Source organism: Streptomyces sp. SID8352 (assembly GCF_009862265.1).
Classification (GTDB): Bacteria; Actinomycetota; Actinomycetes; order Streptomycetales; family Streptomycetaceae; genus Streptomyces.
The window spans coordinates 1-57,671 of sequence record NZ_WWGX01000028.1; the positions used below are offsets into that span (position 1 = coordinate 1).

Genomic DNA, 57,671 nt, shown 5'->3' on the forward strand with positions numbered 1-57,671 from the left:
CCCCGGCTCGCGCAACGCCAAGCGCTGGCAGGACGTGGAGGAACTGCTCGCCGCGGGCATCGACGTGGTCTCCACCGTCAACATCCAGCACCTGGAGTCCCTCGGCGACGTCGTCGAGTCCATCACCGGGGTCCGCCAGCGCGAGACCGTGCCCGACGAGGTGGTCCGCCGCGCCGACCAGATCGAACTGGTCGACATGTCGCCCCAGGCGCTGCGCCGCCGCATGGCCCACGGCAACATCTACCAGCCGGACCGGGTCGACGCCGCGCTCTCCAACTACTTCCGCCCCGGCAACCTCACCGCCCTGCGCGAACTCGCCCTGCTCTGGGTCGCCGACCACGCCGACGAGTACCTCCAGCGCTACCGCAGCGAGCACCGGGTCTCCCGGATCTGGGGCTCCCGCGAGCGCATCGTGGTCGGGCTCACCGGCGGCCCCGAGGGGCGGACCCTGATCCGCCGCGCCGCCCGGCTCGCCGAGAAGGGCGCCGGCGGCGAGGTGCTCGCCGTCTACGTCGCCCGCAGCGGCGGACTCACCGCCGCCTCCCCGAAGGAACTCACCGTCCAGCGGACCCTGGTGGAGGACCTCGGCGGCACCTACCACCACGTGCTCGGCGAGGACGTCCCCGCCGCCCTGCTGGACTTCGCGCGCGGCGTCAACGCCACACAGATCGTCCTCGGCTCCTCGCGCCGCAAGGCCTGGCAGTACGTCCTCGGCCCCGGCGTCGGCGCCACCGTCGCCCGCGAGTCCGGCCCCGACCTGGACGTCCACATCGTCACCCACGAGGAGGTCGCCAAGGGCCGCGGACTCCCCGTGGCCCGGGGCGCCCGGCTCGGCCGCGCCCGCCGCGTCTGCGGCTGGATCGCCGGGATCGGCGGCCCGCTGCTGCTCACCCTGCTGCTGAACACCGTCCACCTCGGACTCGCCAACGACGTCCTGCTCTACCTGGCACTCACCGTCGCCGCCGCCCTGCTCGGCGGCCTCTACCCGGCGCTCGCCTCGGCCGCCGTCGGGTCGCTGCTGCTCAACTGGTTCTTCACCCCGCCGGTCGACCGCATCACCATCGCGGACCCGCGGAACATGCTCGCCCTCGCCATATTCGTGGGCGTCGCGCTCTCCGTGGCCTCCGTCGTCGACGTGGCCGCCCGCCGCACCCACCAGGCGGCCCGGCTGCGCGCCGAGGCCGAGATCCTCTCCTTCCTCGCCGGGGACGTACTGCGCGGCGAGACCAGCCTGGAGACGCTCCTCGAACGCGTCCGGGAGACCTTCGGCATGGAGTCCGCCGCCCTGCTGGAGCGGGAGGACGACGTGGCCCCCTGGACCTGCGCGGGGCGCGCCGGGCACGGCCCCCCGGTGGAGCGGCCCGACGACGCCGACGTCGACATGCCCGTCGGGGACCACATGGCGCTCGCGCTGACCGGCCGCGTACTGCCCGCCGAGGACCGCCGGGTGCTGGCCGCCTTCGCCGCCCAGGCCGCCGTCGTCCTGGACCGGCGGCGGCTGCGCGAGGAGGCCGACCGGTCCCGCGCCCTGGCCGAGGGCAACCGCATCCGCACGGCGCTGCTCGCCGCCGTCAGCCACGACCTGCGCACCCCGCTGGCCGGGATCAAGGCGGCGGTCACCGGACTGCGCTCGGACGACGTGGCGTGGACCGAGGAGGACCGCGCGGAACTGCTGGAGGGCATCGAGGAGGGCGCCGACCGGCTGCACCACCTGGTGGGCAACCTCCTCGACATGTCCCGTCTCCAGACCGGCACCGTCACCCCCCTCATCCGGGAGATCGACGTCGACGAGGTGGTGCCGATGGCGCTGGGCGGGGTCCCCGAGGGCAGCGTCGACCTGGACATCCCGGAGACGCTCCCCATGGTCGCGGTGGACGCCGGGCTCCTGGAGCGCGCGATGGCCAATCTGGTCGAGAACGCCGTCAAGTACAGCCCCGGCGGGCGCACCGTCCTGGTGGCCGGGAGCGCCCTGGCCGACCGGGTCGAGGTGCGGGTCGTCGACCGGGGGCCCGGGGTGCCGGACGAGGCCAAGGACCGCATCTTCGAGCCCTTCCAGCGCCATGGGGACGCCCCGCGCGGGACGGGCGTCGGCCTCGGCCTGGCGGTGGCGCGGGGCTTCGCCGAGGCCATGGGCGGCACCCTGAACGCCGAGGACACCCCGGGCGGAGGGCTCACCATGGTGCTGACCCTCCGTGCGGCGGCACCGGCCGCGCCGTCGGCCGTATCGTCGTCACGGGAACCCCACCGGTCCCACCCGCCCCGCGATCCCGCGACCCCGGAAAGGCAGGCCGCCCCATGACCAGGGTGCTCGTGGTCGACGACGAGCCGCAGATCGTGCGTGCCCTCGTGATCAACCTCAAGGCGCGCCAGTACGAGGTCGATGCCGCGCACGACGGCGCCACCGCGCTGGAGCTGGCCGCCGCCCGCCACCCCGACGTGGTCGTGCTCGACCTGGGCCTGCCCGACATGGACGGCGTCGACGTGATCAAGGGGCTGCGCGGGTGGTCCCGGGTGCCGATCCTGGTGCTCTCCGCCCGACACTCCTCCGACGAGAAGGTCGAGGCCCTGGACGCCGGGGCCGACGACTACGTCACCAAGCCGTTCGGCATGGACGAGCTGCTGGCCCGGCTGCGCGCCGCCGTCCGCCGCGCGGAGCCGGTCCCCGGGGGCGAGGACGGCGTGGTCGTGGAGACCGCCGGGTTCACGGTCGACCTGGCGGCGAAGAAGGTCCACCGGGACGGCAGGGACGTCCGGCTGACGCCCACCGAGTGGCACCTGCTGGAGGTGCTGGTCCGCAACACCGGGCGGCTGGTCGGCCAGAAGCAGCTCCTCCAGGAGGTCTGGGGGCCGTCGTACGGCACGGAGACGAACTACCTGCGGGTGTACATGGCGCAGCTGCGCCGCAAGCTGGAGGCCGACCCGGCGCACCCCCGCCACTTCATCACCGAGCCGGGGATGGGGTACCGCTTCGAGCGGTGACGGGTGAGCGGCCGGCCCCCTCGCGGTGAGCAGTGAGCAGTGAGCAGTGAGCGGTGAGCAGTGGGTCGGGGGCGGGGCGCGTGGGCGCTTGGGAGGGCGGGCGCGCGGGGCGCCCGGGCGTGCGGGTTCCGGGGGCGCGAGGGGGCGGAAAGTGAGTCTTCCGATACCGGGGTCCGGCCGGTGCGTGACCGCCGGCGCGCCCCGGTACGCTTCAGATATGAGTGATGTTCCTCGTTCCGGCAAGCCGGTGGGCCGATTCCGGCGCATGTTCGACCGGCTCTCCTCCTCCCAGGAGGACCTGGAGTCGGAGGAGCTGCGGGAGGACGCGGAGACCACCGGCTGCACCCGCATCGGCGACTGCCAGGACCGGCAGGTCGTCACGGTTACTGGTACCTTGCGCACGGTCACCCTGCGTCCACGCGCGGGTGTTCCGGCCCTGGAGGCCGAGTTGTTCGACGGCTCCGCCGCCCTGGACGTGGTGTGGCTGGGCAGGCGTTCCATCGTGGGAATAGAACCGGGACGCAAGCTCATCGCATCGGGGCGGGTCTCGATGAGCCGGGGCCGCCGGGTGCTCTTCAACCCGAAATACGAACTGAGACCCCTCGGACGGGAGTAGCCGGTGACGTCGCTCGACAAGCCGACCGAAGACACGGAAACGGAAGCGAACGACGCCCGGGCGGTGACGGAGGCCGCGCTGTTCGAGGCGTTCGGCGGGGTGCGGGGCATGGTCGAGACCGTGCTCCCGGGCCTGCTCTTCGTCACCATCTTCACGATCAACGGCGATCTGCACATGTCCGCCATCGCCGCGCTGGCCGTGGCGCTGGCGCTGGTCGTGGTCCGCCTGGTGCGCCGGGACACCGTCAAGCACGCCTTCAGCGGCGTCTTCGGCGTCGCCTTCGGCGTGGTCTTCGCGATGATGACCGGCAACGCCAAGAACTTCTACCTGCCCGGCATGCTCTACACCCTGGGCCTGGCGCTGGCGTACCTGATCACCGCGGCGGCCGGGGTGCCGCTGATCGGTCTGATCCTCGGCCCGGTCTTCAAGGAGAACCTCTCCTGGCGCAGCCGCAACCCGGGCCGCAAGAAGGCGTACACCAAGGCCAGCTATGCCTGGGGCCTGATCCTGCTCGCCAAGTGCGCCGTCCTGTTCCCGCTGTACTGGTGGGCCGACACCGAGCAGCTCGGCTGGGTGATGGTCCTCCTCAAGATCCCGCCGTTCCTGCTCGCCGTCTGGCTGACCTGGGTCTTCCTGGCCAAGGCGCCGGCGCCGATCGACGTGTTCGCGGAGATGGAGGCGGCGGAGAAGGCCGAGGAGGAGCGGGCGCGGGCCGCGGCCGGCCCGTCCGGCGACCCCGGTCCCTCCTCCGGCCCGTCCGGCACCCCGGGTGCGTCCGGCACCTCCGGTACGCCGTCCGGCGCGGGGGAGTCCCGCGGCGGCGCGCACCGGGAGGGCTGACCGGCCCGGCCGCCTCCCGTACGGCGGCCCCGTCCTTGTGGTCGCCCGGTCCGCCCGGCGCCTCCCGGGAGCCCGACCCGATCCGGGCCGACTGCGCGCGGCGACGGACGGCCCCTCGTGCCATGACGACCCCTCGTGCCGGACGGCACCCCGTGGGGCAGGCGCTCGCGACACGGCGGCGGGGTGTGCGGAGAGGGTTTCCCCCGCACACCCCGCCGTCGTCGTACGGCTCAGCTCAGCGGGTCCCGGCGGCGGGCGGACAGCAGGTCCTCCAACTGCTCCTCCCGCGCCTGGGCCGCCACGAACAGCAGCTCGTCACCGGCCTCCAGGGAGTCCTCCCGGGAGGGCGTCAGCACCCGGTTGCCCCGGATGATGGTGACCAGGGAGGTGTCCTCGGGCCACTGGACGTCACCGACCTGTGTGCCCGCCAGGGCCGACTCCTCCGGCAGCGTCAGCTCGACGAGGTTGGCGTCACCGTGGCTGAAGCGCAGCAGCCGCACCAGATCGCCGACGCTCACCGCCTCCTCGACCAGGGCCGACATCAGCCGCGGGGTGGAGACGGCGACGTCCACCCCCCAGGACTCGTTGAACAGCCACTCGTTCTTCGGGTTGTTCACCCGGGCGACGACGCGCGGCACGCCGTACTCCGTCTTGGCCAGCAGGGAGACGACCAGGTTGACCTTGTCGTCTCCCGTCGCGGCGATCACGACGTTGCAGCGCTGGAGCGCGGCCTCGTCCAGGGACGTGATCTCGCAGGCGTCGGCCAGCAGCCACTCCGCCATCGGAACGCGCTCGACCGAGATCGCGGTCGGAGCCTTGTCGATGAGCAGGATCTCGTGACCGTTCTCCAGCAGCTCGCCCGCGATCGAACGGCCGACCGCGCCGGCTCCGGCAATGGCGACCCTCATCAGTGACCGCCCTCCTCTTCGGGACCCGTGGCGAACGCCGCCTCGACCTTGTCGACCTCGTCGGTGCGCATCATCACGTGCACCAGATCGCCCTCCTGGAGCACCGTCTGCGAGGAGGGCAGGATCGCCTCCCCGAGCCGGGTGAGGAACGCGACCCGCACGCCGGTCTCCTCCTGGAGCCGGCTGATCCGGTGCCCGACCCAGGACTCCGAGGTGTGCACCTCGGCGAGCTGGACGCCGCCGGTCGGGTCGCGCCAGAGCGGCTCCGCGCCCGAGGGCAGCAGGCGGCGCAGCATCTGGTCGGACGTCCAGCGGACGGTGGCGACCGTGGGGATGCCCAGCCGCTGGTAGACCTCGGCGCGGCGGGGGTCGTAGATCCGGGCCGCGACGTTCTCCACGCCGAACATCTCGCGGGCCACCCGGGCGGCGATGATGTTCGAGTTGTCACCGCTGGAGACGGCGGCGAAGGCCCCGGCGTCCTCGATGCCGGCCTCGCGCAGGGTGTCCCGGTCGAAGCCGATGCCGGTCACCCGGCGACCGCCGAACGACGAGCCCAGGCGGCGGAAGGCGGTGGGGTCCCGGTCGATCACGGCGACGGTGTGCCCCTGCTGCTCCAACGTCTGGGCCAGAGCGGAGCCCACGCGTCCGCAACCCATGATGACAATGTGCACGGCCTTACACCGACCCTCTTGTGAGCCCTCTGACCTGGGCGAACGTCCCGCTCATTTTCCTCTTTCGGATCGACGGGCCACACGTGCGGCGATCCCGCGCGGGACCGCCCGAGTCCATCATGCCCGTCCGGCGGCCCGGGGCCCCGTCCGGGTGGACCCGACGAGGGGCGGGGGAGGGGCCGGCCCGGGGTCCTCCGGAGCAGCGGTGGGCGGCAGCGGGCGTGGGCGGGGGTGCGGGGCGGCCGCGCGGCCGGTGCGGGAGCGCCGGGCGGCCGCGCGGGTGGGTGCGGGCGCGGGCGGGCGCGCGCGGGTGCGGGCGCGGGGTGCGGGGCGGCGGCGCGTGCCGTGGCGGCTCCGGGTCACCGTCCGGTGGACGACCTCCGCCGGCCGATGCTGCGGATGCTCGCGGCGGTCAGGACGCCGAGTCCGACGAGGGCGGCGGCACCGCCGATCAGCTCCGCGGACAGATGCATGGGACCTCCTGGGTCTCGGGGCCTCCCGCTCCCGGCCCGCTCCCGGCCCGGTCCGGCCCGTGGAGTCGCGACGCCTCCACCCACTCGGCACGGTGACCGTCCGTGCCGAGAGGGTGGCCGGCCGTGCCCTCCGGTGACCGGTCGTGCGGGGAGGGTGACCGAGTGTGCCGGGGCGGTGACGGGCGCCCCGCCCGGCCGGGGCGGAGCGGTGCCCGGTGGTACCGGGCCGGTGGCTGGCCATATAGCCACGGCACCCCCGCGACCTGCGGAATCCACGGCCGTGGCGTCCCCGGAATTCACCCGGAGGGCAGACGTCCGACTCATCGGGGGTGGCGGCTGGTCGGCCCCCCGCCCATGGGCCTACGATCCCCTGTTGTGTCCAAACTGACCGACGTGCCCAAGCGGATTCTGATCGGGCGCGCACTGCGCAGTGACCGGCTGGGCGAAACGCTCCTGCCGAAGCGCATCGCCCTCCCCGTCTTCGCCTCCGACCCGCTCTCCTCCGTGGCCTACGCCCCCGGCGAGGTCCTGCTGGTCCTCTCCATCGCGGGCGTGTCGGCGTACCAGTACAGCCCCTGGATCGCGGTCGCGGTCGTCGTGCTGATGTTCACCGTGGTGGCCTCCTACCGGCAGAACGTGCACGCCTACCCGAGCGGCGGCGGCGACTACGAGGTCGCCAACACCAACCTCGGGCCCAGGGCCGGGCTCACCGTCGCCAGCGCCCTGCTCGTCGACTACGTGCTGACCGTCGCGGTCTCCATCTCCTCGGGCATCGAGAACCTGGGCTCCGCGGTCCCGTTCGTCGTCGAGCACAAGGTCGCCTGCGCGGTCGGCGTCATCGTGCTGCTGACCCTGATGAACCTGCGCGGCGTCCGGGAGTCGGGCACCCTCTTCGCCATCCCGACGTACGTCTTCGTCACCGGCGTCTTCCTCATGATCGCCTGGGGCGCCTTCCGCGGGCTGGTCCTCGACGACACCATGCGCGCGCCGACCGCCGGCTACGAGATCAAGCCCGAGCACGAGGGGCTGGCCGGGTTCGCCCTGATCTTCCTGCTGCTGCGCGCCTTCTCCTCCGGCTGCGCCGCCCTCACCGGCGTCGAGGCGATCTCCAACGGCGTCCCCGCCTTCCGCAAGCCCAAGTCGAGGAACGCGGGCAACACCCTCGCGATGATGGGCCTGCTCGCCGTCACCATGTTCTGCGGCATCATCGCGCTGGCCTCCGCGACCGGCGTGCGCATGTCGGAGAACCCGGCCACCGAACTGCTCCGCGACGGCACCCCCGTCGGCGCGGACTACATCCAGCACCCGGTGATCTCCCAGGTCGCCGAGGCCGTCTTCGGCAAGGGCAGCTTCCTGTTCGTGGTGCTGGCCGCGGCGACCGCGCTCGTCCTCTTCCTCGCCGCCAACACCGCGTACAACGGCTTCCCGCTGCTCGGCTCGATCCTCGCCCAGGACCGCTACCTGCCGCGCCAGTTGCACACCCGGGGCGACCGGCTGGCCTTCTCCAACGGCATCCTGATGCTGGCCGGGGCCGCCGCCCTGCTGGTCGTCGTCTACGGCGCCGACTCCACCCGCCTGATCCAGCTCTACATCGTCGGCGTGTTCGTCTCGTTCACGCTCAGCCAGACCGGCATGGTGCGCCACTGGAACCGGCACCTGGCCAAGGAGCGGGACCCGGCCGCCCGCCGCCACATGATCCGCTCGCGGGCCATCAACACCTTCGGCGCCTTCTTCACCGGTCTGGTGCTGGTGGTCGTCCTGGCCACGAAGTTCACCCACGGCGCCTGGATCGCCCTGCTCGGCATGGGCATCTTCTTCGCCACCATGACCGCGATCCGCAGGCACTACGACCGCGTCGCGGAGGAGATCGCCGCCCCCGAGGACCCGGAGGAGGTGCCCGCGGACATCGTGCGCCCGTCCCGCGTCCACTCGGTCGTCCTCATCTCCAAGATCCACCGCCCCACGCTGCGCGCCCTCGCCTACGCCAAGCTGCTCCGCTCCGACTCGCTGGAGGCGGTCAGCGTCAACGTCGACCCCGCCGAGACCAGGGCGCTGCGCGAGGAGTGGGAGCGGCGCGGCATCGACGTGCCGCTGAAGATCCTGGACTCGCCCTACCGCGAGGTCACCCGCCCGGTCATCGAGTACGTGAAGAGCCTGCGCCAGGAGTCGCCGCGCGACGCGGTCTCCGTGATCATCCCCGAGTACGTGGTCGGCCACTGGTACGAGCACCTGCTGCACAACCAGAGCGCCCTGCGCCTGAAGGGACGGCTGCTGTTCACCCCGGGCGTCATGGTCACCTCGGTGCCCTACCAGCTCCAGTCCTCCGAGGCCGCCCGGCAGCGGGCCCGCCGCCGGCAGAACTGGAACGCGCCGGGCGCCGTCCGCCGGGGCCCGGCCCAGCCCGACCGGTCGAAGGACACCACGCCGTCCACGTAGACTGGCAGGCTGGTGTTCCCACACCGCCGTCCCCACCCCTCGTACCCCGTACTGGAGTCACCCCGCCATGCAGGCAGAACCGAAGAAGTCGCAGGCGGGATCGCTGGTCGGCAAGGAGTACGAGGTCGAGGTCGGGCCGGTCGCCCACGGCGGCCACTGCATCGCCCGCACCGCCGAGGGCCAGGTGCTGTTCGTCCGGCACGCGCTGCCGGGCGAGCGGGTGGTGGCCCGGGTGACGGAGGGCGAGGAGGGCGCGCGCTTCCTGCGGGCGGACGCCGTCGAGGTGCTGGAGGCGTCCAAGGACCGGGTGGCGGCGCCCTGCCCGTACGCCGGTCCGGGCCGCTGCGGCGGCTGCGACTGGCAGCACGCCAAGCCGGGCGCCCAGCGGCGGCTGAAGGGCGAGGTCGTCGCCGAACAGTTGCAGCGGCTCGCGGGGCTCACCCCGGAGGAGGCCGGCTGGGACGGCACGGTGATGCCGGCCGAGGGGGACAAGCTGCCCGCCGGGCAGGTGCCGGCCTGGCGCACCCGCGTGCAGTACGCGGTGGACGCGGAGGGCCACGCGGGGCTGCGGCGACACCGCTCGCACGAGGTGGAGCGGATCGACCACTGCATGATCGCCGCGGAGGGCGTGAGCGAGCTGGGCGTCGAGCGGCGCGACTGGACGGGCATGGCCTCCGTCGAGGCCATCGCGGCCACCGGATCCCAGGACCGCCAGGTCATCCTGACCCCGAGGCCGGGCGCCCGGCTGCCCCTCGTGGAGCTGGACCGGCCGGTCTCCGTGATGCGGGTCGGCGAGAAGGACGGCGGCGTCCACCGAGTCCACGGCCGCCCCTTCGTCCGCGAACGCGCCGACGGCCGCACCTACCGGGTCGGCTCCGGCGGCTTCTGGCAGGTCCACCCCAGGGCCGCTGACACCCTGGTGACGGCGGTGATGCAGGGTCTGCTGCCGCGCAAGGGCGACATGGCCCTCGACCTCTACTGCGGCGCGGGCCTCTTCGCGGGCGCGCTGGCCGACCGGGTCGGCGAGGAGGGCGCGGTGCTGGGCATCGAGTCCGGCAAGCGCGCGGTGGAGGACGCCCGGCACAACCTGGCCTCCTTCGACCGCGTCCGCGTCGAGCAGGGCAAGGTCGATTCCGTCCTGCCGCGCACGGGCATCACCGAGGTCGACCTCATCGCCCTGGACCCGCCCCGCGCCGGCGCCGGCCGCGCGACCGTCGCCCACCTGACGACCCTCGGGGCCCGCCGCATCGCCTACGTCGCCTGCGACCCGGCCGCCCTCGCCCGCGACCTGGCGTACTTCCGCGAGGGCGGCTACCGGGTGCGGACGCTGCGGGCGTTCGATCTGTTTCCGATGACGCATCATGTGGAGTGCGTGGCGATTCTGGAGCCGGTGAAGTAGGGGCTCTGACCTGCTGTTCTGCATTTCAGGTGGTCAGCTCGGCCTGTTTTCGCTCGCGGAATGCGTCGACTGAGGTTCGCCTCTGCAGAACGCTCTGAGCTGCAGGTTCAAGGGACGGCGGGGGTCTCGCGGCGACGTGGTGATGCGTGATGCAGAATTCTTGACGCTCAAATATCGGAAGCGACAACCTCGGACCTCTCCGGCCCCAGGTCGCAGGCCGGGGTCGTCGGCGGCGCGGGGCAAGGACTCCGGTTCGGGGGCCGACTGCACCTCGCCAGCAGCGGCGCGTGCTGCCACCTCGTCGCACGCACCTCGGAACCGAGATCGCGGCCCGACCGTGCCGCGAAGGATGGCGTCGTGGTCCGGGGTCTTGAGTGGCTGGTACCACTTCGCCACCCAGATACCAGTCCGGTATCATTCTTGTATGGCGATGACACTCCGACTTCCCGACGACCTTGACGCGAAGCTCACCGAGCGGGCTCGTCGGGAGGGTCGCAGCAAGCAGGAACTTGCCATCGAGGCCATCCGCGAGGCCCAGGACCGGGCCGAGCTGAAGGTCGATGACGTCCTGGCCGAGCTGATGGACAGCGATGCGGAGATCCTGGACTACCTGAAGTGACCGACGTGCGTTACATCCAGGTCGACGAAATCCTGGCAATCGCCCGTGCGGTCAACGGTACGGAGCACAGCGTGCGTGACATGGGTCTTCTGGTGTCGGCGATCGAGCGCCCCCGGACGAACGTGTTCGGAGCGGAACTGTATCCCACGCCGCACGAGAAGGCTGCGGCGCTGCTGCACTCCGTCGCCCGTAACCATGCGCTGATCGACGGCAACAAGCGCACCGCCTGGCTCGCCATGCGTGTCTTCCTGCGGTTCAACGGCGCCAGCGCGAGTACCGTCCCGCCGCCCGTTTCCGTGGCCGGCCCGTTCGTCGAGGCAGTCGCGCAGGACAACATCGATGTACCGGCGATCGCCAAGCGCCTCGCGACCTGGTTCCCCGTTTCCTGACGGGCGACGAGGCGAGGGCGCCGCATGTGGAGTGCGCGGCGATTCCGGAGCTTCATGCGAAGAGGGCCTGACCTGCGGTTTTCATGGGTTGCTCGGGCGTAGCCAGGTGTGCTCGACACCTGCGCCTCCAATCCGTTGCACGGATCGTGGCACTGGGCGCGGCCACACCAGGAAGGCGACCGGTGGGCCAGTGCCGACGGGGGTGGCGAGGTGCGGCGGTACGAGCAGCCCATGCGCCGGGCTCTGCCTGTTGCACGTCGTGGAGGAGTCCCGGTGCTGGACCAGGCCCTTGCCCCCCTCGCCCTGCCCGGTGCCGGCACCGTGGTGGCCGCCATGGCCACCGACTCCCGGATTCCGCCCGGACGGGTACCGCCCCGCTCCTCGGACGGGGTGAGCCGTCCCGTCTCGGAGTCGGCCCCGGATCCGCACGGCCTCTCTCAGTCCGCCGCGGCGCTGTCGCCGGTCGTCGTTCCCCCCGCCGGCTGACCGGGCCCCGCCAACTGGCCGGGCACCGCCGGCAGACCGGGCCCCGTCGGCCGAGTGGGCCATGCCGGCTCCCGGGCATCGGGGCTCGCCGGGGGTGCTTCGGCCGGCCGTTCCCGGCCGCCGTCGTGACCGGACGCCACCACGGCGACCACACCCACCACGACGGCCCCGACCGCGGCCCTGCCAACGGCCCGCGCCGCCCAGCCGATCCGGGGGACGCCCTTGTGGCGACCGGGTGGCCCCAGTAGTTCGGTCCGTCGGGCAGGTCGCAGAAGGCGCAGCAACAGCAGGCCCGCCACCGGGATTTGGAGCAGCCACAGCACCGTGCGCGGCCAGGCGCCGTACCACACGTTGGTGCCGTAGAGCAGGGTGTGCCACACGCTGAGCACGTACACGACGATCACGAGGCGGTGCAACCGGCGCCAGGTGTTCGCGCCGATGCGGTGCCGGACGTAGAACAGCAGCCCCAGCGGGACGGCCAGATACAGGGCGCCCTGACCGAGCGGGATGGCGATCCGTCCGGTGCCGGAGTCGTAGCCGCCGGGCACGAACGTGTCCACGAAGCCCTGCCACAGCCGGTCGGCCCACGGAGAGCGGGATTCGTACCGTACGAGTTCGGCCGCGAACATCAGCGCGTGCGCGAACATGAGTGCCAGCGTGCTCAGGCTCGTGGTGCGATGCCAGCGTTCCAGCACCTGCCTGGACACGGGCAGCCGAGCGGGGCGCGGCCCCGACAGCAGCAGACCGAGGACGACCGTCCCCCAGGCCCACAGCAGTCCGGACCAGCCGAACGCCTGGCTGAGCAGGTACATCCAGTAGGTGCCGGGATCGTTCATGAACGGCATGACCGAGGTGGTGGCCGAGTCACCCGATTCCATGCGCGCGTACAGGAGGGCGAAGACCGCCGCCGTGACCACCACCGCCGCGCTCGCGTCGGGCACGGCGGACCGCAGGTCGGCGCGCAGCGTGGCGGCGTTCGCCGAACGCCTGGTACGAGTGGGCGGCGGAGTGGCGCCACGGTTCTGCGGCGTCGTCTCTGACGGCATCCTGGACCTTCCGGAACGCGGGAACAACTGCGGTCGGTGGCACGGGCGAATGACATAGTTTCACTGATGGAGCGGCCCGTGCCGAGGCCGCATCCGGCCAGACAGGGGTGCGCGACAGCCGGCGCCCCCGTTCCGGCGCGCGTGCCCGCTCCGCCCGTCCGGCCGAACCGCGCGCATTCGGACAACCGGCGCCGTACCCCCTACCGCCGGGGCGGGAGTGAACCCTAGGCTGGTGCGTGCAGTCGAATCGTGCCTTCCGTCCGACCGGTCGCAGCACCGGGCGGGAGGTGGTCCGGCGGGAATCCGGAACCGTCCCGCAGCGGTGAGCCGGAACGATCACGGTCGACGGCACCGGGTCTCTCCCCGGGGCCGGTGACGTGACGGCAGTTGGACGCGCACCGGTCACCGGTGAGCGAGCCCCATGAGTCCGAAGACCTGCCACGGTGTCCGTACCTGACGTGCGGGCTGTCGCACAGTGTCCTCGAGGGCCGGGCCGGCGGTACGGACGGCCGCACGGCACGCGCCGTGCGGGGTCCCTCCCGCCAGTTCGTGCTTCGAGGCATGGGACGAGGAGAAGAGTACGTGTCCATGACCGCACGAATCCCCGCCATCGTTCTCGGTTCCCGGCCGGCGCCCTCCCCGACCGGCTGAACCGAACGGTGCCGACATCCGCCGGAGAGTCCCGACGGTCCCGGCGTTCGCCGAGCCGGGTCTCCTCCGGCGTCTGCCACGGAACCCTGGGTGAGCTGTACCAGGGTCCACTGCGGTCCGGGCCCGACCCGGACATCGCCGTGGTCTCCTTTCCCACCGACCGGCACTCCTGGGTGCATTTCACCCCGGGGAGCGAGGCGCCGGGACGGCTGCCCCTCGGCGAGAAGTCCGCGACGGCGGTCCGGCTGTTCCTGGGGCACTTCGGGCTCACGCTGCCGCCGGGCGGGTGGAGTGTCCACTCCGATCTGCGGGTGGGCGTGGGCATGGCCAGTTCGACCGCCGACATCGTGGCGACCCTGCGCTGCCTGTTCCGGCTGTTCGGGCTCGCGTACGACAGGAAGGTGGTCCTTGAGATCCTGACCGCGATCGAGCGGGCCGACAGCGTGTTCCTCGACGAGTTCGCGCTCTACCTCAGTGCCCGGCACCGCGTGGTCCGGCGACTGGGCACCGACATCGGATTCCACACCGCTTTCGTCACCGAGCCGGGGACGGTGGACACCAGCGCCGTCACCGGTCTGCTGCTGGAGCACTACCGGCGGCATGGGGAGGAATACGAGCGGTGCCTGAACGACATGGTCAAGGGCTTCGCCTCGGGTGATCCGGCCGCGGTCGCACGGGCGGCCACCGCCAGTGCCGCGCTGTCGCAGCGGGTACTGCCCAAGACCTCCTTCGACAGCATGCTCGCCCACCGCGAGCGGTTCGGCGCCGACGGCATCTTCGTCGCCCACACGGGCCGCGTGATCGGCTATCTGCTCCCGCGCCGCCCCGACGCCGAGCTCAAGTCGGAGCTGTCCGCCTTCTACCACTCGCTCGGCCACCAGTGTTCCTTCGCCCGAGGAGGCTACGGGTGATCCATCCTCACATCGCCGACGCCCTGAAGGTCCCCGACCTCGTGCGGCTCACCGACAAGATCATCCTGATCCGGTTCGAGTCCATGAAGATCTACTCCGCGCTCGCCGCCGTCCGCCACCTCCTGGAACGGGGCACGATCCGTTCGGGGCAGACGGTGATCGACAGCTCCAGCGGCATCTACGCCTACGCCCTGGCTCTCGCCTGTCACCGCCACGGCCTGCGCTGCCACATCGTCGCGTCCACCACCGTCGACACCACCACCCTCGCCCAACTGGAGATCCTGGGTGCCACCGTGGAACAGGTCAGTCATTCCGACAACCTCAAGCTCGACCAGGAACTGCGGGTGCGGCGGGTGAGGGAGATCCTGTCCGATCACCCGTCCTGGCACTGGATGCGCCAATACCACGACGATGTCCACTACCTCGGCTATCACGAGGTCGCCGACCGGATAGCGGCGGCCTTCGGCGGAACCGCGTTGACGCTCGTCGGAGGGGTGGGTTCCGGAGCCTCCACGGGCGGTCTCGCGGAGCGTCTGCGTGCCAAGGATCCGTCGGTGCGGCTGGTCGGCGTGCAGCCCTTCGGAAGCGTGACCTTCGGCAGTCAGGAGCACCACGATCCGGAGGCGATCATCGCCGGAATCGGTTCGTCGATCGTCTTCGACAACGTGCGCCACCACCTCTACGACACCGTGCACTGGCTGGACTTCACCCATGCCATGTCCGGCACGGTGGCACTGCTGCGCGACCACGCCGTCTTCGCCGGGCTGTCCACGGGCGCGGGATACCTGGCCGCGACCTACGAGGCCCGCCGCCACCCGGACCGGCCGCACCTGGTGATCGGCGCCGATACGGGGCACCGCTACGTCGAGCGCGTCTTCGCCCGTCATGGGGAAGCCCTGGACCCGGCCGGGCTGAAGCCGGTCGAGATATCGGCTCCCGCGGAGATGTCCACCCCCTGGTCCAGGATGCCGTGGCCGCGGACCGCATGGCCCACGGGCCGGAAGGAGCCGGAGGCATGACCCTCGTCAGTCTGGAGTCACTCACCTTCGGCCTGGGGCATCTGGCGCGGGCCGCCGAGGCACTCGGCGAACGGCTGGTGCTCCTCACCCGCGACCGCTCCTACTACACCTACGAACTGGACCGCCTGCCCGCGGACGCCCTCGACGTCGTGGAGACCGACACCTTCGACGTGGACGGGCTCACGGAACTGCTGCGCCGGACTCCGGGGCTCCGCGGGCTGATCAGCTCGACCGACACCTGGACGCTGGTGGGCGCCGAACTCGCCGCCCGCCTCGGGCTGCCCGGCCCGGACCCGGCCGTGCTGCGGCTGACCCGGGACAAGGCCGCGGTACGCAACCTTCTGCATGACGCCGGGCTGACGCGCGGGCGAGCCGTGGAGGCCACCGGGCACCGCGAGGGGAAGACTCTGCTCGATGAGGTCGGTCTGCCCGCCGTCCTCAAGGACACGGCGGGCACCGGGAGCCAGAACGTCTGGCTGGTCCGCGACGTGCCGGAGATGGAGGCGGCCCTGAACGAGGCGGAGCAACGGGAACTCAGGGGGCGGCTGTTCGCCGAACCGTACTTCAGCGGGCCGGTGTACAGCGGGGAGACCCTCACCTGGGCGGGCCGCACCCGGTTGCTGGGAGTCTCCAGCCGCCTGATGTCACCGGAACCCCACTTCCGGGAGGAGATCACCGCCTTCCCGGTCGCCTTCCCGGAGGACCGGCGGGCCCTGCTGGAACGATGGCTCGGCGAGGTGCTCGCGGCGGTCGGCTACACCGACCGGTTCGCGCACGTGGAGTTCGTCCTGACCACCGGCGGCCCGGAGATCGTCGAGATCAATCCCCGGATCGGCGGCGCCCTGGTCGGAGTGGGCATGTGCCGGGCGCTGGGGGTCAACGTGTACGAGGCGATGGCCGAGGCCGCGCTGGGCCGCAGGCCCCGCCTCATGGACGCGGACCCGCCCGGCGGTCCGGCGGTCGCCTTCGTGCTGGGCTACCCGGCGGCGCCCGGCGTGTTCACCGGCGTCAGCGGGCTGGACCGGCTCGCGGATCTGCCCGGGTCACCGGCCTGGTACCCGGTCGCGTCCGTGGGTGCCCCGGTTGAGCACATCACCGACAGCCGCGGATACGCGGGCATCGTCTGCGCGGAGGGCGAGACGGCCGAACTGGCCACGCACCACGCGGTGGCGGCCGCCAACACCCTGCGTGTGCTCACCGAACCGTTCCCCCCACCCGGCACCACCGGTCGCGGGGCCTCCGGTGGCTGAACGCCCCAAGGGCGGGGAAGGACTGCGGACCGCGCTGTCCACGCTCGACGGACCGCTGCGGTTCCTGCTGCTCAGTTCTTTCCTGATCCCGCTCGGCAGTTTCATGGTCCTGCCGTTCATGTCGGTGTTCCTGCACGAGCGACTCGGCCTGGGGCTCGGAACGGTCGGTGTGGTACTGGCCGTGGCGTCCCTCGTGCAGTTCTCCGGCGGAGTGGTGGGAGGGTCCCTGGCCGACCGGGTGGGGCTGCGGCGCACGATGCTGTGGGCGCTGATCATCCGCACCACAGGATTCCTCGGCCTGCTGCTGGCCCTGCGCTGGCCACCGCTGGCCGTCGGGGCACTCGTCCTGACCTGCTGCGGCGCCGCGTTGTACCTTCCCGCCAACAAGGCGTACCTCGTACGGGGCGTGGACGACGAGCACCGTCCGGCGTTCCTGTCGGCGGGGAACGCGGTCCTCAACGCGGGCATGGCGGTCGGTCCGCTGATCGCCGGGCCGTTCGTGCTGTCCTCCCCCGGCTGGCTGTTCGTCGCTGTGTCAGGGCTGTTCGTCCTGGTCACGGCGGGCCATGCCCGGCTCCCGGCGGAGGCCGGGGAGGAGCGGCCGGGCGACGGGCCGGCCGTGCGGCCCGCGCCCGGCGGGGAGGGCCTCCTCCCCTTCGCCGCGAACGCCCTCGCGTTCTACCTCTACTTCCACTTCCAGCACTTCCTCGCGGTGTACGCCGTCGAGCGGGCCTCCAGCACCTTCTACAGCCTGGTGCTGCTCCTCTGCTTCGCGCTGGTCATCGTCGTCCAGCCGCTCGCGTCCGGCCTGATCCGGCGCATGCGCTACGCGACCGCTCTGGCCTTCGGCTTCATCTGCCTGGCGACCGGGCTCGCCGTCCTCGCGGCCGGCACCAGACCGGCGATGCTGGCGGGCGGGGCCCTCATCACCCTGGGCGACATCGTCCTCTTCCTGAAGAACGACCTGGAGGCCCTGCGCCGCAGCCCTCGCTCGGACGCCATGGTCTTCGGACGCCAGCGGCTGGCCGCGGGGCTCGGCGCCTGCGCCAGCGGGGTACTGGGCGGACAGCTCTACGGACTCACCGAGCAGGCCGGGCGCACCGGCTGGTTCTGGCTGCTCGCCGCGGCCCAGTGCGTGATGCTGCCCCCGGTGCTGCTGGCACTGCGCGACCGCCCGGCTAAACACCCTGATCCACTCGACGACAGCCAAGGAGCGCTGAGGGCGTATGACACGGACAGGCGGCTTTCAGGACGATGACTTCTGGACCGAGTTCAACGACTTCCTCTTCTCCGAGCAGCGCTACGCGCAGGCCGAGGAACTGCTCGGCACCTCGCCCCTCCTGTCCTTCCCGTCCGGGTCCCGGGTGCTGGACCTGTGCTGCGGACCGGGCGTCTTCACCGTGCCGCTCGCCCGCCGCGGACACGACGTCACCGGGGTGGACCTCAGCCCGGCCATGCTGGCCCAAGGGCGGAAGCGGGCGTCGGACGCGGGCACCGAGGTGACGTACGTGCAGGCCGACGCACGCGCGTACGCGGCACCGGGCGGCTTCGACGTGGTCCTCAACCTGTTCACCTCGTTCGGGTACTTCGACGACCCGGCCGACAACGCGCTCGTGCTGCGGACCATGCACACCTGCCTGGCCCCCGGTGGCGCACTCGTGCTGGATCTCGCCGGCAAGGAACTGCTGGCCCGCAGGGTCACCCCGCCCAAGGTGGTGCGCCACGGTGACGACCTGCTGGTACAGACCGACACGGTGCTGGACGACTGGGCCCGGCTGCGCAGCGACTGGGTGCTGATCCGGGGCGAGCGCGTCACACGGGCGACGTTGGTGTGGTTCGTGTACAGCGCCGTGGAGCTGCGGAGGATGGCGGTGGAGGCGGGCTTCGGCCAGGTGGAGGTCTTCGGCGGCTTCGACGGGCGCCCCTATGACGAGAACGCCGAGCGACTGGTGCTGCGCGCAGTCCGCGAGGCGTAGCCGCGTGCGGGAGCGTGCCCGGCGCACGCACGTGCGCCCGCGCGCCCTGTTGACCCGGTCCGGTGAACCGTACGATCGCCGGGTCGTCGTCGCGGCGGGAGGCGGCAAGCCGGTGTGATCCCGGTGCGTCCCGCCACCGCGGCCGGGGCTGCGCACTGTGCTCCTGCTGTCCCCGGCCGGTCCTCGGTATGGCGCCGGACTGGTATCCGGCGCCCAACCAGCGGCGTCGCATGGTCCGTTGGCCTCGGCAGGTGCTCGCCGGGGGCTCGGACTGCACCTGCCGCCGGACGTCGAGGTGCGCGTCCACGACTCGAACCAGAAGTCACGCTTCATGGTCATGCCGATGCGTCCCGAGGGGACCGGGGGATGGACCGAGGAGCAGCTTGCCGCGATCGTCACCCGCGACACCGTGTTCGGTGTCGCGCTGCCCCAGGCGGACCGGACGGCCGCCGGGCCGCCCACGTCGGCCGTCGACGGCCCGTGGGCGGACCAGGGGGATCCTCCTCCCCGGCCGCCGCTGGACCGTTTCCGGTCCCTCCTCGTCGGCCGGGGTGTCCCGTCACCGGAGTCGCCCCGGCTCGCGCTCGCCCCGACCACTTCACCGCTCGACGTGTCCACCGCCCGACTGGTGGGGACGAGGACGACGAGGGCGAAGGCGGGGCGCGGCGCCCGCCGGTGGAGGGGAAGGGGACCGGGATGCTGTTGCGTGATGTCGAGTACGGGGACGTCGACGCCTACGTCAGGATGCGGTGCGATCCGGTGATGATGGGTGAGCTGGGCGGTCCGTTGCCCCGGGAGGGCATGGAGGAGAAGGTCCGGCGCGATGTCGGGCGGGCGCGGGCCGGGACCGACTGGACCAGGATGATCGTGCCCGACCCGGCCCGCCCGGAGACGGTCGCGGGCACCGTCACCCTGTGGCCCCACAGCACCGGGGCCGGGCCGATCTCCGAGATCGGGTGGATGGTGCTGCCCGAGTTCCAGGGGCGGGGGTTCGGCAAGCGGGGCGTCCGCATGCTGCTCGATCAGGCCCGCGACGACGGCCGGTGGGGGCTCGTCCACGCCTTCCCCGCGACGACGAACGCCCCGTCGAACGCCATCTGCCGCGGCCTCGGGTTCCGCTTCCTGGGGGAGGAGGACGTGCCCTTCGCCGACCGGGTCCTGAGGAGCAACCACTGGGTCGTCGACCCGAGTGCCGTTCCGGCCTGACGGCGGCCCGCGGCGCCTCCCGTCCGGGTCACCCCGCCGCCGGGGGCGGGAGCGGCGCGGAGGCGGGGCGGGCCGTCCGGAGGTTACGTCCCGGCCGCGCGGTACGGCCCCGGGCGGCCCCGGTCCGGCCGGGGTCAGTCCCCGGCCGGCGGCGGGGAGGCGAGCGCGGGGACGGGGCGGGGGGTGCCGTCGGCGTCGATGGCGACGAAGGTCAGGGTCGCGGTGGCGACCTCCGTCGTCGGACCCGAGTGGTTCCAGCGTTCGGCGGTCACCCGGACCCCGACCGTCATCGACGTCCGTCCGGCCCGCCGGAGGGCGGCCTCGACGCTCAGCAGGTCCCCGGCCCGCACGGGGGCCAGGAACGTCATCCGGTCGACCGAGGCGGTGACGGCGGGGCCGCCCGCGTGCCGCCCCGCGGCGGCGGCCGCCGCGTCGTCGATGAGCCGCATCATCACACCGCCGTGGATGGTGCCGTACAGATTGGTGTCGTGCTCGCTCATGATGTGGGCGAGGACCACCCGTGAGTCGTCCGGGGTCTTGGTACGCCGGGTGGTGGGGACGGGGGCGGGGACGGTGACGGTGGGATCGGCCACGTCAACTCTCCTTCGCGAGTCGCGGCGGAACGATTCCGCGCGCGGGGGTCCCGGGCGCGGGCAGCGGGCAGGTCTTCGGACTCGCGGGCGCGCCGCTCCTCCCGGAGGGCTCCTACTGGCCGTCGCTTCCCGGCCCCGTCCGGGGCCAGTGCTGTATGACGGCGGTCGTTCCCGCTCACCGCTGCGGGGCAGTCCCGGATTCCCACCGGGTTCCCTCTTGCGACGCCTCCCGTCCGGCTGACGGGGCGAACCGGCTGCCCGGCCAGCCTACGCGGCGCCCCGGACCGGCCGGGACGCCCGGGGGAGGCGGGCGCTCCTCGGCGTGCGCCGGGCACACCTGCCGCTGGGCAGTCCGGTCCGGGACCGTACGCCGCACTCCGTGCCGTCGGGTCCGGGACCGTACGCGGTCCGGTCGCGCCGTCCGGCCCCGCCCGTACGGCGTCCCGCCCCGTCACACATCGGCCCCGCCGGGGCGCGGACGCCGCCGAGGGTCGGGGACGCGGTGCCCGGGGCGCCGGGGGAGGGGTGGCGTGGGTGGTCCACAGTGGTGTGGTGGGGTGGTCCGCAGTGGTGTGGCGGGGGTCGCACCCGGGGCCCCTTCGTCCCCCGTGACGGCCTCCACTATCATCTGTCGATTCGCCGTCGGACGCCGTTCCCCGCAGGTAGGGGCCCGCCGACCGGCGCGTACGGGCCCGCCGCGCACCGGCGGGACCGGGCCACGGGCAGTCGAGGAGAGGAACGTTCATGCGCGCTCGGAACATCGGAGCCGCCGCCGCGACCGCGCTGGCGGTGGTGGCCGCCCGCGACCTCGTCCAGAAGAAGCACGCGCTGCTCAGGAACTTCCCCGTGCTCGGACACGCCCGGTACCTGCTGGAGCGGGTCGGTCCGGAACTGCGGCAGTACGTCGTGACCTCCAACGAGGAGGAGCGCCCGTTCAGCCGCGACCAGCGCACCTGGATCTACGCCTCCGCCAAGCAGGAGAACAACTACTTCGGCTTCGGCACCGACGTGGACGTCGAGCACATCCAGGGCCACACCTACCTGAAGCAGCGCACCTTCGCCGGACCCCTGCCCGACCTCGGCGACCCCGATGCCCCGCTGCCCTCGGCCAAGGTGCTGGGCGGCCCCCGGGGGCGCGCCCGGGCCTTCCGCCCGGCGAGCGTCGTGAACATCTCGGCGATGAGCTTCGGCTCGCTGTCCGGCGCGGCCGTCACGGCGCTCAACAAGGGCGCCGCGCTGGCCGGGGCGATGCAGAACACCGGTGAGGGAGGTCTCTCCCCGTACCACCGCAACGGTGGCGACCTCGTCCTCCAGATCGGGACCTCGTACTTCGGCTGCCGCAACGAGGACGGCACCTTCAACCTCGACAAGCTCAAGGCCGTGGTGGCCGGGGCGCCGGTCCGGGCCATCGAGATCAAGCTCTCCCAGGGCGCCAAGCCGGGGCTCGGCGGCATGCTGCCGGGCGCCAAGGTGACCCCCGAGATCGCCGAGATCCGGGGCATACCGGTGGGCCGGGACTGTGCCTCGCCCTCCCGGCACAGCGCCTTCCACGACGTCGACTCGATGCTCGACTTCGTGGAACTGCTCGCCGCGGAGACCGGGCTGCCGGTCGGCATCAAGAGCGCCGTGGGCGACATGGGCTTCTGGGAGGAGCTGGCCACGCTGATGGCCCGGGGCGACCGCGGGGTCGACTTCGTCACCGTCGACGGCGGCGAGGGCGGCACCGGCGCGGCCCCGCTGATCTTCACCGACTCCATGTCGCTGCCGTTCCGGATGGGCTTCTCCCGGGTCTACGGCACCTTCGCCGAGCGCGGTCTCACCGACGAGCTGACCTTCATCGGCTCCGGCAAGCTGGGCCTGCCCGAGAACGCCGCCGTGGCCTTCGCGCTGGGCGTCGACATGATCAACGTCGCCCGCGAGTCCATGCTCTCCATCGGCTGCATCCAGGCGCAGAAGTGCCACACCGACAAGTGCCCCACCGGCATCGCCACCCAGGACCCTTGGCTGGTGCGCGGCATCGACGCGCCCTCCAAGGCCACCCGGGCCGCCGTCTACCTGCGCACCCTGCGCAAGGAGCTGCTGAAGGTCTCGGGGGCCATCGGCGTCGCCCACCCGGCGCTCATCACCACCTCCGACGTCGAGATCATGAACGGCGACTACGAGGCCCGTACCCTGGCCGGCGTCTACGGTTACAAGGACGGCTGGGGCGAACTGGGCCCGCGGCTCGCCCAGGAGATCACCGAACTGGTCACCACCCGGCCGGACCCGTCCGGCGAGCCCGCCGGCTGACCCGCGCGGCGCCGTGCCCCGCCCCGCCGGACGGCTTCCGGCGGCGGGCGGGGCCCCGTCAGCCGGATCCGGACGGACCGTCCGCGCCGCCGCCCGCCCGGTGCCACGGGGAGTCCGCCCCGGTGGGGCGCGCGTCGGCGGAGAGGCGGAGCGCGTACACCCGCTCCGTGCCGGGTACGGGGCCGAGGTAGGCGTGTCCGGTCAGGTGGCACCAGGCGGGCAGGTCGAGCGGCGCGGCGGGGTCCGTGGCGACGACGTGCACGACGGTCCCCGGGGCGACGCCCGCGATGCGCCCGCGCAGCCGCAGCAGGAGGGCGACGCAGAGCAGCCCCGTGCCGTCCACGGTCAGCCCGGCCTCCGGGAACGGGACGGGCCCCGTCATCGACGGGCCCGGCGGGCGGCGGGCGTACCGGTGCGGGGACGGGCGTGGTTCATGGGCCGCAGCGTACGTCCGGAAGGAGAGACGCCTCCGGCCGGGGCGGTGGTGGTGCCGGGGTCGGTTCCGGGTCGAGGTGGTGCGGGGTGGCCCCTGGTCAGGATGGTGCCGGGCAGTTCCGGGTCCGGGGGGTGCCGGGCGGATCCGTGCACTCCGCGCACCGCCGTTGCCCCCGCTCCGGGCCTCGGGGCCGACCAGATGACCCCTGACTCCGGCCTCGGGCGGCCCCCGGCCCGACGCCCGCCCCCTGGAGCGGAGTCCGGGATCTCCCGGTGGGGGGGGGACCCCGGCCGCCGTCCCCCGGCGCCCCGTGCCGGGAGCCGCGCCGACCGCCCCGCCGTGGGGGACATCACCCCGGGGCGAGGTCGGCGGTGACCAGGTCGTGGTCCGAGTACGGGGTCGGGTGGACCCGGTGCCCGCGCGCCGTGACGCCGCGCAGGAAGACGTAGTCGAACTTGCTGGACCAGTCGGTGGTGGGGGCGCAGGCGCCCGTCGCCGGGGGACGGCAGCCGGGGTCCGCGTCCGCCGACGCGGCCCACATCGGGGCGAGTTCGGCGGCGTCCGGCACGGCGTTGAAGTCGCCCAGGACGACGGCGCGCCGGTGCCCGGCCACCGCCGCCGCGAGGACCCGGACCTGGCCCTCCCGGACCGCCGCCTGACTCCGCTGGGCGAGGTGGGTGGTGAAGACCCGCAGCGGACGGCCGCCGACCCGGGTGGTCACCGCCAGGTAGCCGCGGTCCTCGGAGCCGCCGTCGGGGTACTCCACGAGGACCCGGTCGGTGATCGGCGCCGCCGAGAGGATCGCCTGGCCGAAGCCGCCCGGCCGCCAGGGCATCCCGCCGCAGCGCCCCCGGTGCCGCAGCACCGGCCCGTACGCGACGTGGTACTCCAGCCCGTACAGGTTCCGCAGGTGGTCGCGCATCCGCTCGACGTCCCGCACGCACGCCTCCTGGAGGCCGACGACCTGGGGCGCGTGGGTCGCGATCTCCCTGGCCCGGTCGATGTCGCCCTGCTTGCAGGGGTTGCAGATGTTCCAGCTCATGACGCGGTCGGGGACGATCCTGCCGGGCGCGCCCGGGGGCAGGGAGGGGACGAGGCGGGGCGTGTCGTCCGGCACGCTGGGACCGATGAGCGTCATCCCGAACACGGCCACGGCGACCGCCAGCACCCCCGCGCCCCTCGTGCGCACCAACGCCATCGACTCCTCCTCCGGGCCGGCCGTCCCGGCGGACGCCCGCCGGATCCCGCCCGGACGAGGTTAGGGCCTCTCGTTTGGATCACGCCGGGCGCCGGCCCTGGCGCCGCACCTCGCCGCGTTGTCGTCGGTCGACAGGGCTCCGCCCCGACTCCTTCCTCCGCCTTGCGACGCACGGCGCCCGACCCCGCTCCCTGATCCGGCCCGATCCAAACGAAAGACCCTGGGCGACGGGCGTGCGCCGGACACGGGGCGACGGGACCGAGCCAGGAGCGGGGCCGCGCGGGACGCCGGGGGCGGCCGTCCTCCATACTGGGGCGGACGGCATCGTGTCCGGCGGGAGGGGCAGGCGTTCGGCGGTGGTGGACCCCGGTGAAGCGGCACCCGGCGCGCCCGTACCCGGCGGTCCCGCGACCGTCGCCCCGGCCTCCGGTGCTTTCGCTCCGGGAGACCTCGTGCCCGGCGCTTCCGGGGCGGGCCGTCCGGCGCCGGGCCGTCCGGCGTCCGGGAGTCGCCCGCCCGGCGGCGCCGCGCTCGACGACCCGGTGCGGACGTCGCTGCGCGGCAACCACGCGGCGCTGGCCCGGTGGGACGGGCGGGCCGGGACGTACGCGCCCGGTGCCGCGACCTTCTGCACGGTGCCCGCGGTGCCGGACCCGGCGGACTGGGCCGGTCTGGCACGGCTGCTCGGACCGGGCGGGCTCGCCGACATGTTCAGCTGCCCCGCCGCGCCACCGGCAGACTGGGAGCCGGTCTTCACCCTTGAGGGGCGCCAGATGGTGCGCCCCGACGGCGACATCGGCCGGGCGTCCGCGGGCGGCTTCGACGGGAGCGCCGGACGCCCGCCCGTCCCGGACGGCCCGGAGGGTCCCCGGGTCGTCGAACTGGGCGCCGCCGACGTGCCCGAGATGCTCGGCCTGGTCGCCCTGACAGCGCCGGGACCGTTCGGGCCGCGGACCCACCGGCTCGGCACCTATCTGGGGGTCCGGGACGGTGGACGGCTGGTGGCCATGGCGGGGGAGCGGCTGCGCCCGCCGGGCTGGACCGAGATCAGCGCCGTCTGCACCGCCCCCGGGGCCCGGGGGCGGGGGTACGCCGGCCTGCTGGTCGACACCCTCGCCGCGCGGATCACCGCGCGGGGGGAGCGTCCGTTCCTGCACGTGGCCGAGGCGAACGCCGCCGCGATCGCCCTGTACGAGCGGCTCGGCTTCGCCCTCCGCGCCCGGGTGGTGTTCCGGGGCTTCCGCGTTCCGTGACACCGGGCGGACGCCTGGGGCCTCTTGTTTGGGTCATGCCGGGTTCGGGGGCCCTGGCACCGCACCTCGCCGCGTTGTCGTCGGTCGCCAGGGCTCCGCCCCGACTCCCTCCTCCGCCTTGCGATGCACGGTGCCGGACCCCGCTCCCTGATCCGGCCCGATCCAAACGAAAGACTCTAGGGGGACTTGGCCCCCGCCGGGGCCGGAGTGGGGACACGGCCCCGGCGGGGAGGACGAACGGGCCTGCGCGGTGGAGATATTGACGGTATGTCAAATCTCTTGACCGCGGCCCTGTTTCACACCGAGGACATCGTGCCGACCCGGCGGGGCTCCGGCTCGCGCCGGGGGTGGACGAGGTTGCCCAGCGCCCAGCGGCCCGGGCCGAGGAAGACGAGGAGGAGGAGCGACCAGCAGAACATGGCCGCCGCCTCGCCGCCGTTCTCGATCGGGAAGACGCCCTCGGACTGGTGCTCCACGAAGTAGGCGTACGCCATCGAACCGGAGCAGACCAGGGCCGCGGTCCGGGTGCCGAGGCCCAGCAGGACCAGTGCGCCGCCCACCAGTTGGATGGCGGCGGCCCACCAGCCGGGCCAGGCCCCGACCTCGGGCTTCGCGCCGTGCGGGCCGCCCATCACCCCGAAGAGGGTGGCCAGGCCGTGACAGGTGAACAGCAGGCCGACGACGATCCGGTAGAGGCCGAGCACATGGTCCCTGCTCTTGTCCAGCGCTTCCATGATGGTGCTCCTCTCTGGCGCGGCGTCCTGGGGAACGCCGCGCTGCGGTGGGGGTGTGCGGTGGAGCTGTGCGGAGTGGTGGAAGGGGGGTGCGGGGTCGCGGGGTGGGGTGGGTGTCCGTGCGCGGGGAAGTGGCGACACGGGCGGGCCGGACGGCTCGGCATGAGCAACTCTGCTCGGGCGGCTCGTCGTTGAGCGGCTGTTCCGTCCCGTGCTCTGGGCTCGGGTGTTCCCGGTGTGCCGTCGCTTGTGTGGGGAGTGGGGGGATCGCACGGGACATGGGGCGGGCCGCCCGGGGAAGCAGCTCCGTATTGGAAGCTTTAACCACCCGCGCTGGTCATGTCTAGACCAATAGCTGAAGAAGTTGTGATGGACGGGGGATGTGTGAAGTTGGTCGCCGCGCACGGCAGTTCGGTACGCGCTATCTCTTGACCGGGCCCCATTGGCCGCTATGGTCTAGACCTAGCGCACCTCAGGTCTAGACCAAGTCTCGGCAAGAGCATCGAAGGAAGTGCATGTCATGAACACGAAAAGACGAGCGGCCCTCGCCGTCGGGGCCCTGGTCGCTCCACTGCTCGCCGTCAGCCTCCCGGCCGGCTCCGCCAGTGCCCACGGCTGGGTGACCTCGCCCAACAGCCGCCAGGACCAGTGTGCCGCGGGCGTCGTCCAGTGCGGCCAGATCAAGTACGAGCCGCAGAGCGTCGAGGGGCCGAAGGGCCTCAAGAGCTGCAGCGGCGGCAACGCCCAGTTCGGGGAGCTGGACGACGACAACAAGGGCTGGCGCGTCACCCCCGTCAGCTCCACCTACACCTTCACGTGGCACCACACCGCGCGCCACGCGACCGCCAACTGGCAGTACTTCATCGGCAACACGAAGATCGGTGAGTTCAAGGGCAACAACGCCCAGCCCGCTCCCGACGTGAGCCACCAGGTGAACTTCGGCAGCTTCACCGGCAAGCAGAAGGTGCTGGCCGTCTGGAACGTGTCCGACACCGGCAACGCCTTCTACTCCTGCATCGACGTGAACATCGGCGGCACCGGTGGCGGTGGCGACAACGGCGGTGGCGGCAACAACGGCGGCGGTGGCGACAACGGCACCTGCACCGCCACGGCCTGGGCCTCCACCAGGGTCTACACCGGAGGCGACACCGTCTCCCACAAGGGCCGCAACTGGCGCGCCAAGTGGTGGGTCCAGGGCGACGAGCCCGGCACCACCGGCGACTGGGGCGTCTGGGAAGACCTCGGGGCCTGCCCCGCCTGATCGTGTGTGAACGGGTCCGGCGTGCGCTCGGCGGAGCGCACGGCGGACCGGTGGACGGGGGCCGCCACGGCCCCCGTTCCGCACGTGTGCCCCCCCACCCGGCCCGGGTGCCGCCCGGCGCCCGGCCCCGGGGGCCGTCACCGGTGCCCCTCCCGTTCCGAACGCCGGGTCACCAGGTCCTGTGCCCGCCGGGAGAGCGCCGTGCCCGCCGCGGTGAGGAACACGAAGCTGTAGACGATCTGGAGGACGGCCACCACCCTGGCCGTCTGGCCGGCTGGTGTGATGTCCCCGTAGCCGACGGTCGCGAGCGTCACGACCGTGAAGTACAGCGCGTCGAGACGGGTGCGCAGCCCGACGAACGCGCCGGGCTCCTTCGCGAGGGCGTAGTACGCCCCGGCGAAGACGTGCACCGACAGCACCACCAGCAGCGCGATGGCCAGCCCCGGCCGGGCGCCGGGCCGGTCGGTGAGGACGCGGCGGATCTCCCGCAGCAGCAGCGCCGCCACCGAGACCAGCAGCAGGGTGAACAGGGACCAGCTCAGAGCGGGCCGCTCCGGACCCAGTCGGTCGAGCGGGAGCAGGAAATAGGCGACCCCCGTGCCCACCGCCGCGGCCCCCCGCACCAGCCAGAACCGCACGGTGCGCCGCGCGGCCCCCGAGGAGTGCGCGTGCCCGCGCCTCCCGTGCCCCCCGCCGGTGCCACCGCCCCCCGGCGTTCCCCCGCCTCCGCCGCCCCCGGTGTTCCCGCGGCCTGACGCCGCGCCGCCTCCGCGCCCCGGCCTTCCGCCGTCCGCGGGGGGCGCACTCCCGTGGGTTCCCCGCCTTCCGTTCTCAGGCGTTCCGCCGCCACCCGTGTTCCCGTCCTCCGGCGCCCCGCCGCCCCGGGGCGCGTCGTGCCGGGGCGTCCCGCTTCCGGTCCCTCCGCCGTTCCCGGCGGGCGGGCTCACGGGTGCTCCGCGACCGCCGTCTTCCGTGCTTCCGGACGCCCCGTTTCCGGAGGCCCCGCTTCCGGACGCGGGGCCTTCGGGCGCCCCGTCGCCGTGCGCCCCGTCCCCGTGCGTCCCGCCCCGGGGCGTCCCCGATCCGGTTCCTCCGTCGGACGGGTCGCGGTGCCCGCTCATCGCGCCGCGCCCGTGGCGTCCGCCGTGCCCGGCGCGCGCGGAGTCCCCTCGGCCCGGTGCCTCCGGACGGTCCGGGGCATCACCTGGGCGACGACGAAGGCCACCACCGAGGCGATGACGATCAGCGGCATCTGCTCGTACGCGTCCCCGCCGATCAGCAGCACCGCGAGCACCGAGCCGGCCAGCGGCAGTCCCGTCACGGCTGTGGCCGCCGCGGCGATGCCCAGCCCGAGGGCGGGGGTCGCGCCGAAGCCGGGCAGTCCGGAACAGGCCATCGCGGTCGCCGTGCCCAGCAGGACGGCGGGGAAGATCGGGCCGCCGCGCAGACCGCCCAGGGCGATGCCCCAGGCCAGCCCCTTGCACGCGACCAGCGCGACGAGGGCGCCGACGGACCAGGCGTGCGGCTGCGCGGCGATCTGCGCGAGGGCGGCCTGGCCGGAAAGCGCCGCCTCCGCCGGATCGCGGCCGGTGATCAGGGCGTACGCGGTGACGCAGCCGCCGACCGCCACGGCGCAGAGCAGGGTGCGCACGGCGGTGCGGTGCCGGGTGTAGGACACGGTGCGGCGGCCCAGCGCACGGGCGAGGGTGACCAGGACCGCGATCAGTGCGGCGGTGGGTACGCCCCAGAGGAAGTCGCCCGCGTCGGGGCCGACGTTCGGTGGCACCTCGTGCAGGGCCAGCGCGCCGATCTTCAGCCCGGTCCACTGGCCGAAGCCGGTGAACACCAGCGCTCCCGTCCCGCTGGCGAGCAGACAGGGCAGCAGGAGTGCGACCAGCCGGGCGCCGCCGAGCCCGGCCCCCTCGACGAGCAGCACCGCCGCCACCAGGGGACCGCCCAGGATGGTGGAGATCGCGGCGGTGGAACCGGCCGTCGCGACGATCGCGCTCGCCCTGGCGTCCGCGTCCGCCCCCACCCGCCGCACCGCCAGCAGGGCGAGCCCGCTGCCGACGGCCATCAGGGGCGCCTCGGGACCCAGCACCACGCCGAGCGGCAGCGTGGCCAGGGCGGCGAGGACCGTGCCCGGCAGCTCCCGGGGGCCGACCGGCGTGCCGCCGAGCCCGTTCACCGGCAGATGGCCGCCCGCCCCGGGCATCCGGGTGACGATCGGCGCCAGCACCAGCCCGGCCAGCAGCAGCGTCGGCAGCGGCCACCACCAGGGCGGGACGCGGTAGCCGACGGCCTCGGGCAGCGAGGTCCAGACCCAGTGCTGGAGCTGGTGCTGGAGTCCGACGAAGAAGAAGCAGGCCAGCGAGACGGGGATGCCCAGCAGTACGCTCAGCAGCAACAGCCGCCGGTAGCCGGGGGTGAGCAGGAGGGCCCGCAGCGAGGGCGTCCCGTCCCGCCCGCCGCCGGAACCGGACCCGTCGGACGCGGCGTCACCCCCACCGTCCGTTCCGCCGGAAGCGTTCCGGGCCCCGCCGGCCCCGGCTCCCTTTCCGCCGGAAGCGTTCGGGGTTCCGCCGGTCTCGGCGCGCGCCTCGTCGGAGACGTTCCGGGTCTCGCCGGTCTCGCCGGTCTCGCCGGTCTCGTCGGTCCCGCCGGTCTCGTCGGCGCTGTCGGTCCCGCCGGTCCCGCCGGTCCCGGCTCCCGCCCCGTCGCCCGCCCGCTCCGGTCCGCCGGTGGCATCGCCTGGCCCGCCAGGAGCCTTCGCCCGGCCGCGAGAAGCGCTCCGGGGCCCGTCGACGGCACGCCCGGTGCCTTCCGGTCCGACATCCCTCGGCCCGGCGTCTTCCGGTCCGACGTCCTCCGGCCCGGTGCCTTCCGGCCCCGCACCCGGGTCCCCGGGTGCGCTCATCGGTGCCTCCGCCGCGCGCCCCGTCCCGGCCCGCGCCCCTCCGCCGGGCGTTCCCGCCGTACCGCGCGCGGCCCGGTCCGCCGGCCGGGTCCCGCGGCCCTCCGGCCCCCGTCCCCGCGGCGCCGCGTCCCGGGGCGTCGACCTGTCACGGGACCCTCCTCTGCCGCCGTCCTGGCGCCCGGGCCGGCGGTGGTGGCCCGTTGCGCGTTCGCGTGTGCGGCTCAGTTAACGCGAGGCCGTGAGGGGCCGCACGCGCGCGCCCCGGGCCCGGTTCACCCGTTCGGCCCCGCCGCGTGGCCGGACGGCCCCGCCGCCCGCAGGCTCGGAACGATCCGTCGGCGGCGCCGCCCGCGCCGTCCGCCCGGATCTCCGTACGGGGGAGACGCAGAAAGGACCCAGCTCATGAGCCAGTACGCGGCCCCCGGCTCCGGCAGAAGCGCTCACGGCGGTGACGGCGGCGCCCCCCGGCCCCCGTACACTTCCGGCCATTCCCGTGGATGGGTGACCGGCGGCGTCGTCTTCGCGGGCGTACTGCTGCTGCTGAACGGAGCCCTCTCCGTCCTCCAGGGCATCGCGGCCATCGCCAAGGACGACGTGTACGCCCGGGTCGGCACGTACATCTACGAGATGAACCTGACCGGCTGGGGCATCGTCCACCTGGTGCTCGGCGCCTTCGTCCTCGTCACCGGATACGGCCTGCTGAAGGACATGGCCTGGGCGCGGTTCGCGGGCATCGTCATCGCCTCGCTCAGCCTCATCGCCCAGTTCCTCTTCCTGCCGTACCTGCCCATCTGGTCCGTGATCATGATGGCGATCGACGTCTTCGTGATCTGGGCGCTGGCCAGCCGTCAGGAGGAGTCCGCCCGCGTCTGAACCGGGACACCGGCCCGCCGGGACCCGCTCGCGGGCGCGGCGCGGCCGTGGCCGAAGCCCCCGTGGAACCCGCTTCGTTCACGGGGGCGAAGGCTTGCCCCGGGGTCGGCGGGACGGCGCCCCGCGCACCCGTTCCGCGCCCTTCCCGGGGCCGGTGGGACCGCCTGATTCCGGCCACCGGACGGGCCGTCACGGGCATGGCGCGGTCCCGAGCGGGTACGCGCCGGTCGGCGGGGGAACCCCTGCCCGTACGATGGGACCGCGTCGTCGGTGTGCTCCGGATCGATGGGCGCAGGCCTGTCCTGCGCGGGTGTGTCCGGGCGCGCGGAGACGTGCTCCCCGCCGGAAGAGCGGCAGGCCGGACACCTCCACGGTCCACCTGGCGTCATGGCGTCCACGGCTTCCCCCCTCGCACGACGGCCGGACGTCCATTCCCTCCTGCGGGGGACCACCGACACCTGGTCCGACGGCGGGCGCCACGCCCTCCGGAGGGGGATGTTCCGCAGGCCGCGCGGGGTGTGCGGCCGAGGGTGTCGGGGTTGGGCCGAACGGGTGACTTGGCGTAAGAATTGGCTGGTGCACGCAATGAAGGCGAGTGGAATCGGGGGAGCCGGTGAACAGCTACGACGTCACCGATGAACAGTGGGAAGGGCTCGCCCAGGTCGTTCCGTTGCGAGGACGCGACGCCTGGCCGTCGTCGGTCGGGCATCGGTCGATACCGGACGCGGAGACCGCGGCGCGCCGCCGCTTCGTCGTCCTGCGGGTCAACGTGTTCGCGGACGCCCGGGACGTGGCCGAGACGCTGATGTCCGGCATCCCGGTGCTGCTGGACCTGACCGGCGCGGAGACCGAGGTCGCCAAGCGGGTCCTGGACTTCAGCACGGGCGTGGTGTTCGGCCTGGCGAGCGGCATGCACCGGGTCGACCGGAACGTCTTCCTGCTGACCCCGGCCGGGACCGAGGTCAACGGACTGATGGAGAGCGCCGCCGTCCCCGGCATCTGAGGGACGCCCGCACGGGCCCCGGGGCGTCCACGGCGCCCGGGGCCCGCGCTCCGTTCCCGTCCGGGGCGCGCGGCGTCCGTCCGCCCCGTTCCGCCGCGCCGCCGTCTGCGCCGCCGCCCGTCTGCGCCGCGCCGCTGGTCTCCGCCGGGCCCATCGTCCCGCCCGCGGGCCGGATGACGGCGGTCGGCGCCGGGTCGGGGGCCGTCGCCCGATCGTGGGAACGTGCGGGAGGCGGAACGGTTCCGCGCCGGAGCGGAGTCCTACGGTCCGCTCATGGCCGTGCCATGTGTGCCCCCGCCGACCGCCGTTGCCGACCCGCCGCGCCCGGAGCGCCCGCGCGTCACGGAGCTGCGGCTGTCCGCCTTCGCCCGGCACCGGCGGGCCGAGATCCCGATCGGTCCGCTGACCGTGCTCACCGGGCCGAGCGGCAGCGGCAAGTCCAGCGCGCTGCGGGCCTACGAGGCACTGGCCCGGCTGGGCGGCGGCGCCGAACTCGGCGAGGTCTTCCCCGACCCCGGCGCCTGCGTCCCCGAGCGGGCCCGGCCCGACGCCCAGCACCGCCGGGGCTTCCGCATCGGCTGCACGGCCGACGGCCCCGCGGGACCCGTCCGGCTCGATGTGGCGGTGCAGGCCGAACCCGAACTGCGCGTAGTGGGCGAACGGTTGACGGCCGACGGGGTGGTCCTGCTGCAGACCGCCCTGCGCGACCCCGGGCGGCGTGCGGTGCAGGCGGCCTGGCTCACCGCCGGATCGGCGCCGGTGACGCGCGCGCCGCTGCCCGACGACCGGCTCGGCACCCCGCTGCTCCCGCTGCGGGTGGCGGGCAGGACCGACGGCCAGCTCCGGGTGCTCGCCGCCGCCGAGCAGATGGTGGTCGCCCTGCGCTCCGTCTACGCCTGCGACCCGTGCCCGCGCCGGATGCGCGAGCCGGTGCCCGCCGGGACCGGGCGGCTGCTCGGCGGCTGCGACAACCTGGCGGACGTGCTCCGGCGGACCCGTGCCGAATGCGGGCTCCGGCACGCCCAGTTCGTGGCCTCGGTGCGGGCCGGCTGCGCGGGCCCGGTCGTCGACGTCCTCGCGGAGCCGGACGGCGGGGGAGTGGTCCGCGCCCTGCTGGACCGGGGCGGTGGGGTGCGCACCGGTCTGGCCCGCCTCGGCCACGGCGAACTGCGCTATCTCGCCCTCGCCCTGGTCCTGTTCACCGGTCCCGGCCTCCTGGACGCCGACCCCGCGGGCGAGGTGCCCGCCGATCTCCAGACCCTCACCGTCCTGACCGACGGCCTCGACCGCGGCCTGGACGCCCGGCAGCGCACCGAACTCCTGCGCCTGGCCGCCCGGATGTGCGAGCGGGGCCGGGTCCGCCTGGTCGCCGCGGTCTCCGACGCCGCCTGGGCCCAGGGGGAGGACGGGATCACGGTGGTACACCTTGACCCGTGACCGATGACACCCCCGACCTGGCAACCCTGCGGCGGCGGCTGACCGCGTTCGCCGCCGCGCGGCACTGGCAGCCGTACCACACGCCCAAGAACCTGGCCGCCGCGCTCAGCGTGGAGGCGTCCGAACTCGTCGAGATCTTCCAGTGGCTGACGCCCGAGGAGTCGGCGCGGGTGATGGACGACCCCGGCACCGCGCACCGCGTCCGGGACGAGGTCGCGGACGTGCTGGCGTATCTGCTCCAGTTCTGCGAGGTGCTCGGCGTCGACCCGCTGGCCGCGCTCGACGCGAAGATCGACCGCAACGAGAGCCGCTTCCCGGTGCCGGGCTCCGGCGGTGATCCGGCGCGCGGTGACGGGGAGGAGAAGCGCGGAGGAAGGGGAGGAAGCGGGGAGTAATCCACTCCACTATCACTCTCCGCGTTCGAAAACATGGGCTGCGGCGATTTCTTGTCCGAAGATTTCCCCCTTCCTCTGGCTTTTCGTCCCACAAACCCTCACTCTGGGTAGTGAGCAACGGAGTTCGGGTGGACGCGCCCCGCGCGCGTCCGGAACAGACGGGGACAGCGAATGGACGCGGTGCGGCTCATCGTGACGAGCGGGCATGCCCTGGCGGCCGGCGGCGGGGTTCCGGACATCCTGACGGAGGTGTGGCAGGCCCAGGCCCTCGCGCAGGCGATCGGCAGCAGGCTGGCCGTCTTAGGACCGCCCGAACTGCGTGGCGAGGCCCTGGGTTTGACGGAGCTGGCGGGGCGCGGCTGCGGCGTCCTGCACACCCCGGACCTGGCCCCCGGTGAGCTGCGCGCCGCCCAGCTCACCGAACTGGGCGACGCCAGGCAGGCGTTGACCTGCCTGGGCACCCTCCTCGGCCAGACCGGCATGGCCCTGGTCGGCATCGCCTGCGCGGCCGACGACGAGGGGACGTACTGGCAGTGCATGGAGGCCATCGACGCGGCCGACGAGTCCCGGGACCGGGTCCTGGAGATGCTGCGCAAACTGGCCGACCGGGAGCCCGCGCGCCGGGGGTCCATATCGGCGTCCGCGCGCGGCGCCGGCTGACCCGCCGGGTCCGCCCGCCCCTCGGCACACCGCCTCCGGCACCACGCCGGGCACCTGTTCCGGCACCACCTCGGGCACCACCTCGGGCACTACCTCGGGCACCTGTTCCGGCACCACCTCGGTGCCACCTTCGGCATCGGCCCGGCCCCGTCCCGGTGTCCGACCCGGTGTCCGACCCGCGCCGGGCTCCGCGTCGGCCGGGCGCCGCGTGCCGGAGCCGCCGCCCCGCATCGGAGCCGCCTCCCGCGCCCACCGCCGCGGGCCGCGCCGCGGCACCCACCGCACCCGCTCACCACCCGGCACGCCCCCGCCCCTCCGCCCGCCGCCGCGCCCCCTTCGCGCGCGGTCGCCGCCCCCGCGCGCACCGGTCCCGCGCCCGTCCCGGACGTGTGGCCGGGATTCACCCGCCGGGAGTGCGTACGGGCCGGTGACAGGGGTGGCAGAGCGGCGGCCGGTCCCCGAGCGGGCAGGATGGGGGGATGGATCTGCGAATCTTCACCGAGCCCCAGCAGGGCGCGACCTACGACACCTTGCTCACCGTGGCCAAGGCCACCGAGGACCTCGGCTTCGACGCCTTCTTCCGCTCCGACCACTACCTCCGCATGGGCGCCGTGGACGGGCTGCCCGGACCCACCGACGCCTGGATCACCCTGGCCGGACTCGCCCGCGAGACCAGCCGCATCCGCCTCGGCACCCTGATGACCGCCGGTACCTTCCGGCTTCCCGGCGTGCTCGCCATCCAGGTCGCCCAGGTCGACCAGATGTCGGGCGGGCGGGTGGAACTCGGCCTCGGCGCGGGCTGGTTCGAGGACGAGCACAAGGCGTACGGCATCCCCTTCCCCAAGGAGAAGTTCGGCCGCCTGGAGGAGCAGCTCGCCATCATCACCGGCCTCTGGGCGACCGAGACCGGCAAGACCTTCGACTTCCACGGCACCCACTACGAGCTGACCGAATCGCCCGCACTGCCCAAGCCCGCCCAGGACAGGGTGCCGGTGCTGATCGGCGGCCACGGCGCCACCCGCACCCCGCGCCTCGCCGCCCGCTACGCCGACGAGTTCAACATCCCCTTCGCCTCCCTGGAGGACACCGAGCGCCAGTTCGGCCGGGTGCGGGCCGCCGCGCAGGAGGCCGGCCGTCCCGCGGACGACCTGACCTACTCCAACGCCCTCATCGTCTGCGTCGGCAAGGACGACGCGGAGGTGGCCCGGCGCGCCGCCGTGATCGGCCGCGAGGTCGACGAGCTGAAGGCCAACGGCCTCGCGGGCTCACCGGCCGAGGTCGTCGACAAGATCGGCCGCTACGCCGCCGTCGGCTCGCAGCGGATCTACCTCCAGGTCCTCGACCTCCATGACCTGGACCACCTGGAGCTGATCTCCTCCCAGGTGCAGAGCCAGCTCTCCTGACCGCCCCGCGCGCCGGCCCGTCCCGGCGCGCGCCCGGCCGCCCGCCGCCCGGTCAACCCCCTCGTGGATAACCGAAGGCGCCGCCCGGCCGGCCTGTGGGATGGTGTGGCCGTCGTCCCGCCGGAGCCCCTGGGGTCCCATCCCCGGGGGCTCCCGCGCGCTCACGGCACCCGACCGTCACCCCCTTCCACCAGCGCCGGAGAGGCCCTCCGCATGTTCCTGACCCTCACCACCACCGGAACCCCCGACCGCCCCGCGTCCGACCTCGGCTTCCTGCTGCACAAGCACCCCGACAAGGCGCAGGAGTTCTCCACCTCCTTCGGTACGGCGCACGTCGTCTACCCCGAGGCGGGGGAGCAGCGCTGCACGGCCGCGCTGCTGCTGGAGGTGGACACGGTGGCGCTGGTCCGGCGCGGCAGGGGCAAGGGCCGGGGCGGAGCGCCCGACGCCGCGCTCGCCCAGTACGTCAACGACCGCCCGTACGCGGCCTCCTCACTGCTCGCCGTGGCGCTCGGCAAGGTCTTCTCCAGCGCCATGCGCGGCGTGTGCGCGACGCGTCCGGAGCGCGCCGCCGCGCCTCTGCCGCTGCGCGTGGAGGTCCCGGCGCTGCCCGCCCGGGGCGGTCCCCGGCTCGTACGGCGCCTCTTCGAGCCGCTCGGCTGGGCGGTGACCGCCGAACCGGTGCCGCTGGACACCCGGTTCCCCGACTGGGGCGACTCCCGGTACGTGCGGCTGGTCCTGGAGTCGGACGCGCTCACCCTCTCCGAGGCGCTGCGCCACCTGTACGTCCTGCTCCCCGTCCTGGACGGCGCCAAGCACTACTGGGTCTCCGCCGACGAGGTGGACAAGCTGCTCCGGGCCGGCGGCGCCTGGCTCCACCGGCACCCCGAGATGCGGCTGATCACCAGCCGCTTCCTGGCCCGCCGCTGGTCGCTCACGCGCGAGGCGATGGAGCGGCTGGAGCTGGTCCGGCTGGCCGAGGCCGACGACATCGGCGTCGAGGAGATCGACAACGCGGTCGCCGAGGAGACCGAGGAGGAGGCGCGGCCCACCCCGCTGGCGGTGCTCCGGCGCGAGGCGATCCTCGCCGTGCTCCGGGAGGCCGCCGCCGCCCGGGTCCTGGACCTCGGCTGCGGCGAGGGCCACCTGGTGCGGGAGCTGCTCAAGGAGCCGCGGTTCACGGAGATCGTCGGCATGGACGTCTCGGTGCGCGCGCTCACCATCGCCTCCCGGCGGCTGCGGCCGGAGCGGATGGGTGAGCGGCAGGCAGCGCGGGTCGCGCTCCTCCAGGGCTCCCTCGCCTACACGGACAAACGGCTCAAGGGCTACGACGCGGCCGTGCTCAGCGAGGTCGTCGAGCACGTCGACCCGCCCCGGCTGCCCGCCCTGGAGTACGCGGTGTTCGGCGCGGCCCGTCCCCGCACGGTCGTCGTCACCACGCCCAACGCCGAGTACAACGTGCGGTGGGAGAGCCTTCCGGCCGGTCAGGTGCGGCACCGGGACCACCGGTTCGAATGGACCCGCGGGGAGTTCCGCGCCTGGGCCGCGGCCGTGGCCGAACGGCACGGCTACGGAGTGGGGTTCCGGCCCGTCGGCACCGAGGACCCCGAGGTGGGCCCGCCCACCCAGATGGCGGTGTTCACCCTGGCCCCCGGGACCCCGGACCCGCACCGCGCCGGGGCGCACCGCGCCACGTCCCCCGTCCCCGACCCCCTGGCCGTCCCTGAGGCCCCGACCGCTCCGGGGAGTGTGCCCGCCCCGGGGACGGCGGCCGGTCCCCCCGGGTCCGGCCCGGCGCCCGCCGCCGCCCCGGACGACGGGACGGCCCGTACCCACGCGACCGCCGAAACCCCCGGGGCGGTCCGGTCCGCCGGGACCGTCCCGGTCACCCGCGTCCCCCGCGCCATCACCCGTGTCCCCCGCAGCACCCGTGTCCCCCGCACCATCCGTATCCCCCGCACCCCGGAGACCGAGAGGGAGGCCCCGGCCGCATGACCGGCACCGAGACCACCACCGCGCCCCCGGCCGCCGCCGCGCGGCCCCGCGCCCTGTCCGTCACCGACCTCTCCCTGGTCGTGCTGATCGGCGCCTCCGGCTCCGGCAAGTCCACCTTCGCCCGGCGCCACTTCGCCCCGACCGAGATCCTCTCCTCCGACTTCTGCCGGGGCCTGGTCGCCGACGACGAGAACGACCAGAGCGCGAGCCGCGACGCCTTCGACGTCCTGCACTACATCGCGGGCAAGCGGCTCGCCGCCGGACGCCGCACCGTCGTCGACGCGACCAACGTGCAGCAGGACGCGCGGCGCCGACTCGTCGAGCTGGCCCGGACGTACGACGTGCTGCCCATCGCCGTCGTGCTGGATGTGCCCGAGGCGGTGTGCGCCGCGCGCAACGCCACCCGCACCGACCGGGCCGACCTGCCCCGCAGGGTCGTCCAGCGGCACGTCCGCGAACTCCGGCGCTCCCTGCGCCACCTGGAGCGCGAGGGGTTCCGCAAGGTGCACGTCCTGCGCGGCGCCGCCGAGGCCGAGGCGGCCACCGTCGTCACCGAGAAGCGGTTCAACGACCTGACCCACCTCACCGGCCCCTTCGACATCGTCGGCGACGTCCACGGCTGCTCCGCCGAACTGGAGGAGCTGCTCGTCCGGCTGGGCTACGCCGACGGCGTCCACCCCGACGGCCGCACCGCCGTCTTCGTCGGCGACCTCGTCGACCGGGGCCCCGACAGCCCCGGCGTGCTGCGCCGGGTGATGGCCATGGTGAAGTCGGGCAACGCCCTGTGCGTCCCCGGCAACCACGAGCAGAAGTACGGCCGCCACCTGAACGGGCGCAGGGTCCGGCCCACCCACGGACTGGCCGAGACCATCGCGCAGATGGAGGAGCAGGACGAGGAGTTCCGGGCGGAGGTGCGGGAGTTCATCGACGGCCTCGTCAGCCACTACGTCCTCGACGGCGGACGGCTCGTCGTCTGCCACGCCGGGCTGCCCGAGAAGTACCACGGCCGCACCTCCGGCCGCGTCCGCAGCCACGCCCTGTACGGGGAGACCACCGGCGAGACCGACGAGTTCGGGCTGCCCGTGCGCCACCCGTGGGCCGAGGAGTACCGGGGCCGCGCCGCCGTCGTCTACGGCCACACTCCGGTGCCCGAGGCGGCCTGGCTCAACAACACCCTCTGCGTCGACACCGGCGCCGTCTTCGGCGGCAGGCTGACCGCGCTGCGCTGGCCCGAGCGGGAACTGGTCGGCGTACCGGCCCGGCAGGTCTGGTACGAGCCGGCCCGCCCGCTCCTCACCGAGGCGCCCGGCGGCCGCGAGGGACGGCCGCTGGACCTGGCCGACGTACGGGGCCGCCGCGCGGTGGAGACCCGGCACGCCGGTCGGGTCGCCGTGCGCGAGGAGAACGCGGCGGCGGCCCTGGAGGTCATGAGCCGCTTCGCGATCGACCCGAGGCTGCTGCCCTATCTGCCGCCGACCATGGCACCGGCCGCCACCTCCGCCGAGGAGGGCTACCTGGAGCACCCCCGGGAGGCGTTCGCCGGGTACGCGGCCGACGGCGCGGCGCGGGTGGTGTGCGAGGAGAAGCACATGGGCTCCCGGGCCGTGGCGCTGGTCTGCCGCGACGCCGACGCGGCCCGCGCCCGCTTCGGCGTCGACGGCCCCACCGGCTCGCTCTGCACCCGCACCGGACGCCCGTTCCTCGACGACCCGGCGCTCACCGAGGGGATCCTGGACCGGCTGCGCGCCTCGATCGGCGCGGCCGGGCTCTGGGAGGAGCTGGACACCGACTGGATGCTGCTGGACGGCGAGCTGCTGCCGTGGTCGATGAAGGCCGCGGGGCTGCTGCGCTCCCAGTACGCCGCGGTCGGCGCCGCCTCCGGGGCGGTGTTCCCGCCCGCGCTGAGCGCCCTGGAGGGCGCCGCCGCCAGGGGCGTGGACGTGAGCGGCCTGCTCGCCCGGCAGCGCGGACGGGCCGCCGACGCGGACGCGTTCACCGAGGCGTACCGCCCCTACTGCTGGCCCACCGAGGGCCTGGACGGCGTCCGGCTGGCGCCGTTCCAGATCCTCGCCGTGCGGGGCCGCAGCCTGGCCGCCCTGCCGCACGACGAGCAGCTCGCCCTCCTCGACCGCCTCGTCGAGCACGACGCGAGCGGCCTGCTGCGCACCACCCGGCGGCTGTACGTCGACACCGGTGACCCCGCGTCGGTCGGCGCCGGTGTCGACTGGTGGCTGGAGCTGACCGGCCGGGGCGGCGAGGGGATGGTCGTCAAGCCGGTCGTCCCGCTCACCCGCACGGAGAAGGGCCGCCTGGTGCAGCCCGGCGTGAAGTGCAGGGGCCGCGAGTACCTGCGGATCGTCTACGGTCCCGAGTACACCCGCCCGGAGACCCTGGCCGGGCTGCGGCGGCGGTCCCTGCACCACAAGCGGTCGCTGGCCCTGCGCGAGTACGCCCTCGGGCTGGAGGCGCTGGACCGGCTGGCCGACGGGGAGCCGCTGTGGCGGGTCCACGAGGCGGTGTTCGGGGTCCTGGCACTGGAGTCGGAGCCGGTCGACCCGCGCCTGTGACCCCCGTCCCGGGCCGGCCCTCGCCCCCGGGGGGGCGCCGCACCCCCGTCGTGCGGCACCCCCGTCGTGCGGCACCCCCGTCGTGCGGCACCCCCGTCGTGCGGCGCCCCGGGCGCCTCGCCGGGGTGGGGCACGGGCCGTCGGGGGCGCCGCGGACCCCCGCCACACCGGCCGCCCGCCGCCGCTCCCCGCGCGCCCCGGAGGGCACCCCGGCATCTCCCCGCGCACGGCAGGGGGTGAATCCGCCTCCGGTTGGTCAGGATGGGGGCATGGGATTCCACGTCGACTCCGAGGCCGGGCGGCTCACCCGCGTCATACTGCACCGGCCGGATCTGGAGCTGAAAAGGCTCACCCCCAGCAACAAGGACGCCCTTCTCTTCGACGACGTGCTCTGGGTGCGCCGGGCGCGCGCCGAGCACGACGGGTTCGCGGACGTACTGCGCGACCGGGGCGTCGCAGTGCACCTCTTCGGCGACCTGCTCACCGAGACCCTCGCCGTCCCGGCGGCCCGCCGGCTCGTCCTGGACCGGGTCTTCGACGAGAAGGAGTACGGGGTCCTGGCCACGGACCACCTCCGGGCCGCCTTCGAGCCCCTGCCGGCCCGCGAACTGGCCGAGGTGCTGGTCGGCGGCATGACCAAGCGGGAGTACCTGGACGCGCACCCCGAGCCGGCCTCCGTGCGCTTCCACGTCATGGAACTGGACGACTTCCTGCTCGGCCCGCTGCCCAACCACCTCTTCACCCGCGACACCTCCGCCTGGATCTACGACGGCGTCTCCATCAACGCGATGCGCTGGCCCGCCCGGCAGCGGGAGACGGTGCACTTCGAGGCGATCTACCGGCACCACCCGCTCTTCCGCGACGAGACCTTCCACCTCTGGTCCGAGGGCCAGGCGGACTACCCCTCCACCATCGAGGGCGGGGACGTCCTGGTGATCGGCAACGGCGCCGTCCTCATCGGCATGAGCGAGCGCACCACGCCCCAGGCCGTCGAGATGCTCGCCCACAAGCTGTTCGCCGCCGGGTCCGCGCGCACCATCGTGGCGCTGGACATGCCCAAGCGGCGGGCCGTGATGCACCTCGACACCGTGATGACCATGGTCGACGGCGACACCTTCACCCAGTACGCCGGGCTCGGCATGCTCCGCTCGTACACCATCGAGCCGGGGGCGGGGGAGCGGGACCTGAAGGTCACCGACCACCCGCCGGAGCACATGCACCGCGCCATCGCCGCCGCGCTGGGGCTGAGCGAGATCCGGGTGCTGACCGCCACCCAGGACGTGCACGCGGCCGAGCGCGAGCAGTGGGACGACGGCTGCAACGTGCTGGCCGTCGAGCCGGGGGTCGTCGTCGCCTACGAGCGGAACGTGACCACCAACACGCATCTGCGCAAGCAGGGTGTCGAGGTGATCGAGATCCCCGGCAGCGAGCTGGGCCGGGGCCGCGGCGGCCCGCGCTGCATGAGCTGCCCGGTGGAACGCTCCGCCGTCTGACCCGTCTGACCCGTCTGACCCGTCCGGTCTGGCTGTCGCGTCTGCCTCGTCCGGTCCGTCCGGTCCGATGGCCCGTCGGGCCCGGCTGTCCCGCGCCTTCCATGGGCGCGGGGCGGCCGGGGCGGCGCGGTGCCCGCTCCGGAGCCGCCTGCGGTGCGCGTCCGCGCGCGGCGCGTGAACGGCGCGGAGCGGGGCACGGGACGGGCCGGGCGGGCCGGGACGGGAGCGGACCGTCGGGCGGGCGCTCGGCGGGCAGCCCGGAGAGGGCACCTGGGGGACACAGGGGGGCTGTATATAAATTCGACTCCTCGTATAGACTTCCAGTCGTTCCCCGTCCCCCCGTACCGATGGAGCGACCCCCATGGCGACAGTCCCGACCGCCCTCGCCGGCCGCCATTTCCTCAAGGAGACCGACTTCACCGCCGAGGAGTTCCGCGGTCTGGTCGAGCTGGCCGCCGAGCTGAAGGCCGCCAAGAAGGCCGGGACCGAGACGCCGTACCTGCGGGGCCGGAACATCGCGCTGATCTTCGAGAAGACCTCGACGCGCACCCGCTGCGCCTTCGAGGTCGCCGCGGCCGACCAGGGCGCCTCCACCACCTACCTGGACCCGTCGGGCTCCCAGATGGGGCACAAGGAGTCCGTGAAGGACACCGCCCGGGTGCTCGGCCGGATGTACGACGCCATCGAGTACCGGGGCGACAGCCAGCGGAAGGTCGAGGAACTGGCCGCGTACGCCGGGGTGCCCGTCTACAACGGTCTCACCGACGACTGGCACCCCACCCAGATGCTCGCCGACGTGCTCACCATGACCGAGCACTCCACCGCGCCCCTGTCCCGGATCGCCTTCGCCTACCTCGGCGACGCCCGCTTCAACATGGGCAACTCCTATCTCGTCACCGGCGCCCTGCTCGGCATGGACGTGCGCATCGTCGCCCCCCGCGCCTACTGGCCCGCCCAGGAGGTCGTCGACCGGGCGCACGAGCTGGCCGGGGCCTCCGGTGCCCGGATCACGCTCACCGAGGACACCGCGGAGGGCGTCCGGGGCGCGGACTTCGTCGCGACCGACGTCTGGGTGTCGATGGGCGAGCCCAAGGCGGTCTGGGAGGAGCGGATCGCCGCGCTCTCCCCGTACGCCGTGACCATGGACGTGCTGCGCGCCACCGGCAACCCGGACGTGAAGTTCCTGCACTGCCTGCCGGCCTTCCACGACCTGGGCACCCAGGTGGGCCAGGAGATCTTCGCCGCGCACGGGCTGGAGTGCCTGGAGGTCACCGACGAGGTCTTCGAGTCCGCGCACTCAGTCGTCTTCGACGAGGCGGAGAACCGGCTGCACACCATCAAGGCCGTGCTGGTCGCCACGCTCGGCCGCGCCACCGCCTGACGCGGCCCGCGCCGCCGCCGGGCCCGCCCGGCTCCCGGACCGGCCGGCGCCCGCTTCCGCCCGTGCCCGCCTCCCGGCTCCGGCCCGCCGCCTTCCGCGCGGCGGGCCGGAGCCGGGTGTGCGCCGGTCACGGGCGTCTGCGTTCCGGCTCCGCCCGGGGTGCGGGGCTCACGCCCGGCGTCCTGCCCGGGGCGCGGGGCTCATGCCTGGCGTCGGCGCTGCGCCGGTACCGCCGGGAGCCTGAACCAGACCGCCTTGCCCGAGCCGGTGGGGCGGTGTCCGCAGGAGGAGCTGAGGGTGCGGATCAGCAGCAGCCCCCGTCCGTGCTCCTGCCAGGGGTCGGGCGGCTCCAGGTCGGGCCGGGTCAGGTCGGCGGGTGGTGAGGGGTCCCCGTCGTGCACCTCGACCTGGCAGCCGGTCGGCAGCAGCTCCACCACCAGCTCGATCGGCGCTCCGCCCGCCGTGTGCTCGACCGCGTTGGCCACCAGCTCGGCCGTGAGCAGCTCCGCGGTGTCGCAGTCGGCGGACAGCTCCCCCTCCGCCAGCGCCGTGCGGACCAGGGCGCGGGCGGTCGGCACGGCCGCGGCGGTGTGCGGCAGCGCGATGCGCCAGGAGGCGGGGACGGGCGCGGGGAAACGTTCGTGCACGGCGGTTCCGTTCATGGAGCAGGCGGTCCTGTCCTGCTTTCAACCACACGAATGGTACGGGTCCGCTCCGCGCGGGTCGCGGAGGGGGCCCGCGCGGGTGAGCCGGCCGCCCTGGGGAAGGGGCCGCGCCGTCCTTCTATCGCGCACTCGTGACGGCAGTCACAGAATGGTGATAGCGTCGGAGGTGCAGCGCTCCGTGATGCCGTGCCCGCCGTCCCAGGAGGCCGCCCGTCATGAGTCCCTTCACCGGCTCCGCCGCCCGCACCCCGCGGTGGAGGCATCTGCGCGTCGGTCTCGCCGACGGTGTCGCCATGGTCACCCTGGACCGCCCCGACCGGCTCAACGCGTTGACCTTCGCCGCCTACGCCGACCTGCGGGACCTGCTCGCGGAGCTGTCCCGGGAGCGCGCGGTGCGGGCCCTGGTGCTGGCGGGGGAGGGGCGAGGCTTCTGCTCCGGCGGGGACGTCGACGAGATCATCGGCGCCACGCTCGCCATGGACACCGCCGCGCTGCTGGACTTCAACCGGATGACGGGGCAGGTCGTGCGGGCGGTGCGGGAGTGCCCCTTCCCGGTGGTGGCCGCCCTCCACGGGGTCGCCGCCGGGGCGGGCGCGGTGCTCGCGCTGGCCGCGGACTTCCGGGTGGCGGACCCGACCGCGCGGTTCGCCTTCCTCTTCACCCGCGTCGGCCTGTCCGGCGGCGACATGGGCGCCGCCTATCTGCTGCCCCGGGTGGTCGGCCTCGGCCACGCGACGCGGCTGCTGATGCTCGGCGAGACGGTCCGCGCGGCGGAGGCCGAGCGCATCGGCCTGATCAGCGAGCTGACCGAGGAGGGCGGCGCCGACGAGGCCGCCGGGCGGCTCGCCCGCCGCCTGGCCGAGGGCCCGGCCCTGGCCCACGCCCAGACCAAGGCGCTGCTCACGGCGGAGCTGGACATGCCCCTGGCGGCGGCGGTCGAACTGGACGCCGCGACCCAGGCCCTCCTGATGAACGGCGAGGACTACGCCGAATTCCACGCGGCCTTCACGGAGAAGCGCCCCCCGAAGTGGCAGGGACGATGACCACGCACGAACCGATACCACCCAGGACACCCTCCACGGGGTCAACGCTCCCGGCGGGCGCCGTGCCGGAGGGGGCGCGGGGAACCGCGCACGTCGAGTGGGCGGGCCCGCGCGAGGCACCTCCGTCCGGCAGGACACCCTCCACGGGGTCAACGCTCCCGGCGGGTACCGTGCCGGAGGGGGCGCGGGGAACCGCGCACGTCGAGTGCGCGGGCCCGCGCGAGGCACCCCCGTCCGGCAGGACACCCCCCACAGGGTCAACGTCCCCGGCGGGTACCGTGCCGGAGGGGGCGCGGGGAACCGCGCACGTCGAGGGGGCGGGCCCGCGCGAGGCACCTCCGTCCGGCAGGACACCCTCCACGGGGTCAACGCTCCCGGCGGGTACCGTGCCGGAGGGGGCGCGGGGAACCGCGCACGTCGAGGAGAGGAACCCGCACGGCTCCGAAGCCAACCCGCACGGCTCCGAAGGCAACCCCCACCGCCCCGCGAGGGACCCGCACCGCCCCGCGAGGAACCCGTACCGCGCCGCGAGGAACCCCCCACCCCACCCCCACCCCCTCCGCATCGCGATCACCGGCGGAGGCCCCGGTGGCCTCTACGCCGCCGCCCTCCTCAAACGCCTCGCCCCCGACCGCGAGGTCACCCTCTGGGAACGCAACCCCCCGGACGACACCTTCGGCTTCGGCGTCGTCCTCTCCGACGAGACCCTCGGCGGCATCGCGGACGCCGACCCCGAGATCCGCGCCGCCCTGGACCCCGCCCTGGTCCGCTGGGACGACATCGACATCGTCCACCGCGGCGTCCGCCACACCTGCGGGGGCCACGCCTTCGCCGCCCTCGCCCGCCGCCGGCTCCTGAGGATCCTGCACGCCCGCTGCCGCTCCCTCGGCGTGGACCTCCGCTTCGGCGCCCCCGCCCCGGACCCGGCCCGGCTGGCCCTCTCGTACGACCTCGTGGTGGCCGCCGACGGAGTCCACAGCGCCGTCCGCGCCGCCCACGCCCCCGCGTTCCGCCCCCGCCTCACCCCCCACCGCTGCCGGTACATCTGGCTCGCCGCCGACTTCGCCCTCGACGCCTTCCGCTTCGAGATCGCCGAGACCGGCGCGGGCGTGATGCAACTGCACGCCTACCCCTACGCCCCCGACGCCTCCACGGCCATCGTCGAGATGCGCGAGGAGGTGTGGCGGGCCGCCGGCTTCGACGCCCCCGACCCGGCGGCCTCCGTGGAACGCTGCGCCGCCCTCTTCGCCGACGCCCTCGGCGGCCGTCCGCTGCGTTCCCACCGCTCCGCCTGGACCACCTTCCGCACCGTCGTCAACGAGCGCTGGTCGCACGGCAACACCGTCCTGCTCGGCGACGCCGCCCACACCGCGCACTTCTCCATCGGCTCCGGCACCAAGCTCGCCGTCGAGGACGCCCTCGCGCTCGCCGCCTGCCTGGACGAACACCCCACCGTCCCGGCGGCGTTGGCCGCGTACGAGGAGGAGCGGCGCCCCGTGGTCGCCTCCGCCCAGCGCGCCGCCGGGGCCAGCCGGGAGTGGTTCGAGGACCTGGAGCGCCATGCCGCCCGCCGGCCCCGTCAGTTCGCCTTCGACCTGCTCACCCGCAGCCGCCGCGTCACCCACGGCAATCTGCGGCTGCGCGACCCCGCCTTCACCGGCTCCGTGGAGCGGGAGTTCGGCTGCCCGGCCGGCACGCCCCCGATGTTCACCCCCTTCCGGCTGCGCGGACTGACCCTGCGCAACCGCGTCGTCGTCTCCCCGATGGACATGTACTCCGCCACCGACGGCGTCCCCGGCGACCTCCACCTGGTCCACCTGGGGGCCAGGGCCCTCGGCGGCGCGGGGCTGGTCATGACGGAGATGGTGTGCGTCAGCCCCGAGGGACGCATCACCCCGGGCTGCGCGGGCCTGTACACCGAGCACCAGGGCCGGGCCTGGCGCCGGATCACCCGCTTCGTCCACGAGAACGCCCCCGGCACCGCCATCGGCGTCCAGCTCGGACACAGCGGCCGCAAGGGCTCCACCCGCCGGATGTGGGAGGGCATGGACGAGCCGCTCCCCGAGGGCAACTGGCCGCTGTCGGCGGCCTCCCCGCTGCCGTACCGGCCCGGCGGCGCGGTCCCGCGCGAGCTGACCCGCGCCGGACTCACCGCGATACGCGAGCGGTTCACCGAGGCCGCGGCCCGCGCCGCGCGGGCCGGCTTCGACCTGCTCGAACTCCACTGCGCGCACGGCTATCTGCTCTCCGGCTTCCTCTCCCCGCTCACCAACCACCGCACGGACGCCTACGGCGGCTCCCCGGAACGGCGGCTGCGCTTCCCGCTGGAGGTCTTCGACGCCGTCCGTGAGGTGTGGCCCGGGGACCGTCCGATGACGGTCCGCGTCTCCGCCACCGACTGGGCCGAGGGCGGCATCCGGGCCGAGGACGCCGTCGCCGTCGCGCGGGCCTTCGCCGCGCACGGCGCCGACGCGATCGACGTCTCCACCGGCCAGGTCGTCTCCGACGAGCGGCCGGAGTTCGGGCGCTCGTACCAGACGCCCTACGCCGACCGCATCCGCGCCGAGGCGGGCGTACCGGTCATCGCCGTCGGCGCGATCTCCTCCTGGGACGACGTCAACTCGCTGATCCTGGCCGGCCGCGCCGACCTGTGCGCCCTCGGCCGCCCCCATCTCTACGACCCCCAGTGGACCCTGCACGCGGCGGCCGAGCAGGGCTACGCGGGCCCGGGCGCCGTCTGGCCGGCCCCGTACCGGGCGGGCAGCCGCCCGCCGCGCACCGGACGCCCCGGCCCGACCGGTCCCCGTTCCGCCCCGCACCGTGTCCGGGGCGGCGGCTGAGGGCCGCCCCGACCGGCGTCAGCCGCCGCGGACCGCCGTGCCGTTCTCCGCCCCCGGGCCGTCCTCCGCCCCCGGGCCGTCCTCCGCGCCCGGGTCGTCCGCCACCCCCGCGAACACCGCCCCCGCCCCGCGCAGCCGCGCGTGCAGCGCCCGGAAGACGGCGGCCGAACGCGCACCCGGCCAGTCGGGCGGCAGCAGCGCGGTCGGCAGCCCCGGGTCGGTATAGGGCAGGTGGCGCCAGGAGTCCAGGGTCAGCAGGTAGTCGCGGTAGGCGTCCTCCGGCGGGGTGTCCGCCCGCTTCTCCCAGGCGCGCAGCACCGGCGCGTGCCGGTCCAGGAAGGCCTCGTGCTCCGCGGCGATCGCGTCCAGGTCCCACCAGCGCGCCACCGCCCGCGCGGTGGGCGCGTAGCCCAGGTGCTCGCCGCGGAAGAAGTCCACGTAGCCGTCGAGTCCGAGCCGGCCCAGCGCGTGCCTGGTCTCCTCGTACAGCCGGGCCGGGGCGATCCACACCCCCGGGGCGGCGGTGCCGAAGCCGAGTCCGGCCAGCCGGGAGCGCAGCACGTGCCGCTTCTGCCGCTCCGACTCCGGAACCGAGAACACGGCGAGCACCCAGCCCTCGTCGCCGGGCGGGGCGTCGGCGTAGATCCGCCGGTCCCCGTCGTCCAGCAACTGGACCGCCTCGGCGGAGAGTTCGTATCCCGCCGCGCCCGCGGCCGTCCGGGCGGGCAGCAGCAGTCCGCGCCGCTTCAGCCGGGACACCGACGAGCGCACGGACGGCGCGTCCACCCCGACCGCCGCCAGCAGCCGGATCAGCTCCGCCACGGGCACGGGACCCGGCACGAAGCGGCCGTACGCGCCGTAGAGCGTGACGATCAGGGACCTCGGGGCATGCGGTACGTGCAGGTCGGACACATTGATCATCCTAGATCGTCGTGCTCCGGCCCCCTCATGCCAGGTCGCCCGAGCCCTCCGGAGGGGCGAGCAGACGGAACCGCTGGAGCTTGCCGGTCGCCGTGCGCGGCAGCGCGTCCCGCAAGTGGATCTCGCGCGGGCACTTGTACGGCGCCAGCTCGGACAGCAGGAACGCGCGCAGTGCCCCGGCGTCCCGCACGGCCCCCTCGCGCAGCACGGCGTGGGCCACCACGATCTGGCCGCGCGCCTCGTCGGCCCGCCCCACCACCGCCGCCTCGGCCACGTCCGGATGGCGCAGCAGAGCCTCCTCGACCTCGGGTCCGGCGATGTTGTACCCGGAGGAGACGATCATGTCGTCGGCGCGGGCGACGTAGCGGAAGTGGCCGCCCGGCTCGCGGACGTAGGTGTCCCCGGTGATGTTCCAGCCGCCCCGTACGTACTCCCGCTGGCGCGGGTCGTCGAGGTAGCGGCAGCCGACCGGGCCGCGTACCGCCAGCAGCCCGGGCCGCCCGTCCGGCACCGGCACGCCCTGCTCGTCCTGCACCCGCGCCGTCCAGCCCGGCACCGGGAGCCCGGTGGTGCCGGGGCGGATGTCGCCGTCGGCCGCGGAGACGACGATGTGCAGCAGCTCGGTCGCGCCGAGGCCGTTGATGATGCGCAGGCCGGTGTGCTCGTACCAGGACCGCCAGGTGGACTCGGGGAGGTTCTCGCCCGCGGAGACGCAGCGCCGCAGGGAGGTGATGTCGTACCGGTCCAGCTCGTCGAGCATCGCCCGGTAGGCGGTCGGCGCGGTGAACAGCACCGACACCCGGTGGCGGGCCACGGCGGGCAGCAGGTGCCGGGGCCCCGCCCGCTCCAGCAGCAGCGCACCGGCGCCGGCCCGCAGCGGGAAGACGACCAGGCCGCCGAGTCCGAAGGTGAAGCCGAGCGGCGGGCTGCCCGCGAACAGGTCGTCGGCGCGGGGCGCGAGGACGTGCCGCGAGAAGGTGTCCGCGACGGCCAGCACGTCGCGGTGGAAGTGCATGCAGCCCTTGGGCCGCCCGGTGCTCCCCGAGGTGAAGGCGATCAGCGCCACGTCGTCGTCGGCCGTCGCGGCGGCCGGGTACGGGGTGCCGGGCGCCGGGCGGCGCAGCAGGTCGTCCGGGGAGTCCCCGCCGTAGGCCGTGATCCGCAGCCCCGGTATCCCCGCGGCGGCCAGGTCGTCCACCGAGCGGGCGTCGCACAGGGCGTGCCGGACGCGGGCGATGTCGCAGAGGGTGCGCAGTTCGCGGGCGCGCTGCTGGGCGGGCACCGTGACCGCCACCGCGCCCGCCTTGAGCACCGCCAGCCAGCAGGCCGCGAGCCAGGGCGTGGTGGGACCGCGCAGCAGCACCCGGTTGCCGGGGACGACCCCGAGGCCGCCGGTGAGGAGGTGGGCGATTCGGTCGACCCTGGCCCGCAACTGCCCGTACGTCCAGGTGGAACCGTCGTCGGTGCGGAAGGCCGGGCGGTCGCCCGGCGGCCCGGCGAGCAGTTCGACGGCGCAGTTCAGCCGCTCGGGGTAGCGCAGTTCGGGCAGGTCGAAGCGGAGCTGGGGCCACTGGTCGGCGGGTGGCAGGTGCTCGCGCGCGAAGGTGTCGACATGGGCGGAACGGTGTGGGTCTGCCATGGCGGTGCGCCCCCTTTGCCGTGGTGGGCTCGCATCAGGAGCGTATCGTGTTGGTGACGACAGTCAACGGGGCGCGATACTCTCGGAGCGGTCGTTCCGGGGAGGTGGCCGGGCGGTGAAGCGGTGGACGTGGTGGCGCGGTTCGACGGCGTCGGGGCGCCGGGCCGTCGGTGCGCGTCGCCGGAGGCGGGCCGGGGCGTCGGCGGGACGGCCCGGCGGAGAGGGAGGGGACCGGCGATGACGGCGTTCTCACTGACACCGGAGCAACTCGCCTGGCGCGAGGAGTTGCGCGCCCTCGCCGCCGAACGGCTGCGCCCCCTGGCCGACCGGGGCGCACCGGGCCGGGTCAACCGCCCCCTCCTCGCCGAACTCGGCGCCCTCGGCCTGCTGCCCCGGTTGTTCACCTCGGGCGCGCTCGACCTCTGCCTGATGCGCGAGTCCCTCGCGTACGTCTGCACCGAGGCGGAGACCGCCCTCGCCCTCCAGGGCCTGGGCGCCCACCCCGTCCACGCCCACGGCACCGAGTCCCAGCGCGCCCGCTGGCTCCCCCGGGTGGCCGACGGGTCGGCGGTGGCCGCCTTCGCGCTCACCGAGCCGGGGGCGGGCTCGGACGCGGCGGCCCTGTCCCTGCGGGCGGAACGGGTGGCGCCGGGGCCGCCGGGGGAGCCGGAGCCGCCGGGGGAGTCGGGACCGGCCGAGCACTCCGGGCCGCCGGGGGCCCAGGGGGCGTCGGCCGTACCCGGGCCGACGGGGCAGCCGGGGCTGACCAGGCCGACCGGGCCGACGGGGCAGCCGGGGCAGCCGGCGGCGGAGCCTGCCGCCCCGAGGCGCCGGCGTTCCCCCCGGGAGTCGGCCGCCTGGCGGCTGACCGGCGAGAAGCGCTGGATCTCCAACGCCCCCCAGGCCGACTTCTACACCGTCTTCGCCCGCACCACCCCCGGCGCGGGGGCCCGGGGCGTCACCGCCTTCCTCGTCCCCGCCGACCGGCCCGGCCTCACCGGAGAGCCGCTCGACATGCTCTCCCCGCACCCCATCGGCACCCTCGTCCTCGACGGCGTCCACGTCACCACCGCCGACGTCCTGGGCGCGCCGGACCAGGGCTTCCGGGTCGCCATGGACACCCTCAACCTGTTCCGGCCCAGCGTCGGCGCCCTCGCCGTCGGCATGGCACAGGCCGCCCTGGACGCCACCCTCGCCCACACCGCCGCCCGCGACGCCTTCGGCGGCAAGCTGCGCGACCTCCAGGCGGTCTCCCACGAGGTCGCGGAGATGGCCCTGCGCACCGAGGCCGCCCGCCTGATGGTGTACGCGGCGGCCACGGCGTACGACGCCGGCGCCCCCGACGTCCCGCGCCGCGCCGCGATGGCGAAGCTGCTGGCGACCGAGACCGCGCAGTACGTCGTCGACCGCGCCGTCCAACTGCACGGCGCCCGCGCCCTGCTCCGGGGCCACCTGCTCGAACACCTCTACCGGGAGGTGCGCGCGCCGCGTGTCTACGAGGGCGCGAGCGAGGTGCAGCGCGGCATCATCGCCAAGGAGCTGTACCGGGCCCGGGACGGGGCGGGAGGCGACGGCACGCGGAGCACGCCCCCGGACAGGACCGCCCCGCGCACCCCGCCCGACCAGGACCCCGGTACGGAGGCCCACGCATGACCGCCGAACGTGTGAACCCGCCCGAGCTGTCGCCGCCCACCGGCTTCTCCCACGCCGTGGTGGCCACCGGCTCCCGGGTCGTGTTCCTCGCGGGCCAGACCGCGCTGGACGCCGACGGCCGGATCACCGGGGCCACTCTCCCCGAGCAGTTCGCGACGGCCCTCGGCAACCTGCTCACCGCTCTGCGCGCCACCGGCGGCACCCCCGCCGACCTGGCCCGCGTCACCGTCTACGCCACCGACCTGGCCGCCTACCGCGCCCACGCCGCCGACCTCGGCCGCGTCTGGCACCGCCTGGCGGGACGCGACTACCCGGCGATGGCGGTGATCCAGGTCGCCCGCCTGTGGGACGAGCGGGCCCTCGTGGAACTCGACGGCCACGCCGTACTGCCCTGACCCCCGCCGGAGCCCTCCGACGCCGTACGTCCTTCGGGCCGGGACCTCGGCGCCGGGACGGAGCCGCCGGCGGCGCGCGACCGGTGGGCCCGGTGGACCGTTGCCGCCCGGCGGCGGGAGGCCGGCCCCCCGCCGCACCGGCGCCCGTTCGGCCCCGCGGCCGTCTGCGAGACTTGCCCGCATGATCGTCAGACTCGCGGGGCAGCCGGACTTCCCCGGACTGCTCGGCCTGGCCGCCCAGGTGGAGCACTGGTTCGGCCCGCTGGTCGGGGAACCGGGCTTCCACACCGCCGTGCGGGACCACATCGCGCGGGCGGCGGCGCTGGTCGCCGTCTCCCCCGAGGGGGACCTCCTCGGCGGGCTGCTGTTCGGCGCGGAGCCGCCCGTCCACCATGTGCATTGGCTGGTGGTCTCGGAGGGAGCGCGCGGGCGGGGCGTCGGCCGGGAGCTGATGGCCGAGGCGGTCCGCAGGTCCGTCCGGGGTCCGGGCACCCTGGAGGTGGTCACCTTCGGTGCCGACCACCCGGGAGCCGTGGCCAGTGGTGCGCGGGTCTTCTACGAACGTCTGGGCTTCACCCCCGCCGAGGACGCCGAGCCGGGCCCGGAGGGCGGTTCACGGCAGGTCTACCGCCGGACACTGGACTGACGCGGCGCGCGCGGCCCACGGCGCGCGCAGGTCACGGCGCGCGCGGGTCATGTCGTACGGACGTCACGTCATACGAACGCCGCGGGGGCCGCGCCCGCCGGTGAACGGCGGACACGGCCCCCGCGGGCCCGAAGGGTGCGTCAGACGGCGGTGGTGCCGGAGGCGGCGCTCCTGCGGCGGCGCACCACGAACATGGCGCCGACGCCGAGGGCGACCGCGGCGCCGCCCGTGAGGGCGATGGCCGGCAGGGCGGAGCTGGAGCCGGTCTCGGCGAGACGTCCCTCGGGGACGATCTGGATGTCGCCCGAGGGCTTGGTCGGCAGCGGCTTGCTGCCGCCCTGGGGCTTGGCCTCGGTGTCGACCGGGGCCGAACCGGCGGCGAGGATGTCGAACTCGTAGTAGTCGTCGTCGCCGGAGTAGACGCAGTTGCCCTCGTCGTCGGCGTACATGCCGATGCTGATGGCGAAGCCGTAGCCGGCCGGGGCCTTCTTGTCGACGCTCAGGCGCAGGTCGATGGAGAAGGACTCGTTGGCCCGGACGTCGGTGTAGCCGAGGTATCCGGCGGCCTCGTCGTCCTGGCCCAGGGAGATGTCGGTCCAGGCGCCGGTGGCCGGGTCCTTGAACTGCAGCGTGAGGTGGTCCGTCTCGATGAAGAAGTCGTCCTCGTCGATGTGGGCCGCGAACACACCGAGGTCGACGCGCTGGTAGGAGTTGTCCCCCTGGTTGCTGACGTTCAGCTTGAAGTTGTGGAAGCCGCTGCCCGCGACGATCTTGGACGGCAGCCCGGAGAGGCCGGTGCTCAGGTCGTCGTCGAACCGCATGTCCTCCTCGTCGCACTCGGCCGGGCCCTTGGAGGGCGAGGCGGAGGCGGACGCGGAGGGGGAGACCGACGTGGACGGGGAGGCCGTGGGGCTCGCCGACTCGGTCGCGCTGGGCGAGGCGGTCGCCGACTCCGTGGCGGCCGGGGTCGTCTCCTCGTCGGTGGTGGTGTCCTCCGAGGGGGTCTCCTCGGGGGAGGACTCCTCCGTGGTGGTCTCCTCCTCGGTCTCCTCGACGTCGGGGCTCTCCGTGGTGACGGCGGCCTCTTCCTCCTGGACCGGAGCCGACTCGCTGACCGGGGACGACGGGGCGTCGTCCGCCGCGTGGGCGACCGGGGCGACGAGCAGCGCTGCGGGGGCTATCACGGCCGTGGCGGCGGCGACAGCCAGAGTGCGGCGAATCTTCATATGAACCTCATGAGGAGGAAGGTGTTGATGCGTCGCCAGGGTCGACCGGCGGAGGCCGCAAAGAGTTGCACGCTTCTCACATTTTCTTTACGTGACATGTGTCACCTTTCGGCATCCCTGGTCAGCGGCGTGTGCGAGAGACGCCGCTCCCGTGTGCGAGGGGCCACGGGGACCGAGGGGGTGTCCGGATTCCACCGGTCCGGTGCCCGGGCAGGGGTGGCCCCGCGTCAGGAGGACAGGGGGACGGGGGCAGGAGGACGGGAGGAGGGGACCGCGGGTCGGGGGCGTGGAGGCCCGCTTCTCCCTGAGCGCGCGGGTCAGACCTTCCGCGTGCGCTCCAGCCGCCGCTGCCGGGAGCGTTCCGCGAGGGCGGTGAGCGTGAAGCACGTCCCGACGGCGAGACCGCCCAGGGTGGCGAAGGGGAGGTTGCCGGGCTCGTCCTCGGGGGCGATCAGCAGGAAGAACAGGATGTAGGGGACGGTCACGCACAGCCCGGCGACGTACGGGTGCTCCGCCACCCGCCTCTGGAGCCGAGTCGGGGGCCTCTGCCCGCCCAGGACCCGGTCAAGGGTGCGGAACGCGTTGCTGAGGGACCGCCGCCGCTTCGTCACGGCCGAAGGATAGAGCACCCGTTCGCCTCCCCGCCGGGCGGTGGCGCGGGCGGGCGTCCGCCGCGGCCCCGCGCGCCCGGCCCGGTGGCGCGGCTCGCCACCGAAGGGGTGAGGTCACGGGCGCGGAGGGGCCCGCCGGGTACCAGTGGAGCCCCGACACACAGCCAAGCCGACAGGGAGTCCCCATGCCCGTACGAACCGCCGTCCTGGCCATGGCCGCGGGCGCGGCCCTCCTCCTGCCGACGGCCCCCGCGCAGGCCGTCACGCCGCTCACCCCGCTGACGCCCACCGCGGTGACGCCCACCGCGGTGACGCCCACGGGGGTGTCCCCCGCCGCGCAGACGGCCGCCACGTGGCGAACGGCCCCCGCGCACACGACCGCGGCGGTGTCCCCCACCGCGAGGACCACCGCGAGGGCCACCACCGCGAGGGCCGCCGCCGCGGAGACGATCACCATCGCCGCGACCGGCCGTGTCACCGCCGACGGCACGGTCACCCTGTCCGGCACCTATCGCTGCACCGCGGCCAAGGGCCCGGTGCTCCTGGGCTCCTCGGTGGCCCAGGGCGCCGACGCCACCCACTACGGCATCGGCGGCAGCCGGGCGACCTGCGACGGCCGACTGCACCACTGGACCCACACCGGCGGAGTGTCCACCAGCGGCTCCCTGCGCGCCGGCGCGGCTCGGGCCGAGGCCACCCTGCTGGAACTCCGCCCCTCGGGCTTCATCCCCCTCCCCTTCCTCCACGCCCGCCACGCCCGCGACATCACCCTGCTGACGGGCTGACGACCGGCCGCGTTCCTTCTCCCACCGACGGCGCCGGGCCCCTGGGACCCGTGGTGTCGTTCCGGTGGGGACCCCGGGTGCCGTCGCGCCCGGGGGTTCGGCGCACGCGTCGCCGGCACCCGGTCCGGTGCCGGGGAGCCCGACGGGCAGGCACGGCCGCGCCGGGCGGGTCGACGGGGCGGGGAGTCCGTCGCGGCCCGCCCGGTACGGACGCACGGGCGGCCGTCGCGATCCGCCGCCACCCGTCGCGGCCGGGGACGTCCGGCCCTCGTCCGCCACGCGTCGCCTCCCACGGTCCGGGGGCACTCCCGGTCCGCTTAACGCGCGCCGGGAATCAACCGACGGGCCGTCGCCCCTCACTCCCGCCGTCGCCCCCGCGGTCCCAGACTGGGGCGCGTGGCATGGGCACGCCGGAGCGCCCCGGCGGCATCGGCCTGCTGTACGCGCGGACGGGTGACCGGACGTCCCGTATCCGGCCGGTGTGCGCAACGGCAGGCGCGCGGAGGACGGGGAGGACGCAGATGAAGTTCGGAATCCTGTACGAAATGCAGTCGCCGCGCCCCTGGGACGGCGGCAGCGACCAGCGGAAGTTCGCCGAGGCCCTGGACCAGATCGAGCTGGCCGACCGCATTGGCATCGACTACGTCTGGGCGGTGGAGCACCACTTCCTGGAGGAGTACTCGCACTCGTCCGCCCCCGAAGTGCTGCTCGGCGCGGTCACCCAGCGGACGAAGAACATCCGGCTCGGGCACGGCATCACCCTCACGTCTCCGCGCATCAACCACCCGGCGCGTCTGGCGGAGCGGATCTCGACCCTGGACGTCCTGAGCGGCGGGCGGGTGGAGTGGGGCACCGGGGAGGGGAGCACGGCCATCGAACTGGAGGCCTTCGGCATCCCGTACGACGAGAAGAGGGCCATGTGGGAGGAGGGGGCCCGCGAGGCGGCGAACATGATGGCCCTCGACCCCTACCCGGGCTGCCGGGGCGCCTACTTCACGATGCCCTGCCGCAGTGTCGTACCGAAACCCCTCCAGCGTCCGCACCCGCCGATGTGGCTGGCGTGCGCGCGCCGGGAGTCCATCCGCAGGGCCGCCCTGAACGGTCTGGGCGCGCTGGTCTTCGGCTTCGTCGAGCCTGAGGAGGCGGCCGGGTGGGTGCGCGAGTACTACGACATCATCAGGTCCGACGCGTGCGTTCCGGCGGGGCACACGGTGAACGCGAACGTCGCCGCGCTGTGCGGGTTCTCGGTGCACGAGGACGGGCAGGTCGCCGTCGGCAGAGTGGCCTCCGGGTTCGGCTTCTTCGGCTACGGGCTGGGCCATGTCTGGACGTTCGGGGAGCACCGGCCCGGCCGGACCGACCTCTGGGGGGAGTTCAAGCGGGCCGAGGAGCGCATCCCCTTCCATCCGGAGCAAGGGGCCATCGGCGACCCGGCCACGGTGACCGACCAGTTGGCCCGCTACGAAAGGGCCGGCGTCGATCAG

The 57,671-nt window shown here is 74.3% G+C and carries 48 protein-coding genes and 1 riboswitch (1 of these 49 running past the window's edge); of the genes, 34 read left to right on the forward strand and 14 right to left on the reverse strand.

The genetic code is table 11. The features are described from left to right. The 4 genes from GTY84_RS08770 to GTY84_RS08785 all read left to right on the forward strand — a co-directional run. The coding region (locus tag GTY84_RS08770; RefSeq protein ID WP_161225578.1) for an ATP-binding protein at positions 1–2,299 on the forward strand (2,299 nt) is incomplete at its 5' end. Further along, a complete protein-coding gene (locus tag GTY84_RS08775) occupies positions 2,296–2,979 on the forward strand; it encodes a response regulator (RefSeq protein WP_161225579.1) in 684 nt (227 codons plus the stop codon). The genes GTY84_RS08770 and GTY84_RS08775, both read left to right, overlap by 4 nt. Positions 2,980–3,196: 217 nt before the next feature. Continuing rightward, positions 3,197–3,595, forward strand: a complete 399-nt coding sequence (locus tag GTY84_RS08780; RefSeq protein WP_161225580.1) for an OB-fold nucleic acid binding domain-containing protein — start codon at positions 3,197–3,199, stop codon at positions 3,593–3,595. 3 nt (positions 3,596–3,598) lie between these two features. Next, the gene (locus GTY84_RS08785; protein WP_161225581.1) at positions 3,599–4,435 is read left to right on the forward strand and encodes a DUF3159 domain-containing protein; all 837 of its coding nucleotides are present in this window, start codon (positions 3,599–3,601) and stop codon (positions 4,433–4,435) included. Between the two features lie 230 nt (positions 4,436–4,665). Here GTY84_RS08785 and GTY84_RS08790 read toward each other — a convergent pair whose 3' ends face one another. Together GTY84_RS08790 and GTY84_RS08795 are read right to left on the reverse strand one after the other, a co-directional pair. Beyond that, positions 4,666–5,343 (reverse strand): TrkA family potassium uptake protein, encoded by a 678-nt coding sequence (locus GTY84_RS08790; RefSeq protein ID WP_161225582.1) that lies wholly within the window; start codon positions 5,341–5,343, stop codon positions 4,666–4,668. Next, on the reverse strand, positions 5,343–6,014 hold the full coding sequence (locus tag GTY84_RS08795; RefSeq protein ID WP_161225583.1) for a TrkA family potassium uptake protein: 672 nt from the start codon (positions 6,012–6,014) through the stop codon (positions 5,343–5,345). Before GTY84_RS08795 ends, GTY84_RS08790 begins: the two co-directional genes overlap by 1 nt. A gap of 848 nt (positions 6,015–6,862) precedes the next feature. Here GTY84_RS08795 and GTY84_RS08800 point away from each other — a divergent pair. The 4 genes from GTY84_RS08800 to GTY84_RS08815 all read left to right on the forward strand — a co-directional run bounded on the left by GTY84_RS08800 (position 6,863) and on the right by GTY84_RS08815 (position 11,330). Next, positions 6,863–8,923, forward strand: a complete 2,061-nt coding sequence (locus GTY84_RS08800; RefSeq protein ID WP_161225584.1) for an APC family permease — start codon at positions 6,863–6,865, stop codon at positions 8,921–8,923. A 67-nt stretch (positions 8,924–8,990) separates the two neighbouring features. After that, complete coding sequence (locus tag GTY84_RS08805) at positions 8,991–10,322, forward strand: TRAM domain-containing protein (protein ID WP_161225585.1); 1,332 nt, start codon at positions 8,991–8,993, stop codon at positions 10,320–10,322. Between the two features lie 424 nt (positions 10,323–10,746). Then, a complete protein-coding gene (locus tag GTY84_RS08810) occupies positions 10,747–10,941 on the forward strand; it encodes a ribbon-helix-helix protein, CopG family (RefSeq protein WP_030862426.1) in 195 nt (64 codons plus the stop codon). Beyond that, complete coding sequence (locus GTY84_RS08815) at positions 10,938–11,330, forward strand: Fic family protein (RefSeq protein WP_161225586.1); 393 nt, start codon at positions 10,938–10,940, stop codon at positions 11,328–11,330. Before GTY84_RS08810 ends, GTY84_RS08815 begins: the two co-directional genes overlap by 4 nt. Positions 11,331–11,767: 437 nt before the next feature. Here the strand turns inward: GTY84_RS08815 and GTY84_RS08820 are convergent, their stop codons facing one another. Next, a complete protein-coding gene (locus GTY84_RS08820) occupies positions 11,768–12,862 on the reverse strand; it encodes a ferric reductase-like transmembrane domain-containing protein (protein WP_161225587.1) in 1,095 nt (364 codons plus the stop codon). 791 nt (positions 12,863–13,653) lie between these two features. Here GTY84_RS08820 and GTY84_RS08825 point away from each other — a divergent pair. The 6 genes from GTY84_RS08825 to GTY84_RS08855 all read left to right on the forward strand — a co-directional run bounded on the left by GTY84_RS08825 (position 13,654) and on the right by GTY84_RS08855 (position 19,875). After that, complete coding sequence (locus tag GTY84_RS08825; protein ID WP_345943369.1) at positions 13,654–14,424, forward strand: hypothetical protein; 771 nt, start codon at positions 13,654–13,656, stop codon at positions 14,422–14,424. Continuing rightward, positions 14,421–15,443: a cysteine synthase family protein gene (locus GTY84_RS08830; protein WP_161225589.1), complete on the forward strand. Its 1,023-nt coding sequence runs from the start codon at positions 14,421–14,423 to the stop codon at positions 15,441–15,443. Before GTY84_RS08825 ends, GTY84_RS08830 begins: the two co-directional genes overlap by 4 nt. Further along, a complete protein-coding gene (locus tag GTY84_RS08835) occupies positions 15,440–16,693 on the forward strand; it encodes an ATP-grasp domain-containing protein (protein ID WP_161225590.1) in 1,254 nt (417 codons plus the stop codon). Before GTY84_RS08830 ends, GTY84_RS08835 begins: the two co-directional genes overlap by 4 nt. Then, positions 16,686–17,951 carry an MFS transporter gene (locus tag GTY84_RS08840; RefSeq protein WP_161225591.1) on the forward strand — a complete coding sequence of 422 codons (1,266 nt, stop codon included), beginning with the start codon at positions 16,686–16,688 and terminating at the stop codon, positions 17,949–17,951. The genes GTY84_RS08835 and GTY84_RS08840 overlap by 8 nt, the downstream gene beginning before the upstream one ends. Then, positions 17,920–18,669, forward strand: coding sequence for a class I SAM-dependent methyltransferase (locus GTY84_RS08845; RefSeq protein ID WP_161225592.1), 750 nt, complete (start codon positions 17,920–17,922; stop codon positions 18,667–18,669). Before GTY84_RS08840 ends, GTY84_RS08845 begins: the two co-directional genes overlap by 32 nt. A 696-nt stretch (positions 18,670–19,365) precedes the next feature. Further along, on the forward strand, positions 19,366–19,875 hold the full coding sequence (locus GTY84_RS08855) for a GNAT family N-acetyltransferase (protein ID WP_161225593.1): 510 nt from the start codon (positions 19,366–19,368) through the stop codon (positions 19,873–19,875). 134 nt (positions 19,876–20,009) lie between these two features. Here the strand turns inward: GTY84_RS08855 and GTY84_RS08860 are convergent, their stop codons facing one another. After that, a complete protein-coding gene (locus GTY84_RS08860; protein ID WP_345943374.1) occupies positions 20,010–20,393 on the reverse strand; it encodes a hotdog domain-containing protein in 384 nt (127 codons plus the stop codon). Between the two features lie 144 nt (positions 20,394–20,537). Next, positions 20,538–20,687, reverse strand: a riboswitch (cobalamin riboswitch). Between the two features lie 525 nt (positions 20,688–21,212). Between GTY84_RS08860 and GTY84_RS08865 the strand changes: the two genes are divergently transcribed. Beyond that, positions 21,213–22,757: an FMN-binding glutamate synthase family protein gene (locus GTY84_RS08865; RefSeq protein WP_161225594.1), complete on the forward strand. Its 1,545-nt coding sequence runs from the start codon at positions 21,213–21,215 to the stop codon at positions 22,755–22,757. 58 nt (positions 22,758–22,815) lie between these two features. Here GTY84_RS08865 and GTY84_RS08870 read toward each other — a convergent pair whose 3' ends face one another. Beyond that, positions 22,816–23,139: a sulfurtransferase TusA family protein gene (locus GTY84_RS08870; protein ID WP_161225595.1), complete on the reverse strand. Its 324-nt coding sequence runs from the start codon at positions 23,137–23,139 to the stop codon at positions 22,816–22,818. Positions 23,140–23,542: 403 nt separating this feature from the next. Then, the gene (locus GTY84_RS08875) at positions 23,543–24,391 is read right to left on the reverse strand and encodes an endonuclease/exonuclease/phosphatase family protein (RefSeq protein WP_161225596.1); all 849 of its coding nucleotides are present in this window, start codon (positions 24,389–24,391) and stop codon (positions 23,543–23,545) included. A 542-nt stretch (positions 24,392–24,933) separates the two neighbouring features. Here GTY84_RS08875 and GTY84_RS08880 point away from each other — a divergent pair. Beyond that, positions 24,934–25,644 (forward strand): GNAT family N-acetyltransferase, encoded by a 711-nt coding sequence (locus tag GTY84_RS08880; protein ID WP_345943375.1) that lies wholly within the window; start codon positions 24,934–24,936, stop codon positions 25,642–25,644. 296 nt (positions 25,645–25,940) lie between these two features. On the opposite strand, the gene GTY84_RS08885 is transcribed toward GTY84_RS08880, so the two are convergent. After that, a complete protein-coding gene (locus tag GTY84_RS08885) occupies positions 25,941–26,378 on the reverse strand; it encodes a DoxX family protein (protein WP_161225598.1) in 438 nt (145 codons plus the stop codon). A gap of 520 nt (positions 26,379–26,898) precedes the next feature. Here GTY84_RS08885 and GTY84_RS08890 point away from each other — a divergent pair. Then, positions 26,899–27,639, forward strand: a complete 741-nt coding sequence (locus GTY84_RS08890) for a lytic polysaccharide monooxygenase (protein WP_161225599.1) — start codon at positions 26,899–26,901, stop codon at positions 27,637–27,639. 137 nt (positions 27,640–27,776) lie between these two features. On the opposite strand, the gene GTY84_RS33585 is transcribed toward GTY84_RS08890, so the two are convergent. Together GTY84_RS33585 and GTY84_RS08900 are read right to left on the reverse strand one after the other, a co-directional pair. Next, a complete protein-coding gene (locus tag GTY84_RS33585; RefSeq protein ID WP_345943370.1) occupies positions 27,777–28,244 on the reverse strand; it encodes a potassium channel family protein in 468 nt (155 codons plus the stop codon). 512 nt (positions 28,245–28,756) lie between these two features. Next, complete coding sequence (locus GTY84_RS08900) at positions 28,757–30,046, reverse strand: chloride channel protein (protein ID WP_237532144.1); 1,290 nt, start codon at positions 30,044–30,046, stop codon at positions 28,757–28,759. Positions 30,047–30,958: 912 nt separating this feature from the next. Here GTY84_RS08900 and GTY84_RS08905 point away from each other — a divergent pair. The 10 genes from GTY84_RS08905 to argF all read left to right on the forward strand — a co-directional run bounded on the left by GTY84_RS08905 (position 30,959) and on the right by argF (position 43,763). Then, positions 30,959–31,429, forward strand: a complete 471-nt coding sequence (locus GTY84_RS08905) for a hypothetical protein (protein WP_161225601.1) — start codon at positions 30,959–30,961, stop codon at positions 31,427–31,429. A gap of 595 nt (positions 31,430–32,024) precedes the next feature. Beyond that, positions 32,025–32,432 (forward strand): cell division protein SepF, encoded by a 408-nt coding sequence (locus GTY84_RS08910; RefSeq protein ID WP_161225602.1) that lies wholly within the window; start codon positions 32,025–32,027, stop codon positions 32,430–32,432. 273 nt (positions 32,433–32,705) lie between these two features. After that, entirely contained in the window at positions 32,706–33,869 is a 1,164-nt protein-coding gene (locus tag GTY84_RS08915) for an ATP-binding protein (RefSeq protein WP_161225603.1), read from the forward strand. Beyond that, positions 33,866–34,264 (forward strand): nucleotide pyrophosphohydrolase, encoded by a 399-nt coding sequence (locus tag GTY84_RS08920; RefSeq protein ID WP_161225604.1) that lies wholly within the window; start codon positions 33,866–33,868, stop codon positions 34,262–34,264. Before GTY84_RS08915 ends, GTY84_RS08920 begins: the two co-directional genes overlap by 4 nt. Positions 34,265–34,435: 171 nt before the next feature. Next, on the forward strand, positions 34,436–34,924 hold the full coding sequence (locus GTY84_RS08925) for a DUF6099 family protein (protein WP_161225605.1): 489 nt from the start codon (positions 34,436–34,438) through the stop codon (positions 34,922–34,924). A 479-nt stretch (positions 34,925–35,403) separates the two neighbouring features. Further along, positions 35,404–36,327, forward strand: a complete 924-nt coding sequence (locus GTY84_RS08930; protein ID WP_161225606.1) for an LLM class F420-dependent oxidoreductase — start codon at positions 35,404–35,406, stop codon at positions 36,325–36,327. 213 nt (positions 36,328–36,540) lie between these two features. Further along, entirely contained in the window at positions 36,541–38,322 is a 1,782-nt protein-coding gene (locus GTY84_RS08935; protein ID WP_237532145.1) for a 3' terminal RNA ribose 2'-O-methyltransferase Hen1, read from the forward strand. Continuing rightward, positions 38,319–40,889: a polynucleotide kinase-phosphatase gene (locus GTY84_RS08940; protein ID WP_161225607.1), complete on the forward strand. Its 2,571-nt coding sequence runs from the start codon at positions 38,319–38,321 to the stop codon at positions 40,887–40,889. Before GTY84_RS08935 ends, GTY84_RS08940 begins: the two co-directional genes overlap by 4 nt. A 269-nt stretch (positions 40,890–41,158) precedes the next feature. Next, complete coding sequence (locus GTY84_RS08945) at positions 41,159–42,382, forward strand: arginine deiminase (RefSeq protein WP_161225608.1); 1,224 nt, start codon at positions 41,159–41,161, stop codon at positions 42,380–42,382. A 361-nt stretch (positions 42,383–42,743) separates the two neighbouring features. Next, positions 42,744–43,763 carry an ornithine carbamoyltransferase gene (gene argF, locus GTY84_RS08950; RefSeq protein WP_161225609.1) on the forward strand — a complete coding sequence of 340 codons (1,020 nt, stop codon included), beginning with the start codon at positions 42,744–42,746 and terminating at the stop codon, positions 43,761–43,763. A 200-nt stretch (positions 43,764–43,963) separates the two neighbouring features. On the opposite strand, the gene GTY84_RS08955 is transcribed toward argF, so the two are convergent. Next, on the reverse strand, positions 43,964–44,425 hold the full coding sequence (locus GTY84_RS08955; RefSeq protein WP_161225610.1) for an ATP-binding protein: 462 nt from the start codon (positions 44,423–44,425) through the stop codon (positions 43,964–43,966). Positions 44,426–44,643: 218 nt separating this feature from the next. On the opposite strand from GTY84_RS08955, the gene GTY84_RS08960 reads away from it, so the two are divergent. Both GTY84_RS08960 and GTY84_RS08965 read left to right on the forward strand, forming a co-directional pair. Further along, positions 44,644–45,471 carry an enoyl-CoA hydratase family protein gene (locus tag GTY84_RS08960; protein ID WP_161225611.1) on the forward strand — a complete coding sequence of 276 codons (828 nt, stop codon included), beginning with the start codon at positions 44,644–44,646 and terminating at the stop codon, positions 45,469–45,471. Between the two features lie 563 nt (positions 45,472–46,034). Then, the gene (locus GTY84_RS08965; RefSeq protein ID WP_345943376.1) at positions 46,035–48,311 is read left to right on the forward strand and encodes a bifunctional salicylyl-CoA 5-hydroxylase/oxidoreductase; all 2,277 of its coding nucleotides are present in this window, start codon (positions 46,035–46,037) and stop codon (positions 48,309–48,311) included. A gap of 18 nt (positions 48,312–48,329) precedes the next feature. Here the strand turns inward: GTY84_RS08965 and GTY84_RS08970 are convergent, their stop codons facing one another. Together GTY84_RS08970 and GTY84_RS08975 are read right to left on the reverse strand one after the other, a co-directional pair. After that, the gene (locus GTY84_RS08970) at positions 48,330–49,232 is read right to left on the reverse strand and encodes a PaaX family transcriptional regulator C-terminal domain-containing protein (RefSeq protein ID WP_161225613.1); all 903 of its coding nucleotides are present in this window, start codon (positions 49,230–49,232) and stop codon (positions 48,330–48,332) included. A 25-nt stretch (positions 49,233–49,257) separates the two neighbouring features. Further along, a complete protein-coding gene (locus tag GTY84_RS08975; protein ID WP_161225614.1) occupies positions 49,258–50,871 on the reverse strand; it encodes an AMP-binding protein in 1,614 nt (537 codons plus the stop codon). A 237-nt stretch (positions 50,872–51,108) separates the two neighbouring features. Here GTY84_RS08975 and GTY84_RS08980 point away from each other — a divergent pair, with 237 nt between their 5' ends. From GTY84_RS08980 to GTY84_RS08990, 3 genes are all read left to right on the forward strand, one after another. Further along, positions 51,109–52,524, forward strand: coding sequence for an acyl-CoA dehydrogenase family protein (locus GTY84_RS08980; RefSeq protein ID WP_237532146.1), 1,416 nt, complete (start codon positions 51,109–51,111; stop codon positions 52,522–52,524). Next, positions 52,521–52,919 (forward strand): Rid family hydrolase, encoded by a 399-nt coding sequence (locus tag GTY84_RS08985; RefSeq protein WP_161225615.1) that lies wholly within the window; start codon positions 52,521–52,523, stop codon positions 52,917–52,919. Before GTY84_RS08980 ends, GTY84_RS08985 begins: the two co-directional genes overlap by 4 nt. Before the next feature lie 181 nt (positions 52,920–53,100). Continuing rightward, complete coding sequence (locus tag GTY84_RS08990; protein ID WP_161225616.1) at positions 53,101–53,565, forward strand: GNAT family N-acetyltransferase; 465 nt, start codon at positions 53,101–53,103, stop codon at positions 53,563–53,565. Positions 53,566–53,705: 140 nt separating this feature from the next. Here the strand turns inward: GTY84_RS08990 and GTY84_RS33590 are convergent, their stop codons facing one another. Both GTY84_RS33590 and GTY84_RS09000 read right to left on the reverse strand, forming a co-directional pair. Then, positions 53,706–54,791, reverse strand: a complete 1,086-nt coding sequence (locus tag GTY84_RS33590) for a hypothetical protein (RefSeq protein WP_237532147.1) — start codon at positions 54,789–54,791, stop codon at positions 53,706–53,708. Positions 54,792–55,108: 317 nt separating this feature from the next. Further along, positions 55,109–55,402 carry a hypothetical protein gene (locus GTY84_RS09000; protein WP_161225617.1) on the reverse strand — a complete coding sequence of 98 codons (294 nt, stop codon included), beginning with the start codon at positions 55,400–55,402 and terminating at the stop codon, positions 55,109–55,111. 185 nt (positions 55,403–55,587) lie between these two features. Here GTY84_RS09000 and GTY84_RS09005 point away from each other — a divergent pair, with 185 nt between their 5' ends. Next, positions 55,588–56,187, forward strand: coding sequence for a DUF6299 family protein (locus GTY84_RS09005; protein ID WP_202550207.1), 600 nt, complete (start codon positions 55,588–55,590; stop codon positions 56,185–56,187). Positions 56,188–56,708: 521 nt separating this feature from the next. Beyond that, a protein-coding gene (locus GTY84_RS09010; protein WP_161225618.1) for an LLM class flavin-dependent oxidoreductase crosses the window boundary here: on the forward strand, positions 56,709–57,671 show its 5' portion. It continues 339 nt past the right edge of the window; only the first 963 of its 1,302 coding nucleotides appear in the window; it begins with the start codon at positions 56,709–56,711; its stop codon lies beyond the right edge, outside the window.

Excerpts from the sequence above, each read along its gene's own strand:
- GTY84_RS08775 (WP_161225579.1), top strand. The coding sequence starts at position 2,296 with ATGACCAGGGTGCTCGTGGTCGACGACGAGCCGCAGATCGTGCGTGCC.
- GTY84_RS08780 (WP_161225580.1), top strand. The coding sequence starts at position 3,197 with ATGAGTGATGTTCCTCGTTCCGGCAAGCCGGTGGGCCGATTCCGGCGC.
- GTY84_RS08790 (WP_161225582.1), bottom strand. The coding sequence starts at position 5,343 with ATGAGGGTCGCCATTGCCGGAGCCGGCGCGGTCGGCCGTTCGATCGCG.
- GTY84_RS08805 (WP_161225585.1), top strand. The coding sequence starts at position 8,991 with ATGCAGGCAGAACCGAAGAAGTCGCAGGCGGGATCGCTGGTCGGCAAG.
- GTY84_RS08810 (WP_030862426.1), top strand. The coding sequence starts at position 10,747 with ATGGCGATGACACTCCGACTTCCCGACGACCTTGACGCGAAGCTCACC.
- GTY84_RS08820 (WP_161225587.1), bottom strand. The coding sequence starts at position 12,862 with ATGCCGTCAGAGACGACGCCGCAGAACCGTGGCGCCACTCCGCCGCCC.
- GTY84_RS08835 (WP_161225590.1), top strand. The coding sequence starts at position 15,440 with ATGACCCTCGTCAGTCTGGAGTCACTCACCTTCGGCCTGGGGCATCTG.
- GTY84_RS08845 (WP_161225592.1), top strand. The coding sequence starts at position 17,920 with ATGACACGGACAGGCGGCTTTCAGGACGATGACTTCTGGACCGAGTTC.
- GTY84_RS08855 (WP_161225593.1), top strand. The coding sequence starts at position 19,366 with ATGCTGTTGCGTGATGTCGAGTACGGGGACGTCGACGCCTACGTCAGG.
- GTY84_RS08865 (WP_161225594.1), top strand. The coding sequence starts at position 21,213 with ATGCGCGCTCGGAACATCGGAGCCGCCGCCGCGACCGCGCTGGCGGTG.
- GTY84_RS08870 (WP_161225595.1), bottom strand. The coding sequence starts at position 23,139 with ATGACGGGGCCCGTCCCGTTCCCGGAGGCCGGGCTGACCGTGGACGGC.
- GTY84_RS08875 (WP_161225596.1), bottom strand. The coding sequence starts at position 24,391 with ATGGCGTTGGTGCGCACGAGGGGCGCGGGGGTGCTGGCGGTCGCCGTG.
- GTY84_RS08885 (WP_161225598.1), bottom strand. The coding sequence starts at position 26,378 with ATGGAAGCGCTGGACAAGAGCAGGGACCATGTGCTCGGCCTCTACCGG.
- GTY84_RS08890 (WP_161225599.1), top strand. The coding sequence starts at position 26,899 with ATGAACACGAAAAGACGAGCGGCCCTCGCCGTCGGGGCCCTGGTCGCT.
- GTY84_RS08905 (WP_161225601.1), top strand. The coding sequence starts at position 30,959 with ATGAGCCAGTACGCGGCCCCCGGCTCCGGCAGAAGCGCTCACGGCGGT.
- GTY84_RS08915 (WP_161225603.1), top strand. The coding sequence starts at position 32,706 with ATGGCCGTGCCATGTGTGCCCCCGCCGACCGCCGTTGCCGACCCGCCG.
- GTY84_RS08925 (WP_161225605.1), top strand. The coding sequence starts at position 34,436 with ATGGACGCGGTGCGGCTCATCGTGACGAGCGGGCATGCCCTGGCGGCC.
- GTY84_RS08930 (WP_161225606.1), top strand. The coding sequence starts at position 35,404 with ATGGATCTGCGAATCTTCACCGAGCCCCAGCAGGGCGCGACCTACGAC.
- GTY84_RS08935 (WP_237532145.1), top strand. The coding sequence starts at position 36,541 with ATGTTCCTGACCCTCACCACCACCGGAACCCCCGACCGCCCCGCGTCC.
- GTY84_RS08940 (WP_161225607.1), top strand. The coding sequence starts at position 38,319 with ATGACCGGCACCGAGACCACCACCGCGCCCCCGGCCGCCGCCGCGCGG.
- GTY84_RS08945 (WP_161225608.1), top strand. The coding sequence starts at position 41,159 with ATGGGATTCCACGTCGACTCCGAGGCCGGGCGGCTCACCCGCGTCATA.
- argF (WP_161225609.1), top strand. The coding sequence starts at position 42,744 with ATGGCGACAGTCCCGACCGCCCTCGCCGGCCGCCATTTCCTCAAGGAG.
- GTY84_RS08955 (WP_161225610.1), bottom strand. The coding sequence starts at position 44,425 with ATGAACGGAACCGCCGTGCACGAACGTTTCCCCGCGCCCGTCCCCGCC.
- GTY84_RS08960 (WP_161225611.1), top strand. The coding sequence starts at position 44,644 with ATGAGTCCCTTCACCGGCTCCGCCGCCCGCACCCCGCGGTGGAGGCAT.
- GTY84_RS08970 (WP_161225613.1), bottom strand. The coding sequence starts at position 49,232 with ATGATCAATGTGTCCGACCTGCACGTACCGCATGCCCCGAGGTCCCTG.
- GTY84_RS08975 (WP_161225614.1), bottom strand. The coding sequence starts at position 50,871 with ATGGCAGACCCACACCGTTCCGCCCATGTCGACACCTTCGCGCGCGAG.
- GTY84_RS08980 (WP_237532146.1), top strand. The coding sequence starts at position 51,109 with ATGACGGCGTTCTCACTGACACCGGAGCAACTCGCCTGGCGCGAGGAG.
- GTY84_RS08985 (WP_161225615.1), top strand. The coding sequence starts at position 52,521 with ATGACCGCCGAACGTGTGAACCCGCCCGAGCTGTCGCCGCCCACCGGC.
- GTY84_RS08990 (WP_161225616.1), top strand. The coding sequence starts at position 53,101 with ATGATCGTCAGACTCGCGGGGCAGCCGGACTTCCCCGGACTGCTCGGC.
- GTY84_RS33590 (WP_237532147.1), bottom strand. The coding sequence starts at position 54,791 with ATGAAGATTCGCCGCACTCTGGCTGTCGCCGCCGCCACGGCCGTGATA.
- GTY84_RS09005 (WP_202550207.1), top strand. The coding sequence starts at position 55,588 with ATGCCCGTACGAACCGCCGTCCTGGCCATGGCCGCGGGCGCGGCCCTC.